Here is a 57,255-nt window from a genome sequence, read left to right as displayed (position 1 = left end):
CGCAACAGGCCCAGGCGCTGCTTCTCGCCGCTGGAGAGGCGTTCGACCTCCCAGTGCAGGGACTCTTCCGGAAGGGCAACCTGCTCCAGCAGGTGCAGCGCCGTCTCGCGCGAGAAATCGGCGGGTAGATGATCATCCACGCGCTCGTCCCACCAGGCGGTCTCGGCCGGCACATAGGCGACCTGCCGGCGCCATTGCACCGGAGTCATCGAGTCGCGGGGCACACCAGCCAGGCGGACCTCGCCGGTATTCGGATCCAGGTCCGCCAGCGCGCGCAGCAGCAGAGACTTGCCGGAGCCTGAAGCACCGGTAAGCTGCACCAGCTCGCCGGGCTGGAGTTGCAGTTCCAGCGGGCCCAGGTGGGCCGTTTTCAGCTCATGTGCTTCGAACAGGCGATCCATGCTGGCGGTTCCGGTCAGGCGAAAGCGGAATCGTAACCGAACCCGCGGGGCTTCGCGGGGGCAAAAAAAGAGGGCGCCGGGGAGGCGCCCTGAAAGCCAACATCCTTGAGTCCTGGGAGACTGTTGCTGTCGGCGTCGGAGGAGACACTTTGGGGGTTCGACCCGGCCCTCCAGGCCGAACCCCTGCGCGCGTTTCGAATGTTTACTGCTTCCCGGTGAATTCCGGGTAGGCCTCGAGGCCACACTCGGTGATGTCGGCACCGATGTCCTCGTCCTCTTCGCTCAGGCGAATGCCCATCACCGCCTTCAGGATGGCCCAGACGATCAGGGAAGCCGTGAAGACGAAGGCGAAGATGGCGAGCAGGCCCGCGATCTGGCCGAAGAACGTCGCGTCCGGGTTGGACAGCAGCACCGCCATCACACCCCAGATACCGGCGGTACCGTGCGCGGAGATCGCCCCGACCGGGTCGTCGATCTTCAGCTTGTCCAGCGCGACGATCGAGAAGACCACGATCACGCCACCAATGGCACCGATGATCATCGCCAGGAACGGGCTGGGCATCAGCGGCTCGGCGGTGATGGACACCAGGCCCGCGACCGCGCCGTTCAGCGCCATGGTCAGATCGGCCTTGCCGAACACCAGACGAGTGGTGATCAGGGCAGCGATCACACCCCCGGCCGCGGCCAGGTTGGTGTTGGCGAACACGGCGGCCACGGCGTTGGCGGATTCGATGTCCGAGACCTTCAGCTCGGAGCCGCCATTGAAGCCGAACCAGCCCAACCACAGGATCAGCACGCCCAGAGTGGCCAACGGCATGTTGGAGCCCGGGATCGCGTTGATCTGGCCGTCCTTGCCGTACTTGCCCTTGCGCGCCCCAAGGAGCAGCACACCGGCCAGCGCCGCAGCGGCACCCGTGAAGTGGACGATGCCGGAACCGGCGTAGTCGAGGTAGCCGATCTGGTCGAGGAAGCCTTCGCCCCAGCTCCAGAAGCCCTGGATCGGGTAGATGAAGCCGGTCAGCACGACCGCAAAGGCGAGGAAGGCCCACAGCTTCATCCGTTCGGCTACGGCACCCGAGACGATGGACATCGCGGTCGCCACGAACACGACCTGGAAGAAGAAGTCGGCACGATCGGAGTAGTAGATGTCGCCATCACTACCCAGCACGTCACCCACGGCGTTGTCGCCCGTGATCAGGAAGCCCAGGCTCGGGATCACGGAGCTCAGGCCATCGCCGTACATAATGTTGTAGCCGATCAGCATGTACATGATGCTGGCGATCGAATACAGGGCGATATTCTTGGTCGCGATTTCGGCGACACTCTTGGTGCGCACCATCCCGGCCTCGAGCATGGTAAAGCCCGCGGCCATCCACATCACCAGTGCACCGGCCACCAGAAAATAAAAGGTGTCCATCGCATAGGCGAGTTCGACAACTTGTTGTTCAATTTCCATGATTGAAATTCCTCATTCGATGGAAGAGGGAAAACCCTTAAAGGGCTTCCGGGCCGGTCTCGCCCGTGCGAATACGCACGACCTGCTCCACCGGGGTGATAAAGATCTTGCCGTCGCCGATCTTGCCCGTACTGGCAGACTTGGAAATGGCCTCGACCACCTGATCGACCAGGTTTTCGTCGACAGCCACTTCCAGTTTCACCTTGGGCAGAAAATCGACCACGTATTCGGCGCCGCGATAGAGCTCGGTATGGCCGCGCTGACGACCAAAACCCTTTACTTCGGTCATGGTCATTCCTTGCACGCCGATCTCCGAGATCGCCTCGCGGACATCATCAAGCTTGAACGGCTTGATCACGGCGGTAATCATCTTCATGTCGGACTCCTTGAGCGGGGCCGCCTGAGGGCGGACCCGCAGTTACTTGAGTGGAAAAGCCGGGTTTAGAACGTCTTGGTCCAGCCCACCCAGGCGCCAACGTCCTCGTCGGACTCGTCGACGTATTCAAGGTTGAAGCTGAACTCGCCCCAGTCGCCCGCATCGCGGGTGAGGCTCGCGGTGTAGTGGGTGTAGTTGTCGAGATCGGAGTCATCGAAGTTGGTGCGGCCCACGAGGAAGCCAGCGCTATAGACATCCATGAACGGGATATCCAAGCCGGCGTAGTAGTACATATCCTTTTTCTCGAGCGCGGAATCACTGCTGTCGTTCACGACATAGGCCATACCGGTGTACAAACCAACGGGCCCGGTATCGAACGAAACTTCACCGTAGACTTCGCCGAAGTCGGCGCTCAGGGAACCGCTGTCATCGCGCGCATCGGGGTAGGCGTAATACAGATACCCAACATCGTAGCCAAAGCCATTGTCGAACTCGTCGGCAAAGCCGAGATAAAGATCCATTTCGTAGCTGGTGTCGTCGCCAAAGTCGACGTTGGAGAGCCAGGTGCCGACGTAGAAGCCGGATTCGTGCTCATAGTCGATACCGCCCTGAATTGCGGCGCCATCATCGGTTTCGGAAAAGCCGCGGAAGTAGTAGTTGGAAACCGCCCCAATGTTCACGGAAAGCTCCGCGGTGGCAGTAGAGGTAAAGGCCACACCACCGGTGGAGCCGACAGTGACGATGGCGGCGGCCAGCGCGGAACGAGTGAACTTCTTCATATTGTGTTCTCCCAGTTGTGCAATCGAGTGTCGCGTAGTCGACACCCGGTCCTTGCACAGGCCGTGCCATATCGGGAAAACGGAGCCAGATCGGCTTTTCACAACACCTGTTGCAGGTGAACGACGCCAGCACGCACAAAAGCGGTGCGCACTAAAAGTGCACACGCACCATATTGGGTCAAGGAATGATAAATCTGTGACCGGCCGCACGGCCGGGGTCGAGGCGAACTAGGACAGGAACCGACGCAAAGGGATCAGGTAGAGGCTGGCAGGGTGCCGCGTTCGACCACGATGCCGACCTCGGCCACACCGGCGACCGCGCCGGGCTTGCCCAGCTCGATGCGCACCCACGGGGTGCGAAACTCGGCCATCAGGGCCTCCGCGATCTCCTCGGCCAGGGATTCCAGCAGCGCGTGGGGTTCGCGCGTGACGATCGCGCGCACGGCATTGGCCACCGCCTCGTAATCGACCGTGTCCGTGATCTCGCCCGAATGCGCAGCGATGCGCGTGTCGGTAGCTAGCTGGATATCAAAGCGCAGGGGGCGCTGGATGCGCTGCTCCCAATCATAGACGCCGACGACGGCATCAATGCGCAGATCCTTGAGGTAGATTCGATCCATCCCGTACCTTTGCGGTCCGGCCCTGGCGGCCGGCGCCTATCGTACTGGCTTGCCCACAGCAGGTACACCGAACCGGTATCATGGCGCGGCAGCTTCCCAAGGACATTCCTGATGCCCGAGCGCTTTCACGATCTGCCCTGGCCAGACAATCCGGAAGGGTCACCCCGAAAGGTGGGCGTGGAGATCGAGATGGCCGGCGTCTCGCTCGAACGCATGGCCGAGGCCATCCGCGCCGAGTTCGGCGGGCAGGTCCGCTGCGAAAGCCCGTTCGTCGCCCGGGTCTGCGATACGGACCAGGGTGATTTCCAGGTGGAGCTGGATGCCCGGGTACTGAAGGACCGGGCCTATCGCAGCCACCTGCGGCGGCTGGGCATCGAGCTCGACGACACCGACGAGGCGGCGCTCGACCGCTGGCTGGCCGATGCCGCCGGGCGCCTGGTACCGCACGAGATCGTCGCACCACCGATACCGGCCTCGGCGCTTCCCCGGTTGGATCGCGTTCGGGCCGCACTGCAGGAAGACGGTGCCCTTGGGACCGAGCGCTCGCTGCTCTACGCGTTCGGGCTGCAGCTCAATATCGAGGTCCACAGCACCGATGCCGCCTGGATCCTCGATGTCCTGCGGGCCTTCCTGCTGCTGTACGAGATGCTGACGAACGCGGGCGAGATCGACCTGGCCAGACGCCTGTCGCCCTACATCCGCGCATTCCCCGGCACCTTCGTCCGCGAGACCCTGAACCCGGACTTCCAGCCGGACCAGGGGGAACTGATCGACCATTACCTCGCGCACAACACCACGCGTAATCGGCCGCTGGACATGCTGCCGCTGTTTGCCGAACTGGATCAGGAGCGGATCGACGCGGCCCCGGTCGAACATGAGCTGGTCAAGGCCCGGCCCGCGTTCCACTATCGTCTGCCCAACTGCGAGATCGACGATCCCGAATGGAGCCTGGCCCACCCCTTTAACGGCTGGGTCGAAGTGGAACGGCTCGCCGCGGACCGGGAACGCCTGCAGCGGATGAGCCGTGAATACCTGGAACGCCCCACCCAGGCACTGGGTCGCTGGGCCGACGACTGGGCCAGGAAGCTGCGTGGCTGGTTCTGAGTACGACACCATGAGCAACGCCGGACCGGCGCGGCGTCCGGTGGTCGCGATCACCGGACCCGACCAGGGCGGAGGCCCCGCCTGGCTGTTCACCGCGCTGGCCGTCTGGCGCGCCGGCGGTCGACCCCTGCGCGTACGCCCCGGCAAGCCGCGCCCCCATCAATCGTTCGACGCACTGGTGGTCGGGGGCGGTGCGGATGTCGATCCCGAACTGTACGGGGAGTCGCTGCCTCAGGGCCCGAACCCCGAGGCCATTCGCGGCGCGGAACGGCGCCTGTCGCAGCGGCTGATCGGGTACCTTTTCTATCCCGCGCTCTGGCTGCTGCGGCGGCTGTTCCAGTCGCATGGCGGCGTGCTGGATGTGGAACGTGACCGGCTGGAGAAGGCGCTGATCCATCGCGCGCTGGACGAGCACCGTCCTGTACTGGGGATCTGTCGCGGGATGCAGCTGGTCAACGTGGTGCGCGGCGGGACGCTACAGCAGGATCTGGCCGAGTTCTATGTCGAGACCCCGCAAGCGCGCAGTCTGCTGCCGGTCAAGCCGGTCATGCTCGATGGCCGCAGCCATCTGGCCGAGATACTGGGCGCGGGCACGATCCATGTGAACGCGCTGCACAATCAGGCGGTGGACCAACTCGGCCAGGGGATGCGGATCGTCGGGCGCGAGGAGACGGGCGTCGTCCAGGCGATCGAGGCCGAAAACGGCTGGTGCATCGGCGTGCAGTGGCACCCCGAATACCTGCCGCAGAAGACCCGCCACCAGCGCCTGTTCCGTGCGCTGGTGGCGGCCACCCAGTCGATCTGATCAAGCTTCCAGGGCCCGGGCCGGGCCAAAGAACTCGAAGAAACAACGCTCGTCCGGCACACCCAGTTCACGCAACTGCTGACGCACCTGCCGCATAAAGGGCGTCGGCCCCAGGAAGTAGACGTCGACCTCCGTGCGATGCGGGAGCCACTCGGCGAGCTTCTCCTGAGTCAGGAAGCCCGTCGCGTCGGCGGCGTCATCGGCCCCGGGCTCGCTGTAACAGAAGTACGGGCGCAGGTGATCGTGCTCCCGTGCCCTCGCCTCAACCTGCTCGCGAAAGGCATGGACCCCGCCGTGGCGGGCGCAATGGATGAAGTGCACCCGGCGCCCAGCCTCCAGTGCCGGCTCCAGCATGGCCATGGTCGGGGTAATCCCCACACCCGCCGAGATCAGGGCCAGCGGACGACCGCTTTCGCGCAGGACGAAATCTCCGGACGGCGGGGTAAGCTCCAGTACATCGGCCTCCTGGATGCGGTCGTGCAGAAAACGCGATACCCGGCCTTCCGGCTCCCGTTTCACGCTGATGCGCAACCCGTCCGCGCCCGGCGGGATGGAGAGCGAGTAGTTTCGGCGCAGCTCTTCGCCATCAATGTCGACCTTCAGCCCGATGTACTGGCCGGGCTGGAACGGGGGGGCCGGCCCGCCGTCCTGGGGTTCCAGATAGAACGAGGTGATCTCCTCGCTCTCCGGCACCTTGCGCCGCACGACAAACGAACGCAGTCCGCGCCAGCCGCCCGCCTGCGCCTCGGCCTGCTGATAGGCATCCTCCTCGGCAGCGATCAGGATATCCGCCAGCTGCTGGTAGGCCGCACCCCAGGCCTCCAGCACGGCATCGGTCGCGATCTCCTCGCCCAGCAGCTCGCGCATTGCCCGCAGCAGGCACTCACCCACAATCGGGTAGTGCTCCGGCTGCACCTGCAGCGACACATGCTTGTTCACGATCTGCCCGACCAGCGGGCCCAGGGCCTCCATCTCGTCGATGTGCCGCGCGTACTGCAGCACCGCATTCGCCAGCGCCCGCGCCTGCTGGCCGCTCGCCTGATGGGCCTGATTGAACAGGGGCCGCACCTCGGGGTAATCGCGAAACATGATGCTGTAGAAGTGGCGGGTCAGGTCCTCGCCCCCGGATTCCAGGATAGGGACGGTCTTCTGGATGATGGCCTTGTGGTCGTCCGACAGCATGTATATCTCCTTATGTTGCTTTGCGCATGCAGCTTTATACGGAAGCGGGAATCCGCCGTCAAACGATGCATACTCAATGCACCTTAAAACCGGGTACCGTCACCTCAGGCGCCTGCCTCTGTCACGGTGGTAAACTGCGCGCCCGCATTCCTCAACAGCCAGAACCGCCATGGATACCCAGACGGCCCATTCCGTAGCCCATGTCCTGATCGAGGCGCTGCCCTATATCCAGCGCTTCGCGGGCAAGACGATCGTGATCAAGTACGGCGGCAACGCCATGACCGAGGACCACCTGAAGGCCTCGTTCGCGCGCGACATCGTGCTGCTCAAGCAGGTGGGCGTGAATCCGGTGGTGGTACATGGCGGCGGCCCGCAGATCGGGCAGCTGCTGGAACGGCTGGGCAAGCAGACGGAGTTCGTCAACGGCCTGCGCGTGACCGACCGCGAGACCATGGACGTGGTGCAGATGGTGCTCGGCGGGATCGTGAATCAGGAGATCGTCTCGCTGATCAACCGCTTCGGCGGGCGCGCGGTGGGCCTGACCGGCAAGGACGGCCAGATGATCCGCGCAAACCCGCTGCGCGACTACGGCGCGTCCGAGGGTCAGCCGACCGTGGACCTGGGGCACGTGGGCGAGGTCGAGGGCGTGGACCCGGCGATCGTGCATACACTGGATGACAGCGACTTCATCCCGGTGATCGCGCCAATCGGCTTCGATCGAGAGGGCAAGGCCTACAACATCAATGCCGACACGGCGGCCGAGAAGCTCGCAGTGGTGCTGGACGCGGAAAAGCTGTTCCTGCTGACCAACACCCCGGGGGTACTGGACGGCAACGGGGAACTACTGCCCAAGCTGTCGGCCCCGCAGGTGGACGAGATGATCCGCGACGGGACGATCCACGGCGGGATGATCCCGAAGATCCGCTGCGCGCTGGATGCGGTGCGCAGCGGCGTCAATGCCACGCATATCGTCGATGGCCGCGTGGAACACGCGGTGCTGCTGGAGCTTCTGACCGACGAGGGCGTGGGCACCCTGATCAGTCGCTAGACCGACGGACGTTTACGGGCGTTTCTAGCCTTCGCCGTTGCCGACCAGGCGCTGATAGTCCTCACGGTCCAGATCCAGCCTCTGCTGGATGGCGGCAAGGCGGTCTTCCTGCCCCCGGCGGTACGCGCGCTCGCGGTCAATACGCGCCTCCAGATCCTCCAGCTGCACCTCGAAGCGTGCGCGCGCCGAAGCCGACTCGCTGGATTCATACTGACGACGAATACGTTCGCGCTCGCGCAAGAGCGTGATCTCCTGCGCCTCGGAGCGCGCGATATCCCCGCCAATGGCCGCCACACGGCGCGCGCGCAGCTCTTCGATCTCGTCCAGATTCTCGTAGGCCTGACGCAGCTGACGCTCGCGCGCCGCCTGGTCGGCCCGCGCCTGGCGCGCGGCCTCCAACTCCTGCTGCGCACGTTCCTGTTCGGCCCGGGCCTGCTCACGCTCCTCGGCGGTAGGGGGAGCGGGTATGATCTCCCGCATCAGGCCACGGGAATCAAACACGCGGCGCTCGCGCTGGCTGGCCTCGGGCTGTGGGGTGTTCGAGTAATGCACGGTGCCGTCATCATCGACCCAACGATAAATATCCGCGTGCGCCGGCAGCGCCAGCACCAGTGCCAGCCCCCCCCAAAAAACGCCGCGCCACCACACGGAACCGCGCTTTCTGCCCCCTGACATGACCATACTCGAACACCTCGGCCTGCTCTTCATCGCCATCCTGGCGAATGGATTCTCCGCCCTTGCGGGCGGCGGGGCCGGCCTGTTGCAGTTGCCGGTCCTCATTTTTCTGGGACTCCCCTATCCCGTTGCCCTGGCCACACACAAGATCGCCACCGTCGCGCTGGGCGCCGGGGCCAGTCTGCGGCACCTCAAGCAAAGCACATTCGAACCGGCGCGCCTAGCCGTCATTCTCGCGGCCGGTCTTCCTGGGGTGCTGATCGGTGCCTGGCTGGTATTGGGAATCCCTCCACGGGCCGGCGAGATCGCCCTGGGCCTGCTGACAATTGCCCTGGGCTGGTACTCCTGGCGCCGGCCGCAACTAGGGCAGGCCGTGCGCGAGACCGACAAGACCCTGCAGCACGCCGTGATCGGCGCACTGGGGCTGTTCATCATCGGCATCCTGAACGGCTCGCTGGCCTCCGGCACCGGGCTGATGGTGACGCTCTGGCTGGTGAGCTGGTACGGGATGAGCTACACCCAGGCGGTTGGATACACCATGGTGCTGGTGGGGCTGGTCTGGAATGGCGCCGGGGCCCTGTTGCTCGGCACCTTCGGCACCGTCCAGTGGGACTGGCTGCCGGCGCTGCTGGTCGGCAGCTTCATTGGCGGCTATCTGGGGGCGGCCCTGGCCCACCGCTACGGCAATCGACTGGTCAAGCGGACGTTCGAGGTGGTGACCGTGCTGACCGGGATCGCGCTACTGGCCCCGGTGCCCTGATCACGGGCGAACACGCAGACAAAAAGAAGCCCCGCACGAGGCGGGGCTTCCGTTAGCGGCACATCTTGCAGCCGATCAGGCGGACCGGGCCTCGCGCTCGGCCTTGGCTTCCGCCTTGGCCTCGTCGCTGTCGTCGTAGCCGATGTTCGGCGCGAGCCAGCGCTCGGCATCTTCGAACGACATGCCCTTGCGCTTGGCGTAGTCCTCGACCTGGTCGCGGTTGACCTTGCCCAGACCGAAGTAGCGCGACTCCGGATGGGCGAAGTACCAACCGGACACGGCCGAGACCGGCAGCATCGCGTAGCTCTCGGTGAGCGTCATGTCCGCGTGCTCTTCGGGCTGCAGAAGCTCCCAGAGCGTGCCCTTCTCGGTGTGCTCGGGGCAAGCCGGGTAGCCCGGGGCCGGGCGAATGCCCTGGTACTTCTCGTCGATGAGGTCCTCGTTCGGCAGCGACTCGTCCGGGACATAGCCCCAGTAGTGCTTGCGCACGTACTGGTGCATGCACTCGGCAAAGGCCTCGGCCAGGCGGTCCGCCAGGCTCTTCACGAGGATCGCGTGATAGTCGTCGTTGGCCTTCTCGTATTCTTCGGCCTTCGCGTCGACATCGCCACCGGCGCTGACCGCAAACGCACCCAGGTAGTCCGGGCCACCGGCCTCCTTCGGCATCAGGAAGTCGGCCAGCGAGTGGCTCGGCTGCCCCCGGCGCTTCTCGGTCTGCTGACGCAGGTGGTGCAGCTTCTTCAGCACCTGCGAGCGGCTCTCGTCGGTATAGACCTCGATGTCGTCATCATTGATGGTGTTCGCCGGGAAGAAGCCGACCACTCCACGCAGGGTGACCCACTTCTCCTCGATCATGCGATCGAGCATCTCCTGGCCATCCTTGAACAGCTTGCGCGCCTCTTCGCCCACCTTCTCGTCATCGAGGATGCGCGGGTAGGCGGCGTGCAGCTGCCAGGAGTGGAAGAACGGCGTCCAGTCGATGAAGTTCTTCACCTCGTTCAGGTCGAAGTCGTCGAAGCGCAGCAGCACGGAACCGTCGCCATGCGGGTGCAGCACCTTCGGCTCGCCCGGCAGCTGGTCGGTCTCCAGCGCCTTCGGCTTGGTCGGGGTGTAGCTGGACCAGTCGATCTGCGGCTTGTTGGAACGCGCCTTCTCCAGGGTGACCCACTGGGTCTTCTTCTTGCGCCCGGCGTTCTGAACGCGCAGTTTTTCGTACTCCTCGCGGATCTCGGCGGCGTACTTCTCGCGCAGCTCGGGGCTGATCAGGCTCTGGGCCACGCCCACGGCACGCGAGGCGTCCTTCACCCAGACCACCGGGCCGGAGTAGTTCGGCTCGATCTTGACCGCGGTATGGGCGCGCGAGGTGGTGGCACCGCCAATCATCAGCGGTGTACTCATGCCTTCGCGCTCGAGATCGGCGGCGAAGTTGGCCATCTCCTCCAGCGACGGGGTGATCAGGCCGGACAGGCCGATGACGTCCACATCGTGTTCCTTGGCGGCCTTCAGGATCTCGGCACCCGGCTGCATCACGCCGATGTCGATCACCTCGAAGTTGTTGCACTGCAGCACGACGCCGACGATGTTCTTGCCGATGTCATGGACGTCGCCCTTCACCGTGGCCATCAGGATCTTGCCGTTGTTCTCGGTGCCGGTCTTCTCGGCCTCGATGTACGGGATCAGGTGGGCCACGGCCTTCTTCATCACGCGCGCGGACTTGACCACCTGCGGCAGGAACATCTTGCCCTCGCCAAACAGGTCGCCGACCACGTTCATGCCGTCCATCAGCGGGCCCTCGATCACCTGGATCGGGCGGTCGTACTGCTGGCGTGCCTCTTCGGTATCCTCGACCACGTAGGTGTCGATGCCCTTGACCAGGGAGTGCTCGAGGCGCTTGGTGACTTCCCATTCACGCCACTCGAGGTTCTCTTCCTTCTTGCCGCCGCCCTGGCCCTTGTACTCCTCGGACAGGTCAAGCAGCCGCTCGGTCGCGTCATCGCGACGGTTCAGGACAACGTCCTCGACCGCTTCCTTCAGCTTCTCGTCGATGTCGTCGTAGACCGCCAGCTGGCCGGCGTTGACGATCCCCATGTCCATACCCGCCTTGATGGCGTGGTACAGGAACACCGCGTGGATCGCCTCGCGCACCGGCTCGTTGCCGCGGAAGGAGAACGACACGTTGGACACGCCGCCGGAGACCAGCGCGTGCGGCAGGTCCTGCTTGATGCGACGGGTGGCCTCGATGAAGTCCACGCCGTAGTTGTTGTGCTCCTCGATACCGGTCGCGACCGCGAAGATGTTGGGGTCGAAGATGATGTCCTCGGCCGGGAAGCCGACCTTCTCGGTCAGCAGCTTGTAGGCGCGGGTGCAGATCTCGACACGGCGGTCCTCGTTATCGGCCTGGCCGTCCTCGTCGAAGGCCATGACCACGATCGCGGCGCCGTAGCGACGGCACAGCTGGGCCTGCTTGATGAAGTTTTCCTCGCCCTCCTTCATGGAGATCGAGTTGACCACCGGCTTGCCCTGAACACACTTCAGGCCGGCCTCGATGATCTCGAACTTGGAGGAGTCGATCATCACCGGCACGCGGGCGATGTCCGGCTCGCCGGCCAGGAGGTTCAGGAAGCGCACCATCGCGTCCTGAGACTCCAGCATCCCCTCGTCCATGTTGATGTCGATGATCTGGGCGCCGCCCTCGACCTGGTTCAGCGCGACTTCCAGCGCGACGTCGAATTCCTCGTTCTGGATCAGACGCAGGAACTTGCGCGAGCCGGTCACGTTGGTGCGCTCGCCGACGTTCACGAACAGCGAGTCGTCGGTGATGTTGCACGGCTCGAGACCCGACAGGCGGCAGGCCGGCGCGATCTCCGGCACCTTGCGCGGGGCGTGCTTCTCGACCGCCTCGCGCATCGCGCGGATGTGCTCCGGCAGCGTGCCGCAGCAGCCGCCGATGATGTTCAGCATGCCCTGCTCGGCCCAGGGGCCGACGTCCTCGGCCATCTGCTCCGGGGACTCGTCGTAGTCACCGAACTCGTTCGGCAGACCGGCGTTGGGGTGCGCGGACACGTGGGTGTCGGCGATGCGCGACAGCTCTTCCACGTACTGGCGCATTTCCTTCGCGCCCAGCGCGCAGTTCAGGCCGATGGAGACCGGGTTCGCGTGACGCACCGAGTTCCAGAAGGCCTCGGTGGTCTGCCCGGACAGAGTACGGCCGGAGGCGTCGGTGATCGTCCCGGAGATCATGATCGGGAGTTCCTTCCCGAGCTCGTCTTCCAGGGTCTTCACCGCAAAGATCGCGGCCTTGGCGTTCAGGGTGTCGAACACCGTCTCGATCAGCAGCAGGTCCACGCCGCCCTCGACCAGGGCCTCGGCAGCCTCCTTGTAGGAATCGACCAGGGTGTCGAAGTCGACGTTACGCGCACCCGGGTCGTTCACGTCCGGCGAGATCGACGCGGTGCGGTTGGTCGGCCCGAGGATGCCGGCGACAAAGCGCGGCTTGTCCGGGGTCTTCTCCGTCCAGGCATCAGCGGCCTTGCGCGCGAGCTTCGCGGATTCGCGGTTCAGCTCGGGGACCAGGTCCTCCATGTGGTAGTCCGCCATCGCGATGCGGGTACCGTTGAAGGTGTTGGCCTCGATGATGTCGGCGCCGGCCTCGAGATAGTCGTTGTGGATCTGCTCGATGATGTCCGGACGGGTCAGCGACAGCAGGTCGTTGTTGCCCTTCAGATCGGACTCCCAGTCCTTGAAGCGCTCGCCGCGGTAGTCGGCCTCCTCCAGCTTGTACAGCTGGATGGTCGTGCCCATCCCGCCGTCCAGAATCAGGATGCGCTCTTTCAGCGCTTTCTCGATGTCGTTTCGCGTTGCCGTCATGTGCGGTACACCATTGTGTTGAATGGATTCATGGTCATGGCCGGGCGTCCAGGCCCGGCGGGAACCCGCCTTTGGGGCGGTGTTCCGGATATTGATGTTCGGGCCCGGTCTCCTCTTTTGCGCCCGTCGCGAGTCGTGTCACGATAGCCGTATGCAGGAGCACCCGATCCGTTGGTTTGTTACGGCCCCACAGGCCTGTCCCTATCTGGACGACCGCGAGATGCAGAGCCTGCTGGTCGACCCCGCGGTCAGCCTGGGCGGGGCGCGCTATGGGCAACTGCTCGCCGAGGGCTTTCGCCGCAGCGGCCAGTTCGTCTATCGCCACCACTGCCCGACGTGCTCGGCCTGCGTTCCGGTGCGGATCCCGGTTGCGGATTTCACACCCAGCCGCAGTCAGCGCCGCTGCCTGAAACGCAATCATGATCTCGCGGTCACAATTACGCGCCCTCCGGACCAGCCCGGGCATACGCCCTGCGCGGATCTCGACGAGCACATGCCGCTGTTCTCACGCTATCTCGCCCACCGCCATACCGGCGGCGGCATGGAACGCATGGGGCGCGACGATTACGCGGGCATGCTTAGCCACCGCAACGGTCCGGTGGATATCCTCGAATTCCGCCGGGACCACGAGCTGGTGGCCGTTGCGCTCACCGACCGCACCCCACAGGGGCTGTCGGCCATGTACAGCTTTTTCGATCCGGAGACCCCGGATCGCGGCTTGGGCACCCTCGCCGTGCTTACGCAGATCGCGCATGCCCGGCGGCAGCGCCTGCCGCATGTCTATCTCGGGTACTGGATCGACCAGGCCCCGAAGATGGCCTACAAGACCCGATTCCGGCCCATCGAGGGCCGGGTGAACGGGGTCTGGAAGCGGCTGACGACCCACCCGTAGCGGCCGCCAGCCCTCCCCGGTCGACTTACTCGGCCGGCTTGCGGAAGCGGAAGATGCCCCAGGTCAGATAACCCGACTGGCCGCCATCCACCCAGTGCTGCAGACCCTGCTTCATGCGGTCGATGTAGTCCTGGGAGATATAGCCACGCAGCTCCTCTTCGCGCGACTCCAGTTCCTGCTTCACACGACCATAATGCGTCGCGATCTGGTTGGAGTGCTCCTCGAAGCTGACCTCGTAGAGCCCCGCTTCCTTGGCCGCCTCGCGATAGAGCGAGGGGCTGGCCAGCGAGTCGAGGTGGATGCGGGCCAGGATCGGATCGAGCACGCCATCCGGGCAGTTGTCGGTCTGCATCGGATCGGTGAAGATCAGCCAGCCACCCGGCTTCAACACGCGCGCGGCCTCCTTGATCACTTCCTTTTTCTTGTCGTTCTGGCTGTGCAGGAACGAGTCCTCCGACCAGACGACATCGTAGGAGGCATCCGGCTCGTCGACCTTCTCGAAGGAGCCGTCGACCACGGTGATCTTGTGGTCGAGATGACGCGCCTTGTTGATCTCGCGATCACGCTCGTTCTCCTTCTCGGAGAGATTGAGCGCGGTCACGTCACAGCCGTAGTTCTCGACCAGGTAGCGGGCCACGCCGCCATACCCGGCACCCATGTCGAGCACGCGCCATTCCGGCTGCGGCTCGCCGAGCAGGTCGGACATATGGGCGACGGTGCGCCGGCTGGCGTCACCGATCGGCTCACCCTGGTACTCGTACATGCCGATGTGCAGGTCTTCGCCACCCCACACCAGCTTGTAGAAGGTATCGGCGTCTTCGCTGTTGTAGTAGTCGCGCGCCGTCTCGACGACGTCGGAATACTGGTTGCTCATCGGTTCTCGTCCTCGATGTAACGCTTGTCGGCGACGTGAATGAAGAAGTCCGGATCCGTCTCGCGGTAGGTTTCCTGGAAATCGCCGTAGGTCTCGATCTGCTGGAAGCCGACCTCGCGCATCAGGCGACGCACATAGGCCTTGCGCAGCGGGAACATATTCAGGAAGTACTCGGAGCCATCCGGGAAGCGGTACTGGAAGCGGGCCAGACCCTCATCCACATGCGCCGGCTGCACCTGGACGTCGTCGCCGCAGTAGTAGTACGTATGCTTGGACGAGTAGCCGTGATCCATGATGGTGTCGTAGTTGCGCTGATCAAGGATCAGCACGCCATCGTGGTTCAGGGCGGAGTAGAACTCGGCCAGGGCCTTGCGGCGGTCGTGTTCGTTGAACAGGTGGGTAAAGGAGTTACCCAGGCAGACCACCGCGTCGTAGCGGCCGTAGATGTCGCGGTTCAGCATGCGCCAGTCGGCCTGCACGGTGCGCAGGATGTGACCCCGCTTGCGACCGTTTTCGAAGGCCTTGGCCAGCATCTCCGGGGCACCATCGGCGGTCACCACATCGAAACCGGCCTCACGCAGCTGCACAGAATGGAAGCCGGTCCCGGCCGCCACATCCAGCACGCGTTTGGCGCCACGCTTTTTCAGCTCTTCGATGAAGAAGGTGCCTTCGCTCTTGGCGCGGTTATCCCAATCGATCAGGTCGTCCCACTTGTCGACAAAACCGGTGGTGTATTCGTTGAGATAGTTCTCGGTATCGCGACGTTCGGTCGGCTTCTCGCCGAAATCCTGATCATTCTTGATGTTCGCGGACATGCTGATTCCTCTTGGCTGTACTGCGTTATTCACGCGGTCCAGCCGACCTTCGGCCGGACCGCCGGAACCAAGCCCACCGGACGCCGTCGCGCACCTCGCTCGGGCGGCACATCGACGATGATCCGGACCGGGCTGACTGCGCCCGGCGATCAGGCGTCCTCTCCCGCAAGCGCGTTGTCGGGCAGCGCCTGCGGCCGGCCTAGGCCGGTTTTCCCTCGCATCCGGAAGGGCAATCGGGCCCGGATGCCGAACCGTGGTCTGGCGGGCCCACCCGCCTGGTTCGGGGAAACGGTAACGGCGCCTCGCAACGCGTCGGGTCGCGGGCGATTTGGTTCCGAAATCGTTTTAATACCCTGAAGGTTTTGCACAAAAATTACAAGTTGTTTTGCGCAAAAGTACGAGCGAGCGGCCGCCACGGGGGCCTCGAACACGGACCCCCCCCTCCCGACGAGCTTCGCTATAATGGGGGCTTTTGATCCTTTCCCAGAGGCCCCCGAATGACCGCCAGCCGACCCGTCCGCCGCGCCCTGTTATCCGTATCCGAAAAGACCGGCGTAGCGGAGCTCGCGCGCGCCCTGCACGAACGGGGCGTCGAACTCCTGTCCACCGGCGGCACCGCCCGCCTGCTGGCCGAGGAAGGCCTGCCGGTGACCGAAGTCTCGCAGCACACAGGCTTCCCCGAAATCATGGATGGCCGGGTGAAGACCCTGCACCCGCGCATCCACGGCGGGCTGCTCGGGCGGCGCGATATCGACGCCGACGTGATGGCCGAGCAGGAGATCCCGCCGATCGACCTGCTGGTCGTGAACCTCTATCCGTTCGAGGCCACCGTGGCCCGCCCCGGCTGCACGCTGGAGGAGGCGATCGAAAACATCGACATCGGCGGGCCGGCGATGCTGCGCGCGGCGGCCAAGAACTATCGCGACGTGGCCGTCGCCACCAGCCCGGACCAGTACGGCGCCATCGTCGATACCCTGACCGAGCACGGCGAGGTCCCGGCGCCCCTGCGCTTTCGCCTGTCGGTGGCGGCCTTCAACCATGTCGCCCGCTATGACGCGGCGATCAGCAACTACCTCTCGGCGCTGGACGAGGACGGCGAGGCAGAACCCTTCCCGGGCCAGCTTAATGCCACCTTCGAGCGTGTCGAGGCGCTGCGCTACGGCGAGAACCCGCACCAGCGCGCCGCGTTCTATCGCGATCCCGCACCGGCACCCGGCTCGCTGGCCAGCTACCGCCAGCACCAGGGCAAGTCCCTGTCCTACAACAACCTGGCCGATGCCGACGCGGCCTGGGAATGCGTGCGCCAGTTCGAGGCCGGGGCCTGCGTGATCGTGAAACACGCGAACCCCTGCGGCGTGGCCGTCGCCCCGACCCAGCTAATGGCCTACGAACGCGCCTTCCAGACCGACCCCACCTCGGCCTTCGGCGGCATCATCGCCTTCAACCGCCCGCTGGATGGCGATACCGCACACGCAATCGTCAGCCGCCAGTTCGTGGAGGTCGTGATCGCCCCGGAAATCACCCCGGGCGCGCTGCGCGCCCTCGCCACCAAGAAGAACGTCCGGGTACTGGAGATCCCGCCGGCCGCCACGGCCCCGGGGCTCGACTACAAGCGGATTGGGGGCGGGCTGCTGGTACAGGACGCCGATCGTGGCTCGCTCGCGGATGCGGAACTGAAGACCGTGACCGCGCGGGCCCCTTCCGAGCAGGAGACCCGGGACCTGTGCTTCGCCTGGCAGGTCGCGAAGTACGTGAAGTCGAATGCCATCGTCTATGCGCGTGACGAACAGACCATCGGGGTTGGCGCCGGCCAGATGAGCCGGGTCTATTCCGCGCGGATCGCAGGCATCAAGGCGGCGGACGAGGGCCTGCAGGTCGCCGGTTCGGTGATGGCCTCGGACGCCTTCTTCCCATTCCGCGACGGCATCGACGCAGCCGCCGAGGCCGGCATCACCGCCGTGATCCAGCCGGGCGGCTCGATGCGCGACGATGAGGTAATCGCCGCCGCCAACGAACACGACATCGCGATGCTGTTCACCGGCATGCGCCACTTCCGCCACTGAGGTCCGTGATGAACGTACTCGTTATTGGCAACGGCGGCCGCGAGCATGCCCTGGCCTGGAAACTGGCCCAGTCCTCGCGCGTACAGCGCGTGCTGGTCGCCCCCGGCAATGCCGGCACCGCGCGCACGGACAAGTGCGAGAACCACGCGGTGGACGTCACCGACATCGATGGCCTGCTGGCCCTGGCCGAGCGCGAAGACATTGCATTCACGGTAGTCGGCCCGGAGGCGCCGCTGGTTGCCGGCGTGGTGGATGCCTTCCGCGCCGCGGGCCGGCGCTGCTTCGGCCCGACGGCGAAGGCCGCGCAGCTCGAGGGCTCCAAGAGCTTCGCCAAGGACTTCATGCAGCGCCACGGCATCCCCACCGCCGCCTACGGCAGCTTCGAGGACGAGGCGGCCGCGCTGGACTTCATCAAGACCCACGGGGCCCCGATCGTGGTCAAGGCCGACGGGCTGGCCGCCGGCAAGGGCGTGATCCTCGCGCAGACCGAGGACGAGGCCTGCGCCGCGGTGCGCGACATGCTGGCCGGCAACGCCTTTGGCGAAGCGGGTCATCGTGTGGTGATCGAGGAATTCCTGCGCGGCGAGGAGGCCAGCTTCATCTGCATGGTGGACGGCGAGCATGTGCTGCCGCTGGCCTCCTCACAGGACCACAAGGCACGCGACGATGGAGACCAGGGGCCGAACACCGGCGGCATGGGCGCCTACTCGCCGGCCCCGGTGGTCACAGACGCGCTGCACGCGCGTATCCTGCGCGAGGTCATCGAACCGACCGTGCGCGGTATGGCCGCCGATGGCGAACGCTATAGCGGCTTTCTCTATGCCGGCGTGATGATCGACGCCGAGGGCAATCCGAAGGTGCTGGAGTTCAACTGCCGCTTCGGCGACCCGGAGACCCAGCCGATCCTGAGTCGCCTGGAGTCGGACCTGACCGATCTGGTCGAGGCCGCGCTGGACGGGCGCCTGGACCAGATCGAAGCACACTGGGATGCCCGCGTCGCCCTCGGCGTGGTACTGGCCGCCGGAGGATACCCGGGCACCTACCGCAAGGGCGACGCGATCACCGGGCTCGAAGCGGTGGAGAATGACCCCGAGGCCTACGTATTTCATGCCGGGACCGCAACGCGCGAAGATGGCGCGGTCGTGACCGCCGGGGGCCGCGTGCTTTGCGTCGTGGGCCTTGGAAGGGACGTGAGATCCGCCCAAAAAAAGGCCTACGAGGCCGTGCACCGGATCCACTTCGAGGATATATACTGCCGGACAGATATCGGCTATCGCGCCGTCGCCCGCGAGGGGTAACCCAAGGCGGCGGCCCACACCCCAGGGAAACACTGATTAATGTACACGCTCGCGTTGGTACCCCAGGTTTTCCGAGGCCAGGCGCGTCGTGCAGCGGGCAGTGGTTCTACCCGCAAACGGCGCAACGCAGGATCGGGGAACCTGGGGCACCTACCCCGAAGGGGCCCGGCCGCTTCTGCGCGCGCACGGCGTTGCGGCTCCCTTGTGCAGAATGACTGCACGGCAGTCACCGCGCCTTGTTCGCACGCAAAAGCGACTCGAGCGCGAGCGTGTACCTTGATCAGTGTTTCCCTAGTTCTGGAGACCATCTGATGGCCGCCCCCGAAGTAACGCACCTGCCTCACCTCCCCAATGACGTGGAGGGCCTGCGGCAATCGATTCGCGATGCCATCGTCCGCGTGGTGGGTGAAGACCCGCGCAAAGCCACCCACCGCGACTGGCTCGAGGCCCTGGCCTTCGCCATCCGCGAGCGCATGGTGGAACGCCGCCTGCTGACCCGCCGCCAGTTCGCCGAAGAAGACGTCAAGCGCGTCTACTACCTGTCGATGGAGTACCTGATCGGGCGCATGCTCGAGGCGAATCTGCGCAACATGGGCATCCTCGACGAGGCGCGCCAGGCAATGAGTGACCTCGGCGTGGATCTCGACCAGATCGTGGATCTCGAGGACGACGCGGCCCTGGGCAACGGCGGCCTCGGTCGACTCGCGGCCTGCATCCTGGAGTCACTGGCCACCCAGGGCTATCCCGGCTATGGCTATGGCATCCGCTACGAGTACGGCATGTTCCGCCAGGAGTTCGAGCCCCACCGCCAGGTCGAACACCCGGACAACTGGCTGCGTTACGGCAACCCCTGGGAGTTCCCGCGCTCGGATCGCAAGTACTCGATCCACTTCTACGGCTACGTGGTCGAGCACCATCATCCGAACGGCGAGACCCGTTACACCTGGGAAGATGGCGAGGAAGTCCTGGCCATGGCCTACGACTATCCGACCGCGGGCTACGGGCGGCGCAACGTGAACAACCTGCGCCTGTGGGCCGCCAAGGCGACCCGCGACTTCGACCTGCGCTACTTCAACGAAGGGGATTACATCCGGGCGGTCGCGGACAAGAACGAGTCCGAGACCATCTCCATGGTGCTGTACCCGAACGACGCCACCGCGATCGGCAAGGAACTGCGCCTGAAGCAGGAGTACTTCTTTGTTTCTGCCTCGCTACAGGACGCCCTCGAACGCCACCTGGGGCTGGGCTACCCGCTGGACGCCCTGCCGGACAAGGCCGCGATCCAGCTGAACGACACCCACCCTGCGATCGCCGTGGCCGAACTGATGCGGCTGCTGGTCGACCACCACGAAGTGCCCTGGGATCGCGCCTGGGATCTGACCCGGCGGACCTTTGCCTATACCAACCACACCCTGATGCCCGAGGCGCTGGAAACCTGGTCGGTCCCGCTGATGCAGCACGTGCTGCCGCGCCACATGGGCATCATCTACCAGATCAACCACGAGTTCCTGGAAGAGGTCCGGCATCGCTACCCGGGGGACAACGACCGCCTGGCGCGCCTGTCGATCATCGACGAGGAAGGCGAGCGCCGGGTCCGCATGGCGCACCTGGCGGTGGTCGGCTCGCACCACATCAATGGCGTCGCCGCACTGCATACGCGCCTGCTGCAGGAGACCCTGTTCGAGGAGTTCTTTGAGCTCTGGCCGGAACGCTTCGTCAACGTAACCAACGGCGTGACGCCACGGCTGTGGATGATCCAGTCCAACCCGGCCCTGACCGAGCTCCTGGGCCGACGTATCGGCAACGACTGGCAATACGACCTGGAGCGCCTGCGCGCACTGGAACCCTACGCCACCGATCCGGAATTGCAGCGCGAATTCATGGCGGTGAAGCGCGCCAACAAGGCCCGGCTCGCGGACCTGGTGCGCGAACGCACCGGCGTGGAGCTGAACCCGGACGTGCTGTTTGACGTTCAGGTGAAGCGCATCCACGAGTACAAGCGCCAGCTGCTGAAGCTGCTGCACGTAGTGGACCTCTACCGTCGCATCCGCGCCGGCGAAGACATCCCGCCGCGCGTGGTGCTGTTCGGCGGCAAGGCCGCACCGGGCTACGCCCGCGCCAAGGCGATCATCCAGGTGATCAACGAGGTGGCCGACATCGTGAACCACGACCCGGCCGTTGGCGATCGCCTGAAGTGCGTGTTCTTCCCGAACTACGAGGTCAGCTCCGCCAGCATCATCATCCCGGCCGCGGACATCTCCGAGCAGATCTCCACCGCCGGCTTCGAGGCCTCCGGCACCGGCAACATGAAACTGGCGCTGAACGGGGCCCTGACCATCGGCACGCTGGATGGCGCCAACATCGAGATCCGCGATGCGGTTGGCGACGAGAACGTCTTCATCTTCGGGATGACCGCCGAAGAAGTGGTCGAGCACCGCGCCCGTGGCGAACAACCATCCGCCATCCTGAAGCGCACACCCGACCTGGCAGCCGCGGTGGACATGATCGAGTCGGGGTTCTTTACCTGCAACGACGCGGATACCCACCGCGAACTGGGGCGCTACCTGCGCGAAGACGATCCGTTCTTCGTACTGGCCGACTACTCGGCCTACGCGGAGGCCTGTGATCGGGCCGATGCCCTGTACGCGGACCCGGCCGCCTGGGCCGAGGCGGCGATCCACAATGTCGCTCGCATGGGCTTTTTCTCCATCGACCGCACGGTGCGCGACTACGCCAACCAGATCTGGGACGTCACCCCGGAGCCGGTTGCCCCCTCCAAGACCAACGGGGCCGCTTGACGGGTCAGTGTGCCGAGGGCTCGGGGGCGATCGCGCTGTAGATCGCGGAGTAGTCGGCGTTCGCCAGCCCGCGATCCTGCGCCTGCTCCAGTAGCTCCGCCAGCAGTGGGAGCCACGGGCCGATCAGTTGCGCGTCCTCTGCGGCGCGCTCGGCCAGGCGCACGTCCTTCAGCAGGTGCTTGACCGGGAAGTTCGCCGTACCGAAGTCACCGGAGAGCATCTTGTCGAGCTTCTTGTCGAAGGTCGGCGCATACAGCGCCGACTCGCGCAGGATATCCATGAAGGTATCAACGTTCGCCCCTTCACGGCGGACCAGCCCCAGGCTCAGGGAAAAGGCGGCGGTCAGACTGGCGATCAGCTGGTTGAATGCGAGCTTCAGGGCCGCGCCCTGCCCCACCGGACCGACATGCCGCGGGTTCTCGCCCAGCGCCGCGAGGACCGGACGCGCGCGATCGAAATCCGCCTCCGTATCGGCGCCGGCCATGACCAGCAAGCGGCCCTCGCGCGCTTCCGGGATCGACCCCAGTACTGGCGCCTCGACATAACAGGCCCCAGAGCGGCGCAGGTGCTCGGCCAGCTGGCGGCTCTCGGCCGGCAGGATCGTCGCCATCTGGATCACGCAACGCCCGTTCAGCGCGCCTTCCGGCAACGCCCTCAGCACCGCCTGGATCGCGGCGGCATCCGAGAGCATCAGCACCAGGGTATCGGCTCCGGCGACGGCCGCCGCCGGCTCGGTGTGTACCGTTACCCCCTCGCTGGCCAGGTCGCTGGCACGCTCCGGGGTGCGGTTGTAGGCCTCGACGGAAAAACCGGCGCGCAAAAGACGCAGGCCCATGGGTTGCCCCATGAGCCCGCAGCCCAGCAGCGCCACGCGGGACGCAGCCATAGTGACCTCCTACTTGATCTTGTCGTCCAGGTCCTCCGTATACCCCAGCAGGGTATGCGGCGGTGGCGCCTCTTTCTGGTACTTGGTGGGCGTCACGGCCTCGGTGGAATGCAGGCTCTTCCACAGCCCGACCACCATCACGAGCATCACCACCGAGAACGGCAGGCCGACGCTGATCGCCGCCGCCTGCAGGGCGGCAAGCCCCCCCGCCAGCAACAGGATCGAAGCCACGACCCCCTCGAGGATTGCCCAGTAGACCCGCTGGGTCACGGTCGGGTTGCGCACATCACCCGAGGCCAGGGTGTCGATTACCAGCGAGCCGGAGTCCGAGGAGGTGACGAAGAAGGTCACGATCAGCACCGTGGCCGCGGCCATGGCCAGCACCGCCAGCCAGTCCCAGAGCGGCATCGCCTCGATCGTCGCGAACAACGCGGTGGACACGCTCTCCTCGACCGCGCCGGAGATATTGGCCACGCCACCCACCTCGTAGCCCATCGCGGTACCGCCGAACACCGAAAGCCAGACGAAGGCAGCGGCCGTCGGCGCCAGCAGCACGCCGGCCACGAATTCACGGATCGTGCGCCCGCGCGAGACACGGGCGATGAACATGCCGACATACGGGGCCCAGGAGATCCACCAGCCCCAATAGAAGATGGTCCAGGCGGTGGCCCAGCCAGTCTCGTCGATGGTATCGGCCCACAGACTCATCTCGGGCAGGTGCTGCACGTAAACACCGGTCGACTCCACCAGCAAGCGCAGGATGAACAGTGTCGGCCCCATGATCAGCAACAGCGCGAGCAGGATCACCGCCAGCCCGATATTGAAATTGGAAAGCCGTTTGATGCCGCGATCTACCCCGAGGGCGACCGAGCCCACTGCGATCAGAGTAATGATCGCGACCAGGATGATCTGCATGGCCGTGGATTCCTCGATCCCGAACACGTAGTTCAGACCCGAGTTGATCTGCATGACCCCGAGGCCCAGCGAGGTGGCCACCCCGAACATGGTCCCGAACAGGGCCACGATGTCGATCAGGTGCCCCCAGGGGCCATAGATGCGGTCCCCGATGAACGGATAAAGCGAGGAGCGAATCAGCAGGGGCAGGTTATGCCGGTAGGCATAGTAGGCCAGCGACAGCCCAACGACGATGTAGATCGCCCAGGCATGCAGCCCCCAGTGGAAGAAGGTGTAGCGCATCGCTTCGGCCGCGGCCGCGCTGGTCTCGCCATCGGCATGCGGCGGATCCAGGTAGTGGTACATCGGCTCGGCAATGCTCCAGAACAGCAGCCCGATCCCCATGCCTGCGGAGAAGAGCATCGCGAACCACGCGGCGTAGCTGAAACGCGGCGCCTCGAACTGGTCTCCGAGCCGTATGCCCCCGTAGCGCGAGAACATCAGGTACACGGAAAAGACCAGGAAGACCGTCACGACCAGCACGTAGTACCAGCCGAGATACTCGGAGATACCGGTCTGCAGCTTCTCGAAGATGCGCTCCGCCGTGTCCGGGAAGATCGCCCCGAACAGGACGAATGCCGCGATCACGGCACTGGAGATCCAGAACACCGGGCTGCAAATGATGCCGAAGCCGGCGATCCGGGTCTGGTTCAGCCCCGGGCTTGAAGACGGTTCTTCCATGCTTGGCTCCCCTATTCTTGTGTTGCGTTCAAACGCCGCACCGGCGTGTTGGGCACACCTCGGGACCTTGCATCCCGAGCCTTCCCGTGCGCCTGACGTTCGGGGACGCGCTCAGCCGGCGAAACAGGGCCGGCGGACGACGTTCCTACCGTAGCCAATGCCCCGGCAAACTGCAAAACACTTCACGGGTCGTCCTCGCCGCCGCTGCGTGTGAGCAGGAGGCCGCGCGCCTGCCCGCACACGCGTTCGCGCTCGATCGCCCACCCCCCCTCCTCCACGAAGCCCGGGTCGACCTCCGACTCCAGTTCCGCGTAGACGCGTGCACCGAGGCTCAACCAGCCCTGGGCGGCCAGCGCGGCGAGCGTCGGGGCCACCCGGCCCTGACCAAAGGGAGGGTCGAGAAACACGACATCGAAGGGGCCGCCCTCCGGGGGCTGGCCCAGCAAACGGGCCACATCATCACACCGGATATGCACCTGGGTGGCCCCCAGGCGTTCACGGTTGGCCTCGAGCTGGGCCGCCGCCCGCGCGTCGCGCTCGACCAGCCAGACTTGACGCGCGCCCCGCGAGGCGGCCTCGAACCCCAGGGCACCCGTGCCGGCGTACAGGTCCAGCACTCGCGCCCCCGGCAGCTGCGGCTGCAGCCAGTTGAACAGGGTCTCGCGCTGGGCATCCGCGGTCGGGCGCAGCCCCCCGACGGACGGCACCGGCAACCACTGGCGGCGCCAGGCACCCCCAATGATGCGGATACGCGCGCTGCGCCCTGGCGGGCCGCGCCTAGTCTTCCTGGCCACCGACAATGACCGTGACCAGGGCCTCGGGGTTGAGACGGTCGGCCAGCTGGGTGTTCATAGTCTCCAGCTCCACCGCTTGCATGCGCTCGACATAGCGCTCCAGATAGTCATCGGAGAGTCCGTAGAAACCGATCATGCCGAGCAGGCTGACGATGTCGCTGTTGGAGGCCAGCGACAAGGGGAACGAGTTGATCACGTTCTCGCGCGAGGCCTCCATCTCTTCAGGGTCCACCCCCTCGGCGTGCCAGCGCAGGACCTGCTCGCGCAGGACCTCCACGGCCTCGTCCGTCTGGTCCACGCCCGTCTGCATATTGATCACGAACGGGCCTTCGACCGCCATCGGCTGGAAGCGGCTGTGCACCGAGTAGGCCAGCCCGCGGGCGCTGCGCACCTCCTGGAACAGGCGCGAGGTAAATCCGCCCCCGCCCAGGGCATGATTGGCCAGCGTCAGGGCGAAGTGCGCCTCGTCGCCGCGGCGCAGGGCCGGGGCCCCCATAAAGATGTGCGCCTGCTCCGACGGGAACGCGATGCGCTCCTCCACCGGCTCCTCGCGCATTGGCACCGGCGGCAACGGGTCAACTGCATCGCCACGGGGCAGCGCGGCCGAGATCCGGGCGGCCAGCTCCTCGGCCTGCTCGCGGCTTACCCCGCCGGTGATCGCCAGCGAGCCGTTCCCCGCCGCGTAGTGACGCTCGAAGAAGGCCCGGGCATCATCGCGCGTGATCGCCTCCAGCGTATCGACCTCACCACCCGGCCAGCTGCCATAGGGGTGGTCTTCATACATCAGTTCGTAGAATCGCCGGCTGGCCACCACGGCCGGTTCCTGGCGCTCGCGCTGCAGGGACTGCAGGGCCTGTCGGCGACTGCGCTCGAAATCGCCCTCGGGGAAGGCAGGGGCGGACAGCACGTCGGCCAGGGTGCCGACCGACGTCTCCATCCAGTCCGGCTCGGTCAGGGTGCGCAGGCTGACGATCGCCATATCCCGCAGGGAGCTGGTACTGAAGCGGGCGCCCACCGATTCGAAGCGTTCGGCCAGTTCGGAGGCATCCATCTCCTCGGTGCCGTGGCGCAGACCACGGGAGGTCATCATCGCCAGCCCGGGCAGATCACCATCGCGTGCCGCGCCACCATCGAAGGTCAGGCGCAGATCCACCATCGGCAGGTCCGGCGCCTCGACATACAGGACGCGCAGACCCTCGTCGGTTTCCCAGCGATCAATCTCCACCGCCTGCACCGGCATCACCAGCAGGGTCAGCGGGACCAGGGCCAGCGCCGCCAACCGGGAACGACGCGAGAGTTTCTTGAGTGCGTGCAGCATTAGTGATCCCCCTCCGGATAGCCGCCATCGAGATCCGGGGCGCCGTAAGGCCCGGGTGCCGGGGCCTCTTCGTCATCCATCGGCTGCGGGTCGAGGATCCCGACCGTGCGCCGCTCGGGCACCAGGTACTCGCGCACCACGCGCTGGACATCTTCGGCCGTCACCTCGCGTACCCGCTCCAGGAAACGATCGTTCTCCCGCCAGCCAACGCCAACGGTCTCGAGCATGCCCAGCTGGAAGGCCTGGGCACGCACGGAATCGCGTTCAAAGACCTCCGAGGCGATCACCCGCGCCTGCACGCGTTCCAGCTCTCGGTCATCCACGGGTTCCTCGGCCAGGCGATCGATCTCGTCCAGCAGGGCCTGCTCCAGGGTCTCGACATCCGTGTCCGAGGTCGGCACGGCGGCGACCATGAACAGATCGTCCAGCCTCGCGAACGGGCTGTAGCGCGCCGAGGTGGCGCTCGCCAGCTCCTGCCCCCGGACCAGTTCGCGCGCAAAGCGCGAGGCCTCGCCCGAATCCAGGATCCCGGCGGCCACCAGCAGGGCGTAGGCGTCCTCGTGCGAGTCCAGTGTATTCAGCACCGGGGTCTTCCAGCCCATCATCAGAAACGGGACCTGGGCCGGGGCCTGCACGGTTATCCGGCGCTCCCCGGCCTGCGGGGTCTCCCGGCGCGGCTTGGCCTCGGGCACGCTGCCGCTGGGGATGGCACCGAAGTGCTTCTCGGCGGCCGCGATGACCTCGTCGGCATCGACATCGCCGACGACCACGACCACCGCGTTGCTGGGGTGGTAGTAGCGGTCATACCAGTCCTGCAGATCTTCCAGGGTGTAGGCCTCGATGTCGGTCATCCAGCCGATCACGGGCTGGCCGTACGGGTGGTTGAAGAAGGCCGTCGCCATCAACTGCTCGCGCAGCAGAGAATTCGGCTGATCCTCCACACGCAGGCGCCGCTCCTCCTGCACGACCCGCAGCTCCGGACGGAACTCGTCTTCCTGCAGCTTCAGGTGCCGCATGCGCTCGGCCTCCATGGCCATCACGGTCTCCCAGTGGTCGGAGCCGATCACCTGGTGGTAGCCGGTATAGTCGCGCCCGGTAAAGGCGTTCTCGCGCCCGCCCAGGCGCGCAACGATCCGCGAGAACTCGCCCGGCTCGTACTTCTCCGAACCGCGGAACATCATGTGTTCCAGCATGTGCGAGATACCGGTGATGCCGCTGTGTTCATCGGCGGAGCCGACGCGATACCAGACCATGTTGGCCACTACCGGTGCGCGCCGGTCCTCCAGGACCAGCACGGTCAGACCGTTGTCGAGCGTGGCCTCCACCACATCCGATTCGATCTCCAGTTCCCCGGCCACGACACTGGCACTGATCAGCCAGACGGCCATCCATCCAACGAGACTTCCGAGCACTGCTCTACGCATTGCAATACGATCCCCGTGCTAGCATGAACACTTTCTACTGGACCACCTGAAACATGTTCGGTTTCCGCAAGAAGAAATCCGAAGAATCCGCCACGCCCAGCCCGGATACCACGCCGGAGGCCCCGCCGGAAACCGCGGCGGCGCCCGAGCCGGAACCCGACGCGCAACCGGCCCGTGGCGGCTGGTTCCAGCGCCTGCGCCAGGGCCTGGCCAAGACCGGCCAGGCCCTCGGCGGCGACCTCAAGAGCCTGTTCCGGCGCAAGATCGACGACGAGCTGTTCGAGGAACTGGAAGAGCGCCTGCTCCTGGCCGATGTCGGCCTGGATGCGACCCAGCGGATCATGGATCGTATCACCCGCGAGGTAAAACGGCGCGAGCTGGACAACGCCGACGCGCTGATGGACGCGCTCGAGACCGCGATGGTGGAGATCCTGGAACCGGTCTCGCGGCCGCTGGATATCCCGCAGGCCGAGCGGCCGTTTTCGATCCTGGTGGTCGGCATCAACGGTGCTGGCAAGACCACCACGATCGGCAAACTGGCGCATCGCTTCAAGGACGAGGGCCGCTCGGTGCTGCTGGCCGCCGGGGACACCTTCCGCGCGGCCGCGGTGGAACAGCTGCAGACCTGGGGGGAACGCAATGGCGTCCCGGTAATCGCCCAGGGGACCGGGGCCGACTCGGCCTCCGTGGTCTACGACGGCCTCCAGGCCGCCCAGGCGCGCAAGACCGATATCCTGATCGCCGATACCGCCGGACGCCTGCACACCCAGACCAACCTGATGGACGAAGTGCGCAAGGTGAAGCGCGTGATGGGCCGGCTGGACGAAAGCGCCCCGGACGAGGTGCTGCTGGTGGTCGACGGCGGCACCGGCCAGAACGCGCTGAGCCAGGCACGGCAGTTCCACGAGGCCCTGGGGCTGAACGGGATCGTGGTCACCAAGCTGGACGGGACCGCCAAGGGCGGCGTTCTGTTCGCGCTGGCCGAGCAACTGGGGGTACCGGTGCGCTTTATCGGCGTGGGCGAGAAGGCCGAAGACCTGCAGCGCTTCGATGCCCGCGCGTTCGTGCGCGCTCTCCTGGGTCGCGAGGATAGCCAGTCGGCATGATCCAGTTGCAGCGCGTAACCAAGCGCTTTGGCAGCGCGGCCGATGCGCTGTCCAATGTCAGCCTGCGCGTGGATGCCGGCGCGATGGCCTTTGTCACCGGCCCGTCCGGGGCCGGCAAGAGTACGCTGCTGCGCCTGATCGCCGGTCTGGAACGCCCGACCCGCGGCCGCATCCGCGTGAACGGGCACGAACTGGACCGCCTGTCGGCTCGGGCCATCCCGCGCTTTCGCCGCAGCATCGGCCTGGTCTTCCAGGATCACCGCCTGCTGTTCGACCGCCCCGTGTTCGACAACGTCGCCCTGCCGCTGGAGATCCTGGCCTACCGTCGCCCGGAGATGCGCAAGCGGGTGCGCGCGGCGCTGGACAAGGTCGGGTTGCTGCACAAGGAGACGGTCAACCCGCGCACCCTGTCCGCAGGGGAGCAGCAACGCGTCGGCATCGCCCGGGCCATCGTGCACCGGCCGGTACTGCTGCTTGCGGACGAGCCGACCGGCAACCTGGACCCGGCCCTTTCGGAGGAGATCCTCGCGCTGTTCGACGACTTCAACCGCGTCGGCATGACCGCCCTGATCGCGAGCCATGACCAGGAACTGATCGGCCGCATGGGCAAACCGGTGCTGCACCTGGAAAATGGCCGCATCGAGGCTCGCGGCGGGGCGAGCGCATGAGACCCGGGCGCCGCCTGATTGATGCCCTACCGGCCTGGCTGGACAGCCACCGCGATGCCGCCCGGCGCAGTCTTGGCCGGCGACTGCAGGCCCCGGTCCTGAGCCTGATCACCATCGCGGTACTGGGCTTCATCCTCGCGCTCCCTGCCTATCTCTGGGTCCTGCTGGACAACGCGCGCGCCCTGTCGGCGCATGTCGACCACGACCCGCGCATCGCGCTCTATCTCGATCATGTCGACGAAGAGACGGCCGGGCGGCTCGAGGATGCGCTGGACGATGACGAACGTGTCGCTCGCTGGGAGCGCATCGACGCCGACACCGCACTGGGTGCCTACCGCGACAGCCTGCCGGACCCGGAACTGCTCGACTGGCTGGAGGACAACCCGTTACCGGACGTGATTGACGTCGTTCCCGCCAGCACCCAGCCGGATACGGTGGCGGCGTTGCGTGACGACCTGCGGGCGTTGGCGCCCGAGGCCGGGGTAGTCGCCGACGACGAGTGGGTGCGCCAACTCAACAGCCTGCACGAGCTGGGCCTGCGCATCCTGTCCGTGGTTGCCGCGCTGCTGGGGCTCGGCGCCGTACTGATCCTGGCGCTCGCCACCGCCTCGGAACTGCGCGAGCGCCAGGAAGAAATCGCGATCTCGCGCATCAGTGGCGCCACCCACCGGTTTCTGCGCCGCCCGTCGCTCTACGGGGGTGTGCTGACCGGGTTCGGTGGGGGTGTCTTCAGCGTTATCCTGCTGCTGGTGGGGGTCGCGCTGAGTCGCGAACCGCTGACCGAGGCGGCTGCCGCATTCGACCTGGAGTTCACCCTGCGCCTGCCGCATGCCGGGGATCTGCTGGGCCTGATCGTGGTGGGCCTGATACTGGGCTGGCTGGGCGCCCGACTGGGCAGCGGCCACGCGCTGCGCGACGCGCCTTGAGCGCATGCGAAACAGCAATAACTCCCGGAACTTTCAGCGGGTTTAGCACTCTACTGACACGAGTGCTAATCTCTGGCTTTATTCTCAGGAGGCATCCATCACGATGAACAGCAAGGCCCTGGCAACCGTGCATGCAGACCTGCCCGTTCCCGTCGGGAACCTGGACCATTACATGCAGGCGGTCAGCCGGATCGAGGTTCTGGACCCGGAACACGAGCGCGAACTCGCCCGGTCGCTGCAAGAACGCAGCGACCTGGACGCGGCGCGCCAGCTGATCCTGCACAACCTGCGCTTCGTCGTGCATGTGGCCCGCGGCTACCAGGGCTACGGCCTGCCCCTGGGCGACCTGATCCAGGAAGGTAATGTCGGCCTGATGAAGGCCGTGCGGCGCTTCGACCCGAACCAGGGGGTGCGCCTGGTCTCGTTCGCGGTGCACTGGATCCGCGCCGAGATCCACGAGTTCATCCTGCGCAACTGGCGCATTGTGAAGGTGGCGACGACCAAGGCGCAGCGCAAGCTGTTCTTCAACCTGCGCAGCGCCAAGCAGCGCCTCGGCTGGATGTCGAACGACGAGGTCTCGGCGGTCGCCAGGGACCTCGGGGTATCCGAGAATGACGTCTGGGAGATGGAACGGCGCCTGTCCAGTCAGGACGCGAGCTTTGATCCCGCGCCCGATAGCGACGACGAGCACAGCTACCTGGCCCCGGCCCAGCGGCTGAGCCTCGAGGACATGAGCGACGACCCGGCGCAGGTGGCCGAGGACGAGGACTGGGACCGCCATTACCAGGAGCGGCTGGCAAGCACTCTGGGCGAGCTGGACGAACGCTCCCGCGACATCCTGGCGCGCCGCTACATGAGCGAGCCCAAAGCGACGTTGCATGAACTGGCGGCCGAGCATGGCGTCTCCGCCGAGCGCATCCGACAGATCGAGAACAACGCGATCAAGCGCATCCGCACCGCGTTCGCCGACTGATTCGCTACCTAGGCAACCCCCCAACGAAAAAGGCCCCGACCGCTTATGCGATCGGGGCCTTTTTGATGGCTTCCGGCGCCGCTCACGCGGCGCACGGGAATCCCTGGCTCAGCCGCCGAACAGGATCACCGAGAAGAAGCTGATCCAGGACCAGATGATCAGGGCGGCAGTGAACGTCAACGGGAAGTTCGCAAAGGTAAACCACTCACGCATAGCCAAAGCCCTCAACACACATCGATTTAAGAATGGGTAAAGGTTAAGCGGCAGGAGGCCCCGGCGCAAGTTTCCGGATCAGCGCGGTCGGTCTTCCGGGCGCTGCGTCTCCCTGGAAGTCTGGTCCTTCTCGTCGTCTTCGGTAGTCGGGATCCGCGGATCATCGTCATCCATCAGGATACGGTGCGCCGGACCCTCGAGGTCATCGTACTGACCCGACCGTATCGCCCACAGCAGGACCATCCCCACGACCAGGGCAAACAGCATCGCCAGCGGGATCAACAGGTAAAGAATCGACATGGCGACCAGTCTACTCGTCCTGCGCCGAGCCTCAACCCGGGGGCGAGGCAGACGCCTCGGCAGGCGCACGACTGGCGTGCTCGCGCGGAGCGGCCACACGGTCGCGCCCCGGACGCAGACGCAGGGCATTGCCCACCACCAGCAGGGAACTCATCGACATCCCCAACGCGGCCAGCCAGGGCGTGAGCAGGCCGGCAGCGGCAAACGGCAGGGCGACTGCATTGTAGCCGATGGCCCAGGCAATGTTCTGGCGCACGATTCGCGTCGTGCGGCGGGCCTGATCCAGTGCTTCCGGCAACCGATCCAGGCGGTCGGAAGTTAGCACGAGATCGGCCTGGGTCTGCGCCAGACGGGTACCACCACCCATGGCCAGGGAGACATCCGCCCCCGCGAGCACCGGCGCGTCGTTGATTCCCTCCCCGGCCATCAGCACGGTGCGGCCCTCAGCCTGGAGGTCGCGTACATGGCGCAGCTTGTCCTCCGGCGTCAGGCCGCCATGGAACCGGTCGATACCCAGGTGCTCAGCGAAGCGCTGCCCCGCCTCCGGACGGTCGCCGGTCAGGAGTATCACCTCGAGCCCGCGCGCGCGCAGCGTCGCGACCGTCTCGGCCGCCTCGGGTCGTGGCGTGTCGGCGAGCCAGAAGGTCGCAACCGGCTGACCATCCACCACCAGCCAGACCGGCGAGGCGAACGGACTATCCGCCGGGGCCTCGGCGGCCGGAGGGTCCGCTTGCGACAGCATTCCGCGCCCCCCGATCGCCACCTCGCGCCCGTCAATCTGGCCGACCAGTCCACTGCCCGGCTCGTTATGGACGGCCCGGGCAGCCACGCCGGGGGCGGGCACGGCCTCACGGAAGGCCCGCGATAGAGGGTGTTCCGAATGGGCCTCCAGCGCCGCGGCCCACGTGCGCCAGTCCTGCCCTGGTGGCGGCGCCACATGATCCTGCTGTGCCACGAGGCGCGGGCGGCCCTCGGTCAGGGTGCCCGTCTTGTCGAGGCAGACGGTATCGACACGCGCCAGGGCCTCCAGGGTGCGGCCGCGCGTTACCAGGAGCCCCAGGCGTGACAGCGTGCCCGTGGTCGCGGTGAGCGCGACGGGTGTTGCCAGCGCCAATGCGCAGGGACAGGTGGCGACCAGCATCGCCACCATCACCCACAGCGCCCGGCTGGGGTCGATCCAGGCATACCAGACGAGGCCTGCGAGGGCGGTCAGGAGCAGGACCGCCCCGACAAACCAGCCGGTCCCGGTCTCGGCGAGACGGGCGATCCGGGGTTTCTCGCTCTGCGCGCGATCGAGCAGGCGCTGGATCGCGGCCAGCGTGGTCTCGGCGCCGACGCGGCGGACCTCCACGACCAGCGGCCCATCGACATTGACGGTGCCGCCCACGACTTCGTCGCCCGCGGCAACCGGCTCGGGATCCGGTTCGCCAGTCAGCAAGGCACGGTTAATGGTGGAACGCCCCTGGGCGACCACGCCATCGGCCGGGACCGACTCTCCGGGCCGGACGCGTACACGGTCGCCGGGGCTCAGGTCGCCAAGGGCCACGGGCTCCTCCTGGCCGCCGGCATCCAGTCGATGGGCCAGGGCCGGCACCAGTCGATCCAGGCGATCGATGGCCTGGCTCGCATGCTGTCGCGCGATCAACTCGAGGTAGCGACTGGTCAGCAGGAAGAAGACAAACATGACGACCGACTCGAAGTAGACATGCTCGCCGGTCCCGAGCAGGACCGCGTAAAGACTGGCCAAGTAGGTCACGATGATCGCCAGGCTCACCGGAACATCCATGCCGAGCCTTCGCTGGCGCAGATCGCGCCATGCGCTCTGGTAGAACGGGATAGCCGAGTAGAAGACCACAGGGGTAGTCAGGGCCGCTGCCACCCAGCGCATGAACTGCATCAGGTCGGCGTGCTGGGCGTCGTCCTCGCCCAGCCAGATGGCCAGGGCCAGCATCATCACCTGCATCATGCCGAGCGCGGCCACCCCGATCCGGCGCAGCGCCACACCGCGTTCGCGGGCGATCGCCTTCTCGCGGGTGCCCGGATCGTACGGGTGGGCGTGGTAACCGATATCGCGGATCGCCTTGAGGATCGCGGACAGGGCGATGCGCTCCGGGTCCCAGACCAGGCGGGCGCGATGGGTCGAGTAGTTGATGCTGAAGGCGATCACGCCCGGCAGGGACTGCACATGGCGCTCGTTCAACCAGACGCAGGCGGCGCAGGTGATCCCCTCGAGGATCAGTGCGGCCTCGAGCCGGGGGCCGCCGCTGGTGGCGGCGTCTGATGCCGGTGTCACGAACGAGCGCTGGACGGCCTCGGTATCGAAGAGTTCGAGCTCCCGCAGCTCGTCGGGGACCAGGGGTTCGCCGGCCTGCCCGGGCGGCGCCGGACGATGGTGATAGTAAGCGCCCAGGCCGCGCTCGATGATCGCGCCGGCGACGGCCTGGCAGCCGGGACAGCAGGTTGACTGCTCGCGTCCCTCGAACAGGACCGGGTAATGCGCACCGCCCGGAATCGGCAGACCACAGTGAAAACAGCCACCACCCGTGTCAGCGGGCGTGGCCGTGGAATCGGGCTCGGGGCGTGATCCGCTCACCGGCGGTCGGCGAGATTAGCTGGACTGGCCGCGAACGCGGGTGCGCGCCTGCTGTTCGACCAGCTGGCCGTCGTGTTCGATATGGAAGCGCAGGTCCCAGCGCCCCGGCGATGGCAGTGACAGCTCGACCTGATAGAGCCCTTCACCGATCGACTGCATCTCGAAGGCCTGGTCGCGGCGTTCGTCGGCGACCCACATGAACAGGCCACTGATATCGGCATCGGAGATCGGACGCCCCTCGGCATCCAGGACTTCCACCTGGAAGGTGGCGCTCTCCCCTTCGACCGGGGTTTCCACCCAGCCCTGGCGCACCTGCCAGCCCAGTTCGCGCTGTTCCTGGAGCCGCGTCATGCGGTGCACGGCGAGGGCCTCGTCGCGCTCCTGGATGCCGCCGACCGTCCCGGGGAAGGCCGAGGTCACGCGCTCGGCCGGCGTCTCGGGCTCGGGCAGCAGGGTGCCGATAAAGCGCTCCGGCATGCCGTTGTGGGCGAGCGTGATCAGGACCGCCTGGACCGACGCGATGATCGTAAAAAAGCCGACAATCACCAGCGGGGCCCAGTGCAGGCTGAACGATCCCTTCTGTCCGTCCTCGGCTTCCGCCTCCTTCTGGGTGAGGATGATGCCCAGCCCGTAGGGCACGATGATGTACAGCGCGAGATGGATCGCGAACACATCCGCGCCCTGCCAGGTGAGGATGGAGGTCGGGATGAACACGAACAGCATGATCGCCACCACCACGGCGGCCGTGTTGTAGGCGCGCAGACGGGTGAACTTGTAGATCAGCGCAAACAGCAGCGCGAGCGCGGCGCTGCCCAGTCCAAGGGAGATGACGAGATTGCTCATGATGTCTTCATCGTGTCGTTCCGGCGCAGCAGGGTATCACTCGGTTGGCGGCGCGCCAGTTTCGCCAGCCGGATTGTCGTAACTTACAAAAGCGCCGAATAAAGCCGTCCTGGCTTTCAGAGCCGCACGCGGCGCTTCACAGTCTTTCTGCCTTTGCACGAGCAAAGGGATTTGCAGCTTGCTTCGGCATCAACCACCTGCGGTGGTCGATTTCCGGCGGCACGTCCATGTGCCGCAGGGAAACGCCGATAATTCAGCGTTTCCCTGGCCGCGCGGTCAGCGGTGGCTGAAGCGGGCATCGGCCTCGACCGGGTCGATCCGTCCCTCGCGATCGCGGATCACGAAATAGAAGCGGAGCGGCGAATCCGCCCCGGCCTCCACGTCGTGGCGTATGCGGGCCAGTACGGTCAGCCGCTGGCCGGGTTCAAGCCGGATCTGCTCGACCTGGCCCAGGTCGAGCGTCGCGCCCTCGAGCCCATCGATATCGAGCGTAAAATCGAGCTCCTGGTCGGAGACGTTGTTCAGGCGCAATTCGTAGCTGTTCTGCACCCGACCGTCGGACATCTGCACGAATAGCGGCTGTCGCACCTGGTTGACGTTCACATCGACTGGCGGGCGCTCGAGGATGCTGAAGACCAGCGCGCCGATGACCACCAGCACCGCCGCCCCGTATCCCAGGGTCTTGCCCTTCAGCCAGCGCGTCTTTTCACCCTGCAGCTCGTGTTCCGAGGAATAGCGGATCAGGCCGCGCGGCCAGCCCTGCTTGTCCATGATGGTGTCGCAGGCATCGATACACAGCGCACAGTGGATGCACGACACCTGCAAACCGTCGCGTATGTCGATGCCGGTCGGGCAAACCTGAACGCAGTAGCCACAGTCGATGCAGTCCCCCACCCCGGCGGCCTGCCGCTCCTCACGCGTCTTCAATCCGGCCTTCACCTTGGCGCGGCCGGCGGTCCCTTCGCCGCGGTTCGAATCGTACGACACGATCAGGGTGTCTTGGTCAAACATCACGCTCTGGAATCGGGCGTACGGACAGATGAAGGTACAAACCTGTTCGCGCGCCAGCCCGGCAAAGGTGTACGTGGTGGCGGTCAGGAGTCCCGCAGTCACGTACGCGGCGAACCGGGCATCACCGCTGAAGAAGTCGCGTGCGAGAGTCGGGGCATCAGCCCAGTACAGTACGAAGCCGAGCCCCGTGGCAAAGGCGACGAGGAGCCAGGAGAGGTGCGTCGCGCCCAGTTTCCAGAGCTTCTCGACATTCCAGGGCTGCTTGGACAGGCGGAGACGGGCCGGCCGCTCGCCCTGGATCTTGCGCTCCAGGTACATGAACACGTCGGTCCAAAGCGTCTGGAAGCAGAAATAGCCACAGAAGACCCGACCCAGCACGCCGGTGACGAAGAACAGCAATAGCGCCGCGACGACCAGGAAGCCCGCCAGCCAGAAGATGTCCTGGGCGTAGACGACCAGATCAAACAGGAAGAACTGTCGGTTGGGGATATCGAACAGCACCGCCTGGCTCGGACCGTAGTCTCGGTCCCAGCGCAGCCAGGGGAGGCCAAAGAACACCCCGTAGGCCAGGAGAAGGATCCCGGTCTTGAGGTTGCGAAAACGGCCCTTGACCGATCGCGGGTGGATCGGAATGCGAGCCTCGTAGATTGGCTGGCCTTGCGCCATGAATCCTCCCGGGAATGAACCCGGCGTGCGCACACCACCATGTGCGAGGGAGTGTCTCCCCAACGGAAGCAGGGGCCCGGACGGCCGTCAAGAAACCCGTGCGGAACCCCTGTAGTGCGAACCGGGATTCACCCGCTGGTGAACCCCGGGCGCAATGCGTTTACTGACCGCCGCCCAGCGAATGGACGTACGCCGTCAGCATCTTGATCTCGTCGTCCGACAGGCGGTCGGCAAATCCCGGCATCTCGCGCTGGATGCCATCACGGACGAAGTTGGCCACCAGGCGCAGGCGCTCGGAGTCACTCTCCGCACCCTGCACGTCGATAAGGCCCCAGATGTTGTTGGTCAGATTCGGCGCGCCCTGTGAGGCCAGGCCCTGGCCATCCTCACCGTGGCACTGGAAGCAGCCGCCTTCCATGCCGGCGAAAATCCGCTCGCCGGCATCGGACATGTCGGAGTCAACGTCGTAATCATTCAGCGACAGGACGTAGGCCGCCACTTCGTTCATCTGATCGCGGGTCAGCGTGTCGCGATACCCCGGCATGTAGCCCAGACGACCTTCACGGATGGTGTGCTCGATCTGCTCGACCGTGCCGCCCCACTTCCAGTGGTCGTTGCGCAGGTTCGGATACTGCCCGATCACACCCGCGCCGCCGACCTGGTGACAGGCCGCACACCAGGTCCCGAAGGAACCCTGGGCGTACGCGTTGACGAAGCTCATGGAGTCGGCATCGGCCAGGATCGTCTCGTAGTCCTGGCTGGCGACCTGCTCCAGCATCTCGCGCTGGCGCACCGCGTACTCGCCGGTCTGCATGTCGCGCGCCAGCAGGGCACGGGTGTTCCAGTGCGTGGTGCGCTCTTCGCCGTTCACCTCGTAGGTGATGGTGGCAAAGCCCTTGGTGAAGCTGTCGCCGATAGGCCAGGCCGGATAGATCAGCCAGTAGACCAGCGCGAACACGACCGTGGCGTAGAAGCCCCACAGCCACCAGCGCGGGAGCGGGTTGTTGTATTCCTGAAGGTCCCCGTCCCAGACGTGCCCGGTGGTCTCGACCTGGTTCTTATCGCGGTTGTCCTGTGTGCTCATTGCTTTTCGCTCTCGGTTTTGTCGCGCCGGGCCGTGGGCTCCAGGTGCGAATCATCTTCTTCCAGAGGAATGTAGCGATACGTCTCGAACTTCTTGGCCCGGCTCGGCTTGGCGAACAGGTAAATCACGATCCCGATGAACGTGCTCATGAACAGCACCAGCGCGAACATCTTGCTGTTGCCGAGATCCGTGATCCATTCCCAGGCTGCTGCCATTTCTCCCAACCTTGGCCGGGCCGAATTCCCTAGCGGAATTCGGCAAAGTGGCCGTCGTCGTATTCGCTGAAGTCCACCATAGTGCCGAGCACCTGCATGTAGGCCACCATGGCGTCCATCTCGGAGATGAACGAGGAATCGCCGTCGAAGTTCTCGGCCTGCGCCTGCTCGATCAGCATTTCCTCGGCGTTGTTGATGTCGAACATCCGCGCGTGCTCTTCGCCGAACTTCTCGACGTTGGCCTCGTACTCCTCTTCGGTAATGGAGTACGGCACGCCCACTCGCTTCAGGGCACGCATGCGCGCCGCGATATCGGAGTAGTCCAGCGGTGTGGTCGCCAGCCACGGATAGCCGGGCATGATCGACTCGGGCACCAGGGACTGCGGGTCGATCAGGTGCTGGACCTGCCACTCGTTGGAGTACTTGCCCCCCACACGCGCCAGGTCCGGTCCAGTTCGCTTGGAGCCCCACTGGAAGGGATGGTCATACATCGACTCCGCCGCCAGCGAGTAGTGGCCGTAGCGGAGCATCTCGTCACGGAACGGGCGCACCATCTGCGAATGGCAGGCGTAGCAGCCCTCGCGGACGAAGATGTCTCGCCCGCGCTGTTCCAGCGGGGTGTAGGGGCGCACGCCGTCCACTTCTTCGATCGTGTCGTCGATGTAGAACAGCGGGACGATTTCGACCAGGCCGCCCACACTGATCACCGCGAGCGTCAGGATGATCAGCAGGCCGGCATTGGTTTCAACGCTTTCGTGCTTCATGGATCTAGTCTCTCCCTATCAGGCCGTGCGGGCTTCGGCCGCGCGGGCTTCTTCACGCTCGCGAGCTTCGGACTTGATGCCCATGCGGACGGTCATGGCGATGTTCCAGGCCATGATCAGCATGCCGGCGAGGAAGAACCCGCCACCAATGGCACGCACCACATACGGACGATGCAGGAACACCACCGACTCGGTGAAGGTGTAGGCAAGGTTCCCGTACTGGTCGAAGGCGCGCAGCATCAGGCCCTGACCGATACCGGCCACCCACATCGCGGTGATATACAGCACGATCCCGATGGTCGCCAGGAAGAAGTGCACGTACACAAGCTTGAGGCTGTACAGGTTGACGCCCCACAGACGCGGGATCAGGTGGTACAGCGAACCGAAGGTGATCATCGCCACCCAGCCCAGCGCACCGGAGTGCACGTGGCCGACGGTCCAGTCCGTGTAGTGCGACAGCGCGTTCACGCTCTTCAGCGACATCATCGGACCCTCGAAGGTCGACATGCCGTAGAACGACAGCGCGGTGATCAAAAACAGCATGATCGGGTCGGTGCGCAGCTTATCCCAGGCCCCCGACAGGGTCATGATGCCGTTGATCATGCCCCCCCAGGAGGGCAGCAGCAGCAGGATGGAGAAGGTCGCCGCCAGGGTGGAGACCCAGTCCGGCAGGGCGGTCCAGTGCAGGTGGTGCGCGCCCACCCACATGTACAGGAACACCAGCGCCCAGAAGTGGATGATCGACAGCTTGTACGAATAGATCGGTCGACCCGCCTGCTTCGGCACGAAGTAGTACATCATCCCGAGGAAGGCCGCGGTCAGGAAGAAGCCCACCGCATTATGGCCGTACCACCACTGACGCATCGCGTCCTGCACGCCGGAGAACAGCGGGTAGGACTCCGGGCTAAACAGGCCGACCGGCACCTCGAGGTTGTTGAAGATGTGCAGCAGGGCTGTCGCGAGGATGAACGACATGAAGAACCAGTTGGCCACGTAGATATGCGGCTGGTTCCGGCGCAGCAAGGTCTGCAGGTAGATCCAGAAGTAGGCGACCCAGACGACCAGGATTATCAGGGACACCTGCCAGTTGAACTCGGCGTATTCGCGACCCATCGTGACCCCGGCCATGTAGCCGATCACACCCAGGATGAGCGCGAGGTTCCACCCGTAGAAGGTGAAGCTCGCCAGCGAATCACTGTACAGCCGTGTCTGACAGGTGCGCTGGACGACATAGTACGACGTCGCAAACAGGGCATTACCACCGAAACCAAAGATGACCGCCGTGGTATGTACCGGACGGAATCGGCCAAAGGTGATCTGGGCGATATCGAAATTCAGGAACGGGAACGCGAGCTGCGAGGCAATCCAGACCCCGGCCGCCATGCCAAACACGCCCCAGAGGACGGCGGCAATCGCGAAACGCTTGACGATCGCGTAGTTGTACTGCTCGGTTGAAGCGACTGACGTTGCGGGTACGGAACCCGCCGTAGTGGCTGCTTGCGACATGACTTTTTCCACCTTGCTGCGGGGAACACGGATGTCCCGATGGTTTCGGGGGGCGTGAACTTTACCCCATTCCAGACGCACAAAAAACCAATACCGCCTGTAACACTCGGAATTAGCCCCAAGTCAGGCGGAACTTTCAGCGCCAGAGAGAATACATCTTTATGGCCTTGCTCTGCGAGGGGCCAATCGCCCCGGGTTGATCTGGATCAAGAGACGGGCCGAACGGGAATCACCCGGCCTTGCGGCTTCGAGGGCGGCGGAGCCTCCGGCACCCAGGCATGGCCGTACACAATCTCCCAGGTCGCCGGCAGTCGACCCTCGACCGCAAACGCCCGCGCATAGGCCTCGGCCACGGCCTGCAGCCGACGCGGACCCAGCAGCCCGCGCCCACGCCCAGCCAGCGCATTGCGCACCCCCACCCCACGCAGATCACGCAACAGAGTGTCGAAATCGCCATAGGTGAGCGTCAGGCTCTCCTGATCCATCACCGGGTCCGCGAACCCCGCACGCACCAGGGCATCACCGATGTCGTGCATATCGACAAAGGCATTCACGTGTTGCGCGTTCCCGCCGTCGACCTCGGCAAAGGCCGCGCGCAGCTCACGCAGGGTATCCGGGCCGAAGGTGGAAAAGGTCCACAGCGCCCCCGGCGCCAGCACACGCCGCACCTCGGAAAAGGCCTGATCGAGGCTGGAACACCACTGCAACGCCGCACTGGAGATCGCCAGATCGTAGTGCGCCTCCGGCAGGGGCAAAGCCTCGATGTCCGCACACACGGCCAGCGGCCGTCGCCACCAGCGGCCGCGGCGCTGCACCGCCGCGACCATCCCCGGGGCAAAGTCGACACCGGTCAGTTCGGCCTTGCGGTAGCGCCGCCGCAGGAGATCCAGCGCCTCCCCGGTCCCGCAACCCAGATCGAGCACGCGGGCCGGTTGCAGCTTGACCAGATCGAGTCGCTCGAGCAGCCGTCCTTGGACCTCGCGCTGCAGCACCGCATGGGCCTCGTAGCCCGCAGCCGCCCGCCCGAAGGCCTCGCGTACGCGCGCCTTGTCCAGTGCGTATTCATCCGCCCCCGTCATGGATCGCCGATCACTCCAGTGCCGCTAGAAACTCGTTTATAAAGGCCGCCACGGGCGCCGGGTCCTGCCACCACTGCGCATGGCCCCCGGGCCGCACGACCAGCCGGGCGTCCGGGCGCAGGCCGCGCAGGTCATCCGCCACGGTGGACGGTACCAGCGCGTCTCCCTCGGCGAGACAGGCCCCGAGCGGCACCGAACTGGATTGCCAGTAGACGCGCTGGTCACACTCCATCAGGCAGGCCAGCCCGGCCGCGAGGCCCTGATCGGTCGCCGGGGCACCCTCCAGCTCGCTCGTCAGATCGGCGGCCAGCGAGGCCGCTTCCGGCGAGCCCCTGGCGCAGAGCATGGCCAGTCGCCGGTGCAGTCGCCGCCGGGGCCCCTCGAGGGCCAACTGAAAGTCCGCAAGCTCCGCGGCCGGCAGCGCATGGCCCCAGTCCGGGGCCGCTGCAAAACGCGGCGTGGAATTGAGCAGCACGAGCCCCCGGGTATCCGGTATCTGGCGCGCCAGCTCCAGCGCAACCAGCCCGCCGAGCGACCAGCCCAGCCAGATGGGGCGCGACAGCGGGCGCGGCAGCTGAGCCCGGATGGCCTCGCAGGTAGCCACAGGATCGCCCAGGGCCTCTCCACCAGCGAGTTCCCCGTGCCCCGGCAGGGCCGGCGCGTGGATCTCGAACCCGGGCAGCGCGGCACGCAAAGGCGCCCAGACTGCCGGGGAGAACCCCCAGCCGTGCAGCAGCACAAGGGTCGGGCGCTTCATCGCGGGCCAACCCGCCGCCACCCTGAACGCAGCGCCCCGGCTTGCGTATCATGGGCGCCGTTTCGCGCCACACCCCACCCAACCGAATCTTCAGGTCGAGTTTGCATGGACATCGTACTGGGCATTGTCATCGCGTATCTGCTGGGATCGCTTTCCACGGCCATCGTCGTGAGCAAGTTGCTGCGGCTGCCGGACCCACGTCACACAGGCTCGGGCAACCCCGGTGCGACCAACGTACTGCGCTACGGAGGCAAGAAGGCGGCCATCATCACGTTGATCGGGGATGTCGGCAAGGGCTGGCTGCCGGTGTTCGTCGCCGCCCAGCTCGGCATCTTCCCGACCTGGGCCCTCGGCCTGATCGGCCTGGCCGCCTTCCTCGGACATGTGTTTCCCGTGTACTACGGCTTTCGCGGCGGCAAGGGCGTGGCCACCGCGCTGGGCGTGCTGCTGGCACTCAACCCGCTGGTCGGCGCGCTCACGCTGCTGACCTGGCTCGTGGTCGCCGCGATCTGGCGCTACTCCTCGCTGTCGGCCCTGGTCGCGGCGACGCTGGCACCCGTTTACTTCGTGTTCCTGGAACCGGATTTCTGGCTCGCGCTGATCGTGGCGGCCATGGCGGTGGTGCTGTTCATCCGCCACGACACCAACATCCGCCGCCTGATGCGCGGGGAGGAAGGGAAGATCGGCTACAAGAAGGACGAGGCCGAGGCGGAAGAACCGCCGCGAGACTAGCGATCTGCCTCAGGCGGAGAGCTCCGCCAGCGGCCAGCGGGCACGCGCCGTGATCGCCGGGGCCTGGTCGTCGGGCGCCCAGCCCGCCTGCAGGCGGCGCAGCCCGGCGAGCGCGATCATCGCCCCGTTGTCCGTGCAGAACTCGATCCGCGGGAAATACACCGGCACCCCCTGTTGCGCGGCCATCGCCTGCAGTCCCGCGCGCAGCCGGGTGTTCGCGGCCACCCCGCCGGCGACCACCAGCGCCGGGGCCTGACTCTGCTCCAGCGCCCTCCGGGTCTTCTCCACCAGGGTCTCGCTGACCGCCTCCTCGAATGCGCGCGCGACATCCTGCGGGCGGTATTCCTGCTTGTTCAGGGCCGTCAGCACGGCCGTCTTCAGGCCGGAAAAGCTCATGTCCAGCCCCGGCCGGTCGAGCATCGGGCGCGGCAGACGCAGGGCATCGCTCACCCCCTGCTCGGCCAGGCGCGACAGGGCGGGACCGCCAGGATAGCCCAGCCCCAGCAGCTTGGCGGTCTTGTCGAAGGCCTCTCCAGCGGCGTCGTCGATACTCTCGCCCAGCAGCTCGTAGTCGCCCAGAGACCGGGCATGGATCAGCTGCGTGTGCCCGCCGGAGACCAGCAGCACCAGGAACGGGAAATCCAGCCCGGCGTCCTCCAGGAACGGGGCCAGCAGATGGCCTTCGAGGTGGTGCACCGGCATCGCCGGCACGCCCCAGCCCCAGGCGAGCGAGCGCGCGACCGAGGCCCCCGTCAGCAGGGCCCCCAGCAGTCCCGGCCCGCCGGTATAGGCGATTGCATCCAGCTCGGGCCCCTTCACGCCCGCCTCGTCCAGCACCGCCCGCAGCAGCGGCAGCAGGCGCCGGATGTGATCGCGCGAAGCGAGCTCCGGCACCACGCCGCCGTAGACCGCATGCAGGTCGGTCTGGCTGTACAGCCGGTGCGCGAGCAGGCCGCGCTGATCATCGATCAGCGCCACGCCCGTCTCGTCGCAGGAGGTCTCGATACCCAGGACTTTCATAGGAGCAGCATGCCTCGGGGCGCGGGTACGGGGAAGGATTCCGGGCGAACCGGACGGGATTGCGAGTCCCTCACAGGCGGCCGCGCCGATCGGGGATCGCGGAGAAGTCGAGCGCAGCACAGGCGCGACCCAGGGTCATCACCTGAAAGCGCTCGCCCATCTCTCCGGGCAGGGTCAGCATGCGCACGGCCTGGGCGGCCTGCATGGTCTTGCGGGCATCCTCGCCACTGCCGACGCGCGCCTCGAAGCGCTGCGCCAGGCCCGCACCCAGCAGGAACTCGCCCTGCGCGGCATAACCGAGCACATCGAGCCCCGCCGCATCCGCGGCCTCGGCCACCGCAGTGAAATCGACGCTGGCCGTCAGGTCCATCAGCCCGGGCTGCGCCAGGGGGTCCAGCATCATCTGCTGACGGTAATAGCCAACCAGCGTGCCCTGGTGGCGCTCCGCGGCGTAATACGCGGCCCGCGGAAACCCGTAGTCGACCAGCAACGCTACACCCTGCTCCAGACAAGCGGCCACGCTCGCAACCCAGGCCGCCTGAGCCGGACGCCACTCGGAGGTGTATCCGTCGGGCCAGGGGCCATGCACCGCCTGCAGCTCGCGCACGACGTCCGCCAGTGGCTCGGGGGCCGACTGCTCCGCCAGCACCAGCCTGCCGTCGCCATCCACTGTGACACCCATCTGCCAGGGCTGGCCCTCGCGCCAGCGAAAGAGCTCCACCGGCAGTGCGTCGAGCACCTCGTTCGCCAGTACCACACCCCGGATCGGCTCCTCGGGCAGGGCATCGAGCCATTCCACCCGGGCGTACTCCTCCGGCTCCAGGCGTTCCGCCAGGTGCTCCTGCTGCATGGCCCGCAGGTCCGGGCTGACCTCGATGATCTTGTAGCACTGCCAGCCCACGCCCAGCTCGCGCAGCGTCACAAGCACATCGCCGGCCAGCCGGCCGCTGCCCGCGCCAAACTCCAGCAGCTGCCCGCCGCCCGCCAGTTCGTCGCGCAGCAGCGGGGCCAGCCAGCTGGCCAGGGTCTCGCCGAAGAGCGAGGACAGCTCCGGCGCGGTCACGAAATCACCGCCCGCGCCCAACTTGCGCGCCCCGTTCACGTAATAGCCGAGCCCCGGCGCATACAGCGCCTGGTGCATGTAATCGACAAACGGGAGGAACCCGCCGTGCGCGGCGATACTCTGTTGCAGGGAGTCGTGCATCTGCCGCGCGATGGCGGCAGCCGGGTCGTCCGGCGTGGGTGTGCTAGGTTTCGGCGGCAGCATGGCGACAAATGGTACCAAGGCGAGGCATGACGTGACGGAACACACACAGGGAGAGCGATCGGAAACCGGCGTGGTGCTGGTCACCGGATCCGCGCGCCGGGTCGGCGCGACCATCGTGCGCTGGCTGCACGGCGAGGGCCTGCGCGTGCTCATTCACTATCGAGGGTCGCGCGACGACGCTGCCGCCCTGGCCGACTCGCTGAATGCTCGGCGCGAGGACAGCGCGCGCATCCTGCAAGCCGACCTGCTGAACCTGAACGACATCCAGCGCCTGGCACGCGAGGCGGAAGAGGCCTGGGGGCGGCTGGATTACCTGGTCAACAATGCCTCGACCTTCTACGCGACCCCGGTCGGCGCGATCGATACGCAGGCATGGGATGACCTGGTCGGCTCCAACCTGAAGGCCCCCACATTTCTGACCCAGGCCTGTGCGCCGGCGCTCGCGCGCACCCGGGGCGCAGTGGTCAACATCGTGGACATTCATGCCCTGCGCCCGCTGAAGGGTTACCCCGTGTATTCCGCGGCAAAGGCGGGACTCTGGGCCCTGACCCAGGCCTATGCCCGCGAACTGGGCCCGGACGTGCGTGTTAACGGCGTCGCACCCGGCGCGATCCTCTCGCCCGAGGATCCGAACAATGCCGGGACGCACGAAGCGATGGTCGAGCGCACCGCCCTCAAACGCGAGGGCCACCCCGACGACATCGCCCGTACGGTACGCTTTCTGCTGCTGGATGCGCCTTACATCACCGGACAGGTGATCCCGGTGGATGGCGGGCGCTCCGCCTCGCAGTAACGATCCGCGCGACGCGCTACACTGAATGCATCATCGAATCAAAAGAAGAGAACGGCCCATGATCGACCCCAAACGCTTTGACGATCTCGCGCGCCGGATCACCGAGAGCCTGCCGGAGTCGGTGCGCCACATGCAGGAGGATGTCCAGCGTCAGGTCCGCTCGTCGCTGCAGCACGGCTTCGAGCGCATGGACCTGGTCACCCGCGAGGACTTCGACGTCCAGGTTGCGCTGCTGGAACGCACCCGCGAACGCCTGGCCGAGCTGGAAGCCCGCGTGGAGGCCCTCGAGGCCGAACGCAAGACCGCGGAGTAACACACTCCCCATAGAACCACCGGGCACGGAGGCCCGGACCCGCAACAGGGAGGGCAAGGATGCCCATTGCCATCAGCCATGCCCGTGCGCTCGCCGGGATCCAGGCACCGCTGGTCACCATCGAGACTCACCTGGCCAACGGCCTGCCGTCATTCCAGATTGTCGGCCTGCCGGAGGCGGCCGTGCGCGAGAGCCGCGACCGCGTCCGCGCGGCCATCCAGACCAGCGGCTTCGACTTTCCCCGCCGCCGCATCACCGTCAACCTGGCCCCGGCCGACCTGCCGAAGGATGGCGGGCGTTTCGACCTCGGCATCGCATTGGGCATCCTCGCCGCCAGCCAGCAGATCCCGGGCAGCGCCCTCGAAGGGCGCGAGTTTCTGGGCGAACTGGGACTGGACGGGACCCTGCGACCGGTCGGCGGGACGCTGGCCGCCGCACTGGCAGCCGCTAATGAGGCGCGCGAGCTGATCGTGAACCCCGAGGACGGGGCCGAGGCGGCACTGGCCAGCGCCGCGCGGGTGCGCACCGCCGACCACCTGATCGCGGTCTGCGCCGGGCTGCAGGGTCAAGGGGAGCTGGACGAGGGCCGACCCGTCGAAGCGGAACCGGATCGCTACCCCGACCTGGCCGATGTGCGCGGTCAGCACCAGGCACGTCGCGCACTGGAGATCGCGGCCGCGGGTGGCCACCACCTGTTAATGGTCGGCCCGCCCGGCAGCGGCAAGTCCATGCTGGCCGCACGCATACCGGGCATCCTGCCACCGATGTCCGAGGCGGAAGCACTGGAGACCGCCGCGATCCACAGTCTGCGCGACACCGGCCACCTGCAGCGCGACTGGCGCGCCCGGCCGTTCCGCTCGCCCCACCACACGGCCTCGGGGGTCGCGCTGGTCGGTGGTGGCTCCACACCACGCCCGGGCGAGATCTCGCTGGCCCATCACGGCGTGCTGTTTCTGGACGAGCTAACCGAGTTCCAGCGCAGCGTGCTGGATGTCCTGCGCGAACCGCTCGAGACCGGGACCATCCATATCGCCAGGGCCGCCCGGCAGGCCGAGTTTCCCGCCCGGTTCCAGCTGGTAGCGGCGATGAACCCCTGTCCACAGGGCTTCGACTGCGACCTCGGGGCGCGCTGCCAGTGCTCCCCGGAACAGATGGCGCGCCACCGGCGACGCCTGTCCGCGCCGCTACTGGACCGCATCGACCTGGCGATCGAGGTCCCGCGCATCCCGCCGCCCGAACTGGCCTCGCATGGCGAACCCGGCGAAGACTCCAGGACCGTCGCGCAACGCGTCGCCCTGGCGCAGGAACGCCAGCGGCAACGCCAGGGCTCCCTCAATCGCGAACTGGCGGGCCAGATGCTGGACCAGCACGCCACCCTGGAGGCAGGCGATCGCGCCCTGCTGGACCGCGCTGCGGAGCGCTTTCGCCTGTCGGCACGCGCCTACCACCGCATCCTGCGCCTCGCGCGGACGATCGCCGACCTCGAACCCAGCGACCCGATCACGACCGGTCACCTGACCGAGGCGCTCAGCTATCGCGCGCTGGATCACTGGCGCACCCAGTAACCAGGCAAAGAAAAGGCCCGCACGGCAGCTGCCGACGCGGGCCTTGAGATCGGATCGAAACCGCTCAGTCTTCGAAGGTCGCGACGTACACCGCCAGGTCGGCAATGTCCTGGTCCGACAGGCGGGCCGCATTCGGCGCCATCAGGGCCGTGCGGTCACCCACGGTCTCGCCGGCACGGTAGCGCACGAGCTTGTCGGCGGTGTACTCGGCGGTCTGGCCGGCAATCTTCGGGAACGCGGGGGAACCCTGACCCTGGGCACCATGGCAAGCGATGCAGGTGCTGTACAGGGACTCGCCACGACTCACGTCACCGGTATCCAGGGCAATCCCTTCCAGTGCTTCGTCGTCCTCGACAGCGGCATCGTCATCTTCGGTCACGGCCTCGCCGTTACCGTTTTCGTCACCATTGCCGTTCTCATCGCCGTTAGCGTCTTCGGGCTCCCAGCCGTGATCAATACCGGCTTCGTCCAGCATGTAGACCACCACCAGCTTCACTTCCTCGTCACTCAGGCTGGAATCACCGCCGCGAGCCGGCATCGCACCTATGCCGTTGATGGAGTTGTCGAACACCTCGTCCAGGCTGCGCTCGTCGAGGCGGGCGGCCCAGGCGTCGGAGTCGCCCTTGATCGGGGCATCGGAGGCCCCGGTGTCGTGACAGGCCGCACAGACATTGCTGTAGATGTCACCCGGACTCAGGTCGGCGGTCTCTTCCTCCATATCGACCGGACCGGAGGCCACGCGACCGATCGGCTGGATGCGTTCGACGATCCGATCGCGCTCGGCCTCACTGGGCTCGCCTAGCTGGAGCCCTCCCATGAAGTTCGCCAACTGGATCAACAGGTAGATCACAGTGGCGAGCAGCGCCACGGATGCGATGAACATCAACACCTTGTTACCGGTGTCCATCTTGATCGGTTGATTCGCCACTTGCTCTCCCTCCGAAAGGTGCGGGCCGCGCGCGGCCGTAATGGTTCCTAGCCCAAGTATTCCCACGCGCCAGGCGCGCAAATCGGGCGCCGAGTATAGGGCATCGTCCCTCTCGAGACCACAAACCCAGTAGGGCAGTCAAAAATGCGCTGGACGGACCCGTTCAGCGCCCCGTATCATTACTCGTCTTGCGCCCGTAGCTCAGCTGGATAGAGCGCTGCCCTCCGGAGGCAGAGGTCAGAGGTTCGAATCCTCTCGGGCGCGCCATTACGCAGAAAGGGACCCTCGTGGTCCCTTTCTGCGTAATGGGGTGCTGGAGGGCCCGATTCGAACCTCCCGTTCGAATCGAGGCCCGCGAAGCGGGCCGACATCGCGGTGCAGCCAACGGCTGCACCGGTCCGAAGGACCGAGCCGCCAAAGGCGGCGAAGCCATCCTCTCGGGCGCGCCGCCTGAACACCCCCGAGCCCAACGCCGCGCCCCCGTCGAATCAAGGCCTGCGCAGCGGCACGGCATCGCAAGTCACCCCCTCGGCGACAGCCTCGGGGCGTTCGCCGGCGCGAAGCCGTGCTTCGCGAAACCCCGGCTCACCCTCTCGGGCGCAACATCAGTTCCGCTTCCAACATGCCCTGGCCCGGCCAGCGCGGCGATCCGGCATCCTGACCGGCAAATGCCGCCACTCCCTTGATCCAGATCAAATCGAAGCCCCGGCAGCAGCGCTAGCTTGAAGGTGACCACTGCAACCGGGAGTGCGTGATGTTGACTGAAATCATGTTTCAATCGCCCATCGGGATCCTGACGATCCTGACCCTGGTGGGCATCGTGGCGTTCTTCGTGTACGTCGGCTACTTCATCCTTCATGGCATGCACGAGGACGACAAGGCGAAATAACCCGCCTTGGGGAAACCAGGCACCATAAAAAAACGGGCCAGCATGCTGGCCCGTTTTAGTTGGGTATTCCCTGACGAGCCCCCCCTCGGTGGTCACCCGGCAACTGCGCCCGGCAACCGCCGAAGGCCGGCTGACATCAGGAGCCGGAGCCCCCGGGGGTATCCCCCAGCTCCCAGCGGCGCGCGTCGGTCGGGTCCGTGACCGGCGCGACCGAGGTACGGCCGCGAGCGGGCTCGGCCAGGGAGTTGGTGCAGGTCTGGGCACCGTGGTACAGGCGCACGACGTGCTTGGCCTCGGCGAAGAACAGCCACCGCTCCATGCCGATACCGATCAGGCTCGAGACAGCGGCCAGCCAGGCGATGCCGGCCGGGGCGCCTGACAGGATCGACGCGAACACCAGGACTGGGGCCACAAAGCCGAGCAGGAAGACGCCCATCTTCACGTTGTCGATGGTGTCCTTGCGCGGGTCGTAGCCGAACTCGTCGGTCAGGAAGGTGCCGGCGGTGTGGCCGGTATCCAGCAGGCGCACGGTCGCACGGTTGAAGGTGGTGGCGGTATTGATCGTCGGGCCATTCACGCGCGAGATCCAGAAGTAGTAGATCGCCTTCAGCACGGCGGCAGCAACCAGCGCGACCATCGCGACACCCGCATGCATCGCCGTGGCATTGCCGAACACGGTGGCAATGGCGGCAAACAGCGTGGTGCCGGTCGCGATGCCAAGCATGATGTAGTTGGCCGGGGTCAGCGCGGTGTTCCACTGGCGGATGGTCTTCAGACAACCGTAGATCATCCCCGTGGAGAACAGGGTGATCACGGCCAGCACGGCGGCGATCACGCCGGCCAGCGCCGGCAACGGCCCGATGGCCGCGCCCTGCAGCAGGACGCCCAGGCCATAGATCCCGGCGAAGGGATAGAACAGCACCGCGAACACGGCCTCGCGCGACAGCCAGGAGGTCTTGAAGCGCATGAACGAGCGCCAGGCGTTCTTCTTGTTCGCCAGGTGGCCGGTGGAGAGCATCAGCCCCAGGGTGATCATCCCCAGCGAGACCGCGCCGTGTGCCAGCAGCTCGCCGTGGCTCATGGCCGGACCGATGCCCGCGAGGTGGAAGGCCGCCAGCAGGATGAACAGGCCGTAGCCCGCACCGGAGATGACGGTAAACAGGATGACGGAAAATGCCGGATGCATATGAATTCTCCCGATCGGGCCGCGCCTAGCGCGCGACCATCTTGTTGACCCAGTCCTTCACCGAGCTGACCAGACGGTTGGCCCGCACGTCGTCGATGGGGATGGGACGGGTGATACGCGGGGGCAGATAGGTGTTGACTGGCTTGTAGCCCAGCTCCGGCATCTGCTTCACGCCGCCACGCTCGCGCACCAGGCGGCTGACCTCGGAGTTGTCGTCGTCGAAGTCACCGAAGAACCGGGCATGGGCCGGGCAGGTGATCACGCAGGCCGGCTGGCGTTCTTCCGGCGGCAGGGCCTCGTCGTAGATGCGGTCCACGCACAGCGTGCACTTCTTCATCACGCCGTCTTCGCGGTCCAGCTCGCGCGCACCGTAGGGGCAGGCCCAGGCACAGTAGTTACAGCCCATGCACTTGTCCTGGTCGACCAGCACGATGCCGTCTTCCGGACGCTTGTAGGAAGCGCCGGTCGGGCAGACATTCACGCAGTCGGCATGCTGGCAGTGCATGCAGGACATCGGGATGTTGACGGTCTTGTTGTTGGGGTAGTCCCCGACCTCGTAGTGGCGCACGCGGTTGAACCAGACGCCGCTCGGGTCCTCGCCGTACGGGCGATAGTCGGTCAGCGCACCGGTGGTGCCGCTGGTGTTCCACTGCTTGCAGGCCACCGCACAGGCGTGACAGCCCACGCAGGTGTCCATGTCGATTACGAGTCCAAGTCGCATACAACTACTCCTCAAATTTCCTCGGGCCGCCGGCCGGGGCCGGCGGCATGGCCCGGATCCGTGATGCCTAGCGGTCTTCGTCCAGCGAGCCGCGGGTCAGCACGTCACGGATGGAACGATTCAGGTGCACCGGCTTGTGCGCGGCGTAGCGCAGCTGATCCGGGGCCTCGGACATGCCGGGGGCCGGCTTGACCGTGTCGAAGTCGGGCCAGGTGCTGGCCTCTTCCGGATCGGCCGGAGTGATCTTGACCTTCAGGTCGTACCACGCGGCCTGGCCGGTTACTGGGTCGGAGTTGGTGATGTTGTCCACCGGATCGCCCTTCTTCGGCAGCAGCTCGCTGATCAGGTGGTTCATCAGGAAGCCCTTGTTGGACTCGTTCGCGTCCGGCTTCAGGCCCCAGGCGCCCTTCTGCTTGCCGATCGCGTTCCAGGTCCAGACGGTGCTCGGCTCGCAGCCCTCGATCAGCTTGACCTGCACGCGGACACGGCCGTTGTGCGATTCCATCCACACCCAGGACAGGTCCTCGATGCCCATGGACTCGGCCTTGCCACGGTTCATGTACAGGTAGTTCTGAGCGCAGATCTGACGCAGCCAGGCGTTCTGCGAGTCCCAGGAGTGGTACATGAACATCGGGCGCTGGTTGACCGCGTAGAACGGGTACTCGTCCTCGTCGATACGGGTCTGCTCCAGCGGCTTGTGCCAGATCGGCAGCGGATCGAAGAACTGGGTCAGGCGATCCTTGTGCTCCTGCTTGGTCGGCTGCGGACCGTCATACAGGCCCTGGCCGGCCAGCTTGAAGCGCTGCTGGGTCTCGGAATAGAGCTCGATCGTGATCGGATCGGTCTTGCCCACCCAGCCGGCGTGCTTGGCCAGCTCCAGGTACTCCTTGTTCGCGTAGCGGTAGAACTGCTGGTTCGGCGCCAGGTGGTGCACGAAGAATCCCTGGTTCTCGATGTACGCCTCCCACTGCTTCGGGTTCGGCTCGCCACGCAGGTGGCTCTTGCCATCCTTGCCGCGGTAGCCGGACAGGAAGCCGATGCCCGGCTCCTTCTCGAAGTTGACGATGAAGTCCTTGTAGTCCTCGAACTTGCGGCTGCCGTCGTCGTTGGTGAACGCCGGGAACTTCAGACGACCGGCCAGCTCGACCATGACCTCCTGCCAGGGACGCACGTCGCGATCGACCTCGAGGATCGGGTGGCGGATGGAGTCCGCTGCCGCGGCCGGCTCGGAGATCGGGCGGTCCAGCATGGAGATCGTGTCGTAACGCTCCAGATAAGTCGTGTCCGGGAGCACCAGATCGGCAAAGTTGACCGTCTCCGAGTGGAACGCGTCCGCGACCACCAGGAACGGGATTTTGTACTCGCCGCTGTCGTCCTTCGCCCGCAGCATGTCCATCACCTCGGCGGTATTCATCGAGGAGTTCCAGGACATGTTCGCCATGAAGAAGATCAGCGTGTCGATCGGGTAGGGATCGCCGTTGACCGCGTTGGTCACCACCATGTGCATCAGGCCATGGTTGGAGATCGGAGCATCCCAAGAGAAGGCCTTGTCGATGCGCAGCGGGTTGCCGTCGTCATCGATGACCAGGTCCTCCGGCGCGGTCGGGAAACCGAGCGGCGGGCTCTTCAGCGGGGTGTTCGGCGCGCATTCCTTGGCCGGCTTGATGCCCGGCGGGACGTGCTTGGGGTACGGCGGCTTGGCCAGGTGACCACCAGGGCAGTCCACCGAGCCCAGCATGATCTGCAGCAGATGGATCGCGCGGCAGGTCTGGAAGCCGTTGGAGTGCGCGGAGATGCCGCGCATCGCGTGCATGGAGACCGGACGGCCGAACACCTTGTCGTGCTTGCGGCCCCAGGAGTCGGTCCACTCGATGTCGAGCTCGATCGTCTCCTTGAACGCGACGTGCGCCATCTCCAGCGCCAGACGCTCGGTCTGGTCGGCCGGCACGCCAGTGATCTTGGCGGTATTTTCCGGGGAATACTCCTCCGACAGATAGCGCTCGGCCAGCAGCGTCATCACGGTCTTGACCGGGCGGCCATCGGGCGCGGTGTACTCGCCGAACAGCGCCGGCTTGATATCGACCTGGGTGCCGTCGACGAACGCTTCCTGCTCCAGTTCCCAGACCAGCGGGTTGCCGGCCTCGTCACGCAGGATCAGGCCATCGCCCTTCTGCCCCGGGGTCTGCACGACCAGCTGGGTGGCGTTGGTGTAGCGCACCAGGAAATCCCAGTCGAACTGATCGTTCTTCAGCAGCACGTGCAGCATCGACAGCGCGAACAGGCCGTCGGTACCGGGCTTGATGCCCACCCACTCGTCGGCGATCGCCTGGTAGCCGGTGCGCACCGGGTTGATGGCGACAAACTTGCCGCCGCGGCGCTTGAGCTTCTCCAGCCCGATCTTGATCGGGTTGGAGGCATGGTCTTCCGCCACGCCCCAGAGCATGTGGTACTTGGTGCGGTCCCAGTCGGGATCGCCGAACTCCCAGAAGGCGAAACCGGTGGTGTACAGGCCGCCGGTGGCCATGTTGACCGAGCAGAAGCCACCGTGGGCCGCCCAGTTATAGGTGCCGAACTGGGTCGCCCACAGGCCGGTCAGGGCCTGCATCTGGTCACGGCCGGTAAAGAACGCCAGCTTGCGCGGGTCGGTCTCGCGGATCTTCTGCAGACGCGTGGACAGCATGTCCAGGGCCTCGTCCCAGGAGATCGGCTCGAACTCGCCGGCGCCGCGCTCGGTACCCGGCTTGCGGCGCATCGGCTGGTGCAGGCGCGCCGGGGACTGTTGCTTCATGATGCCGGCGTTGCCCTTGGCACACAGCACACCCTTGTTGATCGGGTGGTGCCGGTTGCCCTGGATATAACGGACCTTGTTGTTCTGGACCGTAACCTTGATGCCGCAGCGGCAGGCACACATGTAGCAGGTGGTGTACTTGATCTCCTGCTCGCTGTGGTTCTCGAACTCGGGTAAGGCACTCATTCAGGCGACCCCATAGATTATGGTTTGCTTATTCACGCTGGGCATATTGGCCATAAAGAAGCCTTTTGGCTAACGAAAAGTTCTTATCTAGGAATAAGCAGAAATAATCTACGAGAGAATTTATTTATTGCCGCATCGAATCTGGGGCCTTGTTGTGGCAATCACGGAAAAGTGGTCTACGATGTGTACCATGAAACATATCGCCCCCAGCGGCAGGACGGGACACCGTATGCAACACGCCCTCAAGGACGAGAACGCCCTGGTCGACGCCTTCGGCCGCCGCATCGAATATGTCCGTCTCTCGGTTACCGACCGCTGCGATCTGCGCTGCTTCTACTGCATGCCCAAGGGCTTTCGTGACTTCGAGGAGCCGGAGCACTGGCTGAGCTTCGAGGAGATCGAGCGCGTGATGGGGGCCTTCGGGCGACTCGGCACCCGCCGCGTGCGCCTGACCGGCGGCGAGCCGCTGGTGCGCAAGAACCTCCCGGATCTGGCCGCGCGCCTGAACGCCCTGCCCGGCATCGACGACATCTCGCTGTCCACGAATGCCACGCGCATGGCGCGCCATGCCCAGGAGCTGAAGGACGCCGGCGTGGCCCGCATCAACGTCAGCCTCGACTCGCTCAAACCCGAGGTCTTCAAGGAGATCACCGGCGGCAAGCTGGAGAAGGTGCTGGACGGCCTGATGGCCTCCAAGGCCGCCGGGCTCGACCCAATCAAGATCAACATGGTGGTGATGGGCGGGATCAACGAGCCGGAGGTCGAGGACATGGTCGATTTCTGCATCGAACACGGCTTCACTCTGCGCTTCATCGAGACCATGCCGATGGGCGACACTGGCCGCGAGGCAAAAGAGGGTCACTACGTGAACCTGCAGGACGTGCGCGCCCGTCTGGAGCAGCGCTACAACCTCGTCCCCGGCGTGATGCCCGGCGGCGGCCCGGCGCGCTACATGCAGATCCCGGATACCGACGTGCGCATCGGCTTCATCACCCCGATCTCGCAGCACTTCTGCGACACCTGCAATCGCGTGCGCCTGTCGGTGGATGGCACCATCTACACCTGCCTGGGCAACGAACACAGCCTGAACCTGCGCCCCTACCTGCGCGAAGGCTGCAGCGACTCGGAGCTGGAAGACCTGGTAATCCAGGCGATCAACCTGAAACCCGAGCGTCACGAGTTCTCGGAACGCCCGGAGAAGGTCATGCGCTTCATGTCCATGACCGGCGGATGACACCACCGCAAGGCTTGCTAACAAGAAAGGCCCGTCCAGCGAGACGGGCCTTTCTTGTTAGGGGGGCCGCTTTATTAGGGCCAGGGCTTGCCGCCTCTGCAGCTAACCGAGCAACCCGCGCAGAATGAAGAAGAACACGATGGCCAGGATCGCCCCGGCCGGCAGGGTCACGATCCAGGACATGAAGATCATGCGCACCAGGCGCAGGTCGATCGCGGCGATCCCGCGCGCCATGCCGACACCCAGGATCGCCCCCACCAGCGTATGGGTGGTGGAGATTGGCAGCCCGGTACCGGAGGCCAGTACGACGGTCGCAGCCGCCGCCGCGGTGGCCGCGTAACCGCGGCTGGGCGTCAGCTGGGTGATGCCGGTGCCGACCGTGGCGATCACCTTGTGGCCATAGGTAAACAGCCCGAACACGATCCCGAAGCCGCCCAGCAGCAGGACCCACATCGGCACCACGGTCTCCGGGTCCACCTCGCCAGTCTGGATCACGTCCACCACCGCGGCCAGCGGCCCGACCGCGTTCGCGACATCGTTGGAGCCCAGCGCGAAGGCCATCGCACAACCGGTGACGACCATCATCACGCCGAAGACCTTCTCGACATCGCTGAAGTGCGAGCCGTGGGCTTGCAAGGAGGCCTCCTCGAAACGCAGGCGCCGGATCGCGAAGAGTCCGACCACCACCACCGCCACGCTGATCAGTACGGCGAAGCTGTAGGCCTGGGCGGTAGTGAGGTCCAGCCCGACGTGCGTCAGCCCCTTGAACATCGTGACCAGCGCAGTCACGAAGGCCGTCAGAAAGATATACAGCGGCGCCCAGCGCTTGGCGTTTTTCAACGGGTCGACGGTGTCGAGGATCAGCAACTGGATGCTGCGGAACAGCGCGAAGGCGATCATCCCGCCGATCATCGGGGACAGCACCCAGGAGATCGCGATGGTCCCGACGCGCTCCCAGCGCACCACTTCAAATCCGAGGCCCACCACCGCAAAGCCGATGATCGCGCCGATGATGGAGTGCGTGGTGGAGACCGGCCAGCCGAAATAGGAAGCGGTCAA

50 protein-coding genes and 1 tRNA gene (2 of these 51 only partly in view) are annotated in these 57,255 nt (G+C 65.8%); 19 read left to right on the top strand and 32 right to left on the bottom strand.

All coding sequences use genetic code 11. From position 1 onward, the window contains the following. From F468_RS0101840 to folB, 5 genes are all read right to left on the bottom strand, one after another. On the bottom strand, window positions 1–401 hold the 5' portion of the coding sequence (locus F468_RS0101840) for an ATP-binding cassette domain-containing protein (RefSeq protein WP_018994518.1). 220 nt of this gene lie to the left of the window's left edge; 401 of the gene's 621 nt are visible here — the first part of the coding sequence; it begins with the start codon at window positions 399–401; the stop codon falls past the left edge of the window. Between the two features lie 202 nt (window positions 402–603). Continuing rightward, entirely contained in the window at window positions 604–1,857 is a 1,254-nt protein-coding gene (locus tag F468_RS0101835) for an ammonium transporter (RefSeq protein ID WP_018138249.1), read from the bottom strand. Between the two features lie 37 nt (window positions 1,858–1,894). Next, window positions 1,895–2,233: a P-II family nitrogen regulator gene (locus F468_RS0101830; RefSeq protein ID WP_012981610.1), complete on the bottom strand. Its 339-nt coding sequence runs from the start codon at window positions 2,231–2,233 to the stop codon at window positions 1,895–1,897. Window positions 2,234–2,298: 65 nt separating this feature from the next. Further along, a complete protein-coding gene (locus tag F468_RS0101825; protein WP_018994517.1) occupies window positions 2,299–3,012 on the bottom strand; it encodes a TorF family putative porin in 714 nt (237 codons plus the stop codon). Between the two features lie 254 nt (window positions 3,013–3,266). Further along, window positions 3,267–3,632 (bottom strand): dihydroneopterin aldolase, encoded by a 366-nt coding sequence (folB, locus tag F468_RS0101820; RefSeq protein WP_018138247.1) that lies wholly within the window; start codon window positions 3,630–3,632, stop codon window positions 3,267–3,269. 111 nt (window positions 3,633–3,743) lie between these two features. Between folB and F468_RS0101815 the strand changes: the two genes are divergently transcribed. Both F468_RS0101815 and F468_RS0101810 read left to right on the top strand, forming a co-directional pair. Then, entirely contained in the window at window positions 3,744–4,736 is a 993-nt protein-coding gene (locus tag F468_RS0101815) for an amidoligase family protein (protein WP_018138246.1), read from the top strand. A 10-nt stretch (window positions 4,737–4,746) separates the two neighbouring features. Further along, the gene (locus F468_RS0101810; RefSeq protein ID WP_018994516.1) at window positions 4,747–5,541 is read left to right on the top strand and encodes a gamma-glutamyl-gamma-aminobutyrate hydrolase family protein; all 795 of its coding nucleotides are present in this window, start codon (window positions 4,747–4,749) and stop codon (window positions 5,539–5,541) included. On the opposite strand, the gene hmpA is transcribed toward F468_RS0101810, so the two are convergent. Next, window positions 5,542–6,723, bottom strand: a complete 1,182-nt coding sequence (hmpA, locus tag F468_RS0101805; protein ID WP_018994515.1) for an NO-inducible flavohemoprotein — start codon at window positions 6,721–6,723, stop codon at window positions 5,542–5,544. It abuts the gene before it with no gap. Between the two features lie 169 nt (window positions 6,724–6,892). Between hmpA and argB the strand changes: the two genes are divergently transcribed. Next, complete coding sequence (argB, locus tag F468_RS0101800; RefSeq protein ID WP_018175158.1) at window positions 6,893–7,771, top strand: acetylglutamate kinase; 879 nt, start codon at window positions 6,893–6,895, stop codon at window positions 7,769–7,771. A 24-nt stretch (window positions 7,772–7,795) separates the two neighbouring features. Here the strand turns inward: argB and F468_RS0101795 are convergent, their stop codons facing one another. Continuing rightward, the gene (locus F468_RS0101795) at window positions 7,796–8,446 is read right to left on the bottom strand and encodes a DUF4124 domain-containing protein (protein WP_231373166.1); all 651 of its coding nucleotides are present in this window, start codon (window positions 8,444–8,446) and stop codon (window positions 7,796–7,798) included. Here F468_RS0101795 and F468_RS0101790 point away from each other — a divergent pair. After that, entirely contained in the window at window positions 8,445–9,206 is a 762-nt protein-coding gene (locus F468_RS0101790) for a sulfite exporter TauE/SafE family protein (protein ID WP_018994513.1), read from the top strand. The genes F468_RS0101795 and F468_RS0101790 overlap by 2 nt on opposite strands. 75 nt (window positions 9,207–9,281) lie before the next feature. On the opposite strand, the gene metH is transcribed toward F468_RS0101790, so the two are convergent. Continuing rightward, entirely contained in the window at window positions 9,282–13,073 is a 3,792-nt protein-coding gene (metH, locus tag F468_RS0101785) for a methionine synthase (protein ID WP_018994512.1), read from the bottom strand. A 151-nt stretch (window positions 13,074–13,224) separates the two neighbouring features. On the opposite strand from metH, the gene F468_RS0101780 reads away from it, so the two are divergent. Further along, window positions 13,225–13,965, top strand: coding sequence for an arginyltransferase (locus tag F468_RS0101780; protein WP_018994511.1), 741 nt, complete (start codon window positions 13,225–13,227; stop codon window positions 13,963–13,965). Between the two features lie 25 nt (window positions 13,966–13,990). Here F468_RS0101780 and F468_RS0101775 read toward each other — a convergent pair whose 3' ends face one another. After that, window positions 13,991–14,839, bottom strand: coding sequence for a methyltransferase domain-containing protein (locus tag F468_RS0101775; RefSeq protein ID WP_018175154.1), 849 nt, complete (start codon window positions 14,837–14,839; stop codon window positions 13,991–13,993). Beyond that, entirely contained in the window at window positions 14,836–15,654 is an 819-nt protein-coding gene (locus F468_RS0101770; RefSeq protein WP_018175153.1) for a class I SAM-dependent methyltransferase, read from the bottom strand. The genes F468_RS0101775 and F468_RS0101770 overlap by 4 nt, the downstream gene beginning before the upstream one ends. A 497-nt stretch (window positions 15,655–16,151) precedes the next feature. Here F468_RS0101770 and purH point away from each other — a divergent pair, with 497 nt between their 5' ends. The 3 genes from purH to F468_RS0101755 all read left to right on the top strand — a co-directional run bounded on the left by purH (window position 16,152) and on the right by F468_RS0101755 (window position 21,813). Next, the gene (gene purH, locus F468_RS0101765) at window positions 16,152–17,717 is read left to right on the top strand and encodes a bifunctional phosphoribosylaminoimidazolecarboxamide formyltransferase/IMP cyclohydrolase (RefSeq protein ID WP_018994510.1); all 1,566 of its coding nucleotides are present in this window, start codon (window positions 16,152–16,154) and stop codon (window positions 17,715–17,717) included. A gap of 8 nt (window positions 17,718–17,725) precedes the next feature. After that, window positions 17,726–19,015: a phosphoribosylamine--glycine ligase gene (gene purD / locus F468_RS0101760; protein WP_018994509.1), complete on the top strand. Its 1,290-nt coding sequence runs from the start codon at window positions 17,726–17,728 to the stop codon at window positions 19,013–19,015. A 311-nt stretch (window positions 19,016–19,326) separates the two neighbouring features. Then, window positions 19,327–21,813, top strand: a complete 2,487-nt coding sequence (locus F468_RS0101755; protein WP_018649169.1) for a glycogen/starch/alpha-glucan phosphorylase — start codon at window positions 19,327–19,329, stop codon at window positions 21,811–21,813. A gap of 4 nt (window positions 21,814–21,817) precedes the next feature. Here F468_RS0101755 and F468_RS0101750 read toward each other — a convergent pair whose 3' ends face one another. The 5 genes from F468_RS0101750 to F468_RS0101730 all read right to left on the bottom strand — a co-directional run bounded on the left by F468_RS0101750 (window position 21,818) and on the right by F468_RS0101730 (window position 27,834). Beyond that, complete coding sequence (locus F468_RS0101750) at window positions 21,818–22,699, bottom strand: NAD(P)-dependent oxidoreductase (protein ID WP_018175150.1); 882 nt, start codon at window positions 22,697–22,699, stop codon at window positions 21,818–21,820. A 9-nt stretch (window positions 22,700–22,708) separates the two neighbouring features. After that, window positions 22,709–24,334: a BCCT family transporter gene (locus F468_RS0101745; RefSeq protein WP_018994508.1), complete on the bottom strand. Its 1,626-nt coding sequence runs from the start codon at window positions 24,332–24,334 to the stop codon at window positions 22,709–22,711. Between the two features lie 182 nt (window positions 24,335–24,516). Beyond that, the gene (rsmD, locus tag F468_RS0101740) at window positions 24,517–25,083 is read right to left on the bottom strand and encodes a 16S rRNA (guanine(966)-N(2))-methyltransferase RsmD (RefSeq protein ID WP_255349322.1); all 567 of its coding nucleotides are present in this window, start codon (window positions 25,081–25,083) and stop codon (window positions 24,517–24,519) included. Window positions 25,084–25,111: 28 nt separating this feature from the next. Next, on the bottom strand, window positions 25,112–26,446 hold the full coding sequence (locus tag F468_RS0101735) for a pitrilysin family protein (RefSeq protein WP_018138230.1): 1,335 nt from the start codon (window positions 26,444–26,446) through the stop codon (window positions 25,112–25,114). Further along, the gene (locus F468_RS0101730; protein WP_018994507.1) at window positions 26,446–27,834 is read right to left on the bottom strand and encodes a pitrilysin family protein; all 1,389 of its coding nucleotides are present in this window, start codon (window positions 27,832–27,834) and stop codon (window positions 26,446–26,448) included. Before F468_RS0101730 ends, F468_RS0101735 begins: the two co-directional genes overlap by 1 nt. 89 nt (window positions 27,835–27,923) lie before the next feature. Between F468_RS0101730 and ftsY the strand changes: the two genes are divergently transcribed. The 4 genes from ftsY to rpoH all read left to right on the top strand — a co-directional run bounded on the left by ftsY (window position 27,924) and on the right by rpoH (window position 31,543). Next, entirely contained in the window at window positions 27,924–28,976 is a 1,053-nt protein-coding gene (gene ftsY / locus F468_RS0101725) for a signal recognition particle-docking protein FtsY (protein ID WP_018994506.1), read from the top strand. Next, entirely contained in the window at window positions 28,973–29,644 is a 672-nt protein-coding gene (gene ftsE / locus F468_RS0101720) for a cell division ATP-binding protein FtsE (protein ID WP_018138227.1), read from the top strand. The genes ftsY and ftsE overlap by 4 nt, the downstream gene beginning before the upstream one ends. Then, a complete protein-coding gene (locus F468_RS0101715; RefSeq protein ID WP_018138226.1) occupies window positions 29,641–30,570 on the top strand; it encodes an ABC transporter permease in 930 nt (309 codons plus the stop codon). Before ftsE ends, F468_RS0101715 begins: the two co-directional genes overlap by 4 nt. A gap of 103 nt (window positions 30,571–30,673) precedes the next feature. Then, window positions 30,674–31,543, top strand: coding sequence for an RNA polymerase sigma factor RpoH (gene rpoH / locus F468_RS0101710; RefSeq protein WP_018994505.1), 870 nt, complete (start codon window positions 30,674–30,676; stop codon window positions 31,541–31,543). 291 nt (window positions 31,544–31,834) lie between these two features. Here the strand turns inward: rpoH and ccoS are convergent, their stop codons facing one another. From ccoS to F468_RS0101655, 10 genes are all read right to left on the bottom strand, one after another. Beyond that, the gene (gene ccoS, locus F468_RS0101700) at window positions 31,835–32,056 is read right to left on the bottom strand and encodes a cbb3-type cytochrome oxidase assembly protein CcoS (RefSeq protein ID WP_018138224.1); all 222 of its coding nucleotides are present in this window, start codon (window positions 32,054–32,056) and stop codon (window positions 31,835–31,837) included. A gap of 31 nt (window positions 32,057–32,087) precedes the next feature. After that, window positions 32,088–34,649 (bottom strand): heavy metal translocating P-type ATPase, encoded by a 2,562-nt coding sequence (locus F468_RS0101695; protein WP_018994504.1) that lies wholly within the window; start codon window positions 34,647–34,649, stop codon window positions 32,088–32,090. A gap of 15 nt (window positions 34,650–34,664) precedes the next feature. Continuing rightward, window positions 34,665–35,492, bottom strand: coding sequence for a FixH family protein (locus F468_RS0101690; protein WP_018138222.1), 828 nt, complete (start codon window positions 35,490–35,492; stop codon window positions 34,665–34,667). 276 nt (window positions 35,493–35,768) lie between these two features. Continuing rightward, the gene (ccoG, locus tag F468_RS0101685; RefSeq protein ID WP_018994503.1) at window positions 35,769–37,169 is read right to left on the bottom strand and encodes a cytochrome c oxidase accessory protein CcoG; all 1,401 of its coding nucleotides are present in this window, start codon (window positions 37,167–37,169) and stop codon (window positions 35,769–35,771) included. Window positions 37,170–37,329: 160 nt separating this feature from the next. Beyond that, window positions 37,330–38,253 carry a cytochrome-c oxidase, cbb3-type subunit III gene (ccoP, locus tag F468_RS0101680; protein ID WP_018138220.1) on the bottom strand — a complete coding sequence of 308 codons (924 nt, stop codon included), beginning with the start codon at window positions 38,251–38,253 and terminating at the stop codon, window positions 37,330–37,332. Continuing rightward, complete coding sequence (locus tag F468_RS0101675; RefSeq protein ID WP_018138219.1) at window positions 38,250–38,468, bottom strand: cbb3-type cytochrome c oxidase subunit 3; 219 nt, start codon at window positions 38,466–38,468, stop codon at window positions 38,250–38,252. Before F468_RS0101675 ends, ccoP begins: the two co-directional genes overlap by 4 nt. Before the next feature lie 29 nt (window positions 38,469–38,497). Then, on the bottom strand, window positions 38,498–39,232 hold the full coding sequence (ccoO, locus tag F468_RS0101670; RefSeq protein ID WP_018994502.1) for a cytochrome-c oxidase, cbb3-type subunit II: 735 nt from the start codon (window positions 39,230–39,232) through the stop codon (window positions 38,498–38,500). An 18-nt stretch (window positions 39,233–39,250) separates the two neighbouring features. Further along, window positions 39,251–40,738 (bottom strand): cytochrome-c oxidase, cbb3-type subunit I, encoded by a 1,488-nt coding sequence (gene ccoN, locus F468_RS0101665; protein ID WP_018994501.1) that lies wholly within the window; start codon window positions 40,736–40,738, stop codon window positions 39,251–39,253. 206 nt (window positions 40,739–40,944) lie between these two features. After that, window positions 40,945–41,817 carry a malonyl-ACP O-methyltransferase BioC gene (gene bioC, locus F468_RS0101660; RefSeq protein ID WP_018138216.1) on the bottom strand — a complete coding sequence of 291 codons (873 nt, stop codon included), beginning with the start codon at window positions 41,815–41,817 and terminating at the stop codon, window positions 40,945–40,947. 10 nt (window positions 41,818–41,827) lie between these two features. Then, the gene (locus F468_RS0101655) at window positions 41,828–42,574 is read right to left on the bottom strand and encodes an alpha/beta fold hydrolase (RefSeq protein WP_018138215.1); all 747 of its coding nucleotides are present in this window, start codon (window positions 42,572–42,574) and stop codon (window positions 41,828–41,830) included. 105 nt (window positions 42,575–42,679) lie between these two features. Here F468_RS0101655 and plsY point away from each other — a divergent pair, with 105 nt between their 5' ends. Beyond that, window positions 42,680–43,306, top strand: a complete 627-nt coding sequence (plsY, locus tag F468_RS0101650) for a glycerol-3-phosphate 1-O-acyltransferase PlsY (RefSeq protein WP_018994500.1) — start codon at window positions 42,680–42,682, stop codon at window positions 43,304–43,306. A 9-nt stretch (window positions 43,307–43,315) separates the two neighbouring features. Here the strand turns inward: plsY and tsaD are convergent, their stop codons facing one another. Together tsaD and F468_RS0101640 are read right to left on the bottom strand one after the other, a co-directional pair. Next, the gene (gene tsaD / locus F468_RS0101645; RefSeq protein WP_018138213.1) at window positions 43,316–44,326 is read right to left on the bottom strand and encodes a tRNA (adenosine(37)-N6)-threonylcarbamoyltransferase complex transferase subunit TsaD; all 1,011 of its coding nucleotides are present in this window, start codon (window positions 44,324–44,326) and stop codon (window positions 43,316–43,318) included. 70 nt (window positions 44,327–44,396) lie between these two features. Then, complete coding sequence (locus tag F468_RS0101640; protein WP_018994499.1) at window positions 44,397–45,530, bottom strand: class I SAM-dependent methyltransferase; 1,134 nt, start codon at window positions 45,528–45,530, stop codon at window positions 44,397–44,399. A gap of 133 nt (window positions 45,531–45,663) precedes the next feature. On the opposite strand from F468_RS0101640, the gene F468_RS0101635 reads away from it, so the two are divergent. From F468_RS0101635 to F468_RS0101625, 3 genes are read left to right on the top strand one after another with little or no spacing between them, the layout of a single operon-like run. Beyond that, window positions 45,664–46,386 (top strand): pteridine reductase, encoded by a 723-nt coding sequence (locus tag F468_RS0101635; protein ID WP_018138211.1) that lies wholly within the window; start codon window positions 45,664–45,666, stop codon window positions 46,384–46,386. A gap of 58 nt (window positions 46,387–46,444) precedes the next feature. Further along, complete coding sequence (locus F468_RS0101630; protein WP_012981566.1) at window positions 46,445–46,699, top strand: accessory factor UbiK family protein; 255 nt, start codon at window positions 46,445–46,447, stop codon at window positions 46,697–46,699. A gap of 59 nt (window positions 46,700–46,758) precedes the next feature. Continuing rightward, window positions 46,759–48,264, top strand: coding sequence for a YifB family Mg chelatase-like AAA ATPase (locus F468_RS0101625; RefSeq protein ID WP_018994498.1), 1,506 nt, complete (start codon window positions 46,759–46,761; stop codon window positions 48,262–48,264). A gap of 64 nt (window positions 48,265–48,328) precedes the next feature. Here the strand turns inward: F468_RS0101625 and F468_RS0101620 are convergent, their stop codons facing one another. Then, window positions 48,329–49,192 (bottom strand): c-type cytochrome, encoded by an 864-nt coding sequence (locus tag F468_RS0101620; protein ID WP_012981564.1) that lies wholly within the window; start codon window positions 49,190–49,192, stop codon window positions 48,329–48,331. A gap of 190 nt (window positions 49,193–49,382) precedes the next feature. Here F468_RS0101620 and F468_RS0101615 point away from each other — a divergent pair. After that, window positions 49,383–49,459, top strand: a tRNA-Arg gene (locus tag F468_RS0101615). A 487-nt stretch (window positions 49,460–49,946) separates the two neighbouring features. Further along, window positions 49,947–50,081, top strand: coding sequence for a hypothetical protein (locus F468_RS14725; protein ID WP_012981562.1), 135 nt, complete (start codon window positions 49,947–49,949; stop codon window positions 50,079–50,081). A gap of 136 nt (window positions 50,082–50,217) precedes the next feature. On the opposite strand, the gene F468_RS0101605 is transcribed toward F468_RS14725, so the two are convergent. The 3 genes from F468_RS0101605 to F468_RS0101595 form a co-directional block, all read right to left on the bottom strand. Further along, window positions 50,218–51,267, bottom strand: a complete 1,050-nt coding sequence (locus F468_RS0101605) for a DmsC/YnfH family molybdoenzyme membrane anchor subunit (protein WP_012981561.1) — start codon at window positions 51,265–51,267, stop codon at window positions 50,218–50,220. Between the two features lie 25 nt (window positions 51,268–51,292). Further along, entirely contained in the window at window positions 51,293–51,988 is a 696-nt protein-coding gene (locus F468_RS0101600) for a 4Fe-4S dicluster domain-containing protein (protein ID WP_018175142.1), read from the bottom strand. 67 nt (window positions 51,989–52,055) lie between these two features. Then, window positions 52,056–54,962, bottom strand: coding sequence for a molybdopterin oxidoreductase family protein (locus tag F468_RS0101595; RefSeq protein ID WP_018994497.1), 2,907 nt, complete (start codon window positions 54,960–54,962; stop codon window positions 52,056–52,058). A gap of 229 nt (window positions 54,963–55,191) precedes the next feature. On the opposite strand from F468_RS0101595, the gene moaA reads away from it, so the two are divergent. Continuing rightward, window positions 55,192–56,196 (top strand): GTP 3',8-cyclase MoaA, encoded by a 1,005-nt coding sequence (gene moaA / locus F468_RS0101590; protein ID WP_012981558.1) that lies wholly within the window; start codon window positions 55,192–55,194, stop codon window positions 56,194–56,196. A gap of 102 nt (window positions 56,197–56,298) precedes the next feature. Here the strand turns inward: moaA and F468_RS0101585 are convergent, their stop codons facing one another. Next, on the bottom strand, window positions 56,299–57,255 hold the 3' portion of the coding sequence (locus tag F468_RS0101585; protein ID WP_012981557.1) for an inorganic phosphate transporter. The gene runs 300 nt beyond the window's last position; the window shows 957 of its 1,257 coding nt (coding positions 301–1,257); its start codon lies beyond the right edge, outside the window — the gene reads right to left on this strand; the stop codon is at window positions 56,299–56,301.

It is taken from the genome of Thioalkalivibrio sp. ALJ2, assembly GCF_000378325.1.
GTDB lineage: Bacteria > Pseudomonadota > Gammaproteobacteria > Ectothiorhodospirales > Ectothiorhodospiraceae > Thioalkalivibrio.
The sequence above is the reverse complement of the archived record's forward strand: the minus strand, read 5'-3'. Positions and strand labels throughout refer to the sequence as shown.

Bases quoted from the DNA above. Each gene is read 5' to 3' on its own strand.
- F468_RS0101835 (WP_018138249.1), bottom strand. From the start codon at position 1,857: ATGGAAATTGAACAACAAGTTGTCGAACTCGCCTATGCGATGGACACC.
- F468_RS0101830 (WP_012981610.1), bottom strand. From the start codon at position 2,233: ATGAAGATGATTACCGCCGTGATCAAGCCGTTCAAGCTTGATGATGTC.
- F468_RS0101825 (WP_018994517.1), bottom strand. From the start codon at position 3,012: ATGAAGAAGTTCACTCGTTCCGCGCTGGCCGCCGCCATCGTCACTGTC.
- folB (WP_018138247.1), bottom strand. From the start codon at position 3,632: ATGGATCGAATCTACCTCAAGGATCTGCGCATTGATGCCGTCGTCGGC.
- F468_RS0101815 (WP_018138246.1), top strand. From the start codon at position 3,744: ATGCCCGAGCGCTTTCACGATCTGCCCTGGCCAGACAATCCGGAAGGG.
- F468_RS0101810 (WP_018994516.1), top strand. From the start codon at position 4,747: ATGAGCAACGCCGGACCGGCGCGGCGTCCGGTGGTCGCGATCACCGGA.
- hmpA (WP_018994515.1), bottom strand. From the start codon at position 6,723: ATGCTGTCGGACGACCACAAGGCCATCATCCAGAAGACCGTCCCTATC.
- argB (WP_018175158.1), top strand. From the start codon at position 6,893: ATGGATACCCAGACGGCCCATTCCGTAGCCCATGTCCTGATCGAGGCG.
- F468_RS0101790 (WP_018994513.1), top strand. From the start codon at position 8,445: ATGACCATACTCGAACACCTCGGCCTGCTCTTCATCGCCATCCTGGCG.
- F468_RS0101795 (WP_231373166.1), bottom strand. From the start codon at position 8,446: ATGTCAGGGGGCAGAAAGCGCGGTTCCGTGTGGTGGCGCGGCGTTTTT.
- metH (WP_018994512.1), bottom strand. From the start codon at position 13,073: ATGACGGCAACGCGAAACGACATCGAGAAAGCGCTGAAAGAGCGCATC.
- F468_RS0101780 (WP_018994511.1), top strand. From the start codon at position 13,225: ATGCAGGAGCACCCGATCCGTTGGTTTGTTACGGCCCCACAGGCCTGT.
- F468_RS0101775 (WP_018175154.1), bottom strand. From the start codon at position 14,839: ATGAGCAACCAGTATTCCGACGTCGTCGAGACGGCGCGCGACTACTAC.
- F468_RS0101770 (WP_018175153.1), bottom strand. From the start codon at position 15,654: ATGTCCGCGAACATCAAGAATGATCAGGATTTCGGCGAGAAGCCGACC.
- purH (WP_018994510.1), top strand. From the start codon at position 16,152: ATGACCGCCAGCCGACCCGTCCGCCGCGCCCTGTTATCCGTATCCGAA.
- purD (WP_018994509.1), top strand. From the start codon at position 17,726: ATGAACGTACTCGTTATTGGCAACGGCGGCCGCGAGCATGCCCTGGCC.
- F468_RS0101755 (WP_018649169.1), top strand. From the start codon at position 19,327: ATGGCCGCCCCCGAAGTAACGCACCTGCCTCACCTCCCCAATGACGTG.
- F468_RS0101750 (WP_018175150.1), bottom strand. From the start codon at position 22,699: ATGGCTGCGTCCCGCGTGGCGCTGCTGGGCTGCGGGCTCATGGGGCAA.
- F468_RS0101745 (WP_018994508.1), bottom strand. From the start codon at position 24,334: ATGGAAGAACCGTCTTCAAGCCCGGGGCTGAACCAGACCCGGATCGCC.
- F468_RS0101735 (WP_018138230.1), bottom strand. From the start codon at position 26,446: ATGCTGCACGCACTCAAGAAACTCTCGCGTCGTTCCCGGTTGGCGGCG.
- F468_RS0101730 (WP_018994507.1), bottom strand. From the start codon at position 27,834: ATGGCCGTCTGGCTGATCAGTGCCAGTGTCGTGGCCGGGGAACTGGAG.
- ftsY (WP_018994506.1), top strand. From the start codon at position 27,924: ATGTTCGGTTTCCGCAAGAAGAAATCCGAAGAATCCGCCACGCCCAGC.
- ftsE (WP_018138227.1), top strand. From the start codon at position 28,973: ATGATCCAGTTGCAGCGCGTAACCAAGCGCTTTGGCAGCGCGGCCGAT.
- F468_RS0101715 (WP_018138226.1), top strand. From the start codon at position 29,641: ATGAGACCCGGGCGCCGCCTGATTGATGCCCTACCGGCCTGGCTGGAC.
- rpoH (WP_018994505.1), top strand. From the start codon at position 30,674: ATGAACAGCAAGGCCCTGGCAACCGTGCATGCAGACCTGCCCGTTCCC.
- ccoS (WP_018138224.1), bottom strand. From the start codon at position 32,056: ATGTCGATTCTTTACCTGTTGATCCCGCTGGCGATGCTGTTTGCCCTG.
- F468_RS0101690 (WP_018138222.1), bottom strand. From the start codon at position 35,492: ATGAGCAATCTCGTCATCTCCCTTGGACTGGGCAGCGCCGCGCTCGCG.
- ccoG (WP_018994503.1), bottom strand. From the start codon at position 37,169: ATGGCGCAAGGCCAGCCAATCTACGAGGCTCGCATTCCGATCCACCCG.
- ccoP (WP_018138220.1), bottom strand. From the start codon at position 38,253: ATGAGCACACAGGACAACCGCGATAAGAACCAGGTCGAGACCACCGGG.
- F468_RS0101675 (WP_018138219.1), bottom strand. From the start codon at position 38,468: ATGGCAGCAGCCTGGGAATGGATCACGGATCTCGGCAACAGCAAGATG.
- ccoO (WP_018994502.1), bottom strand. From the start codon at position 39,232: ATGAAGCACGAAAGCGTTGAAACCAATGCCGGCCTGCTGATCATCCTG.
- ccoN (WP_018994501.1), bottom strand. From the start codon at position 40,738: ATGTCGCAAGCAGCCACTACGGCGGGTTCCGTACCCGCAACGTCAGTC.
- bioC (WP_018138216.1), bottom strand. From the start codon at position 41,817: ATGACGGGGGCGGATGAATACGCACTGGACAAGGCGCGCGTACGCGAG.
- F468_RS0101655 (WP_018138215.1), bottom strand. From the start codon at position 42,574: ATGAAGCGCCCGACCCTTGTGCTGCTGCACGGCTGGGGGTTCTCCCCG.
- plsY (WP_018994500.1), top strand. From the start codon at position 42,680: ATGGACATCGTACTGGGCATTGTCATCGCGTATCTGCTGGGATCGCTT.
- tsaD (WP_018138213.1), bottom strand. From the start codon at position 44,326: ATGAAAGTCCTGGGTATCGAGACCTCCTGCGACGAGACGGGCGTGGCG.
- F468_RS0101640 (WP_018994499.1), bottom strand. From the start codon at position 45,530: ATGCACGACTCCCTGCAACAGAGTATCGCCGCGCACGGCGGGTTCCTC.
- F468_RS0101630 (WP_012981566.1), top strand. From the start codon at position 46,445: ATGATCGACCCCAAACGCTTTGACGATCTCGCGCGCCGGATCACCGAG.
- F468_RS0101625 (WP_018994498.1), top strand. From the start codon at position 46,759: ATGCCCATTGCCATCAGCCATGCCCGTGCGCTCGCCGGGATCCAGGCA.
- F468_RS14725 (WP_012981562.1), top strand. From the start codon at position 49,947: ATGTTGACTGAAATCATGTTTCAATCGCCCATCGGGATCCTGACGATC.
- F468_RS0101605 (WP_012981561.1), bottom strand. From the start codon at position 51,267: ATGCATCCGGCATTTTCCGTCATCCTGTTTACCGTCATCTCCGGTGCG.
- F468_RS0101600 (WP_018175142.1), bottom strand. From the start codon at position 51,988: ATGCGACTTGGACTCGTAATCGACATGGACACCTGCGTGGGCTGTCAC.
- F468_RS0101595 (WP_018994497.1), bottom strand. From the start codon at position 54,962: ATGAGTGCCTTACCCGAGTTCGAGAACCACAGCGAGCAGGAGATCAAG.
- moaA (WP_012981558.1), top strand. From the start codon at position 55,192: ATGCAACACGCCCTCAAGGACGAGAACGCCCTGGTCGACGCCTTCGGC.